This window comes from Mesonia phycicola (genome assembly GCF_900141885.1).
GTDB classification, from domain to species: domain Bacteria; phylum Bacteroidota; class Bacteroidia; order Flavobacteriales; family Flavobacteriaceae; genus Mesonia; species Mesonia phycicola.
The window spans coordinates 1,277-58,947 of record NZ_FQYY01000004.1; the positions used below are offsets into that span (position 1 = coordinate 1,277).

The following is a 57,671-nucleotide window of genomic DNA, read 5'->3' on the forward strand; positions in this document are numbered from 1 at the left end:
GTAGCTTCATTTTGTTTTGCCCAAACTAAAGCATCGGCTAATTCTGGGATAGCATTGGCCCAAGAACTACCATCTGCTGTACCTCCGCTTACGTTTTTGTTAACGTAAAGAATGTTTTGAGCTTGTAGTGTTGTAAAAAAACTTACAAGAATTATTAATAGAAATACGTATTTTTTTTTCATTAAGATTAAGGTATTAAGTTTTACTCTGTTTATTATGATTTTGTAGTTTAGTTCTTATTTATTAAAGCTTTAACAAAAATATTTTATAAAATATTAAAGGAGTATCCAATAAAGACAAATCAATAGCCCAATAAGACATTTGTAGATTTCTTATATTTTAATCTATATCTAAGTCAGCCATAAGTAAAAAAACAAGAATAGTTTTCACTAATCTTGTTTTGTTTAAGCTAATTAATAATAATCTTGTAGGTTGAATATTTTTAATGTGATGTAATATTAGCTTTGAACCACACTTGAACGAAATTGCGAAGGAAGTTTGTGAAATTTTTTCTTAAAACTAGCGGTAAATTTACTAGGACTATCATAACCTATTTCATGAGAAACATGTTTAATTAGCATATTGGTATTTAAAATTAACTGCATAGCTAATTGCATTTTTTTATCTATATTATACTGTAATAAAGAAGTACCATAAACCAACCTAAAATCTTTTTTTAGCTTTGATGGAGAGATATTTAGTTTTTTTGATATGACTTCAATTCCTAAAAATGGCTTTGTTAAATCATTAGATATTAAACGTTCACATTCAGACATTTTTTTGTAGTCTATAGTATTTTTTGAGGAATAATTTTGATTTTTACTTTTTGCAAAAACATTTTTAAAAAAAAGAGAAACCAAATTTAGTGTTTGTGCCTTTAAAAGGGTATCACTAAAAACATTATCATTAAATGTTTTGAAAGTATTTTCTATTTCGTGAGATAGTTGAACTGCGTTAGGAACTATATCTTGGTAAGCAATAAAACCTTTGTCTGAATCTAAAAATTTTTTAAAAGCAAGGTTTTTGTCAAGTTTATGAAAAGGGATGTTTTGTTTAATCCAATTTGGGCTAAAATGATATATATAAAATTCACATTTAGACCCTTTATAAAAATAAGCCCCTACCTCTGTACCAGGTTTTTTAAAGCCCCAAAACTTATCTTGAAAAGGAATTTGATCTATAAATTTATTTTGAAGTTTTACTTGACTTTCATAACTAGTAAAGGTAAGAGTGTAATGCTCACTAGGTATATTTTGCTCATAAAAAGTTTTAATTAGAGTGTTTTGTTTAAATTCTACATTAGTAATAGTAAGCCAACAACCCTCATCTATTTTACGATAATGCATAGTCCCTTTTACAAAAGGATTATTTCTAGATACTTTTTGCTCTTTACTATCATGCTTACTTCCTGGTGTATTTATTGTGGCTTGTACCATTAACTCTGGTGTATTTGCCAAAAATGGAAATTCAAAAAAACCGTTTTTGAAATAATTTAAATTTGGTTTAATGTAATGTGACCATTTATTTATTTTCATTATTAGTTATTTGAGTTTTTATAGCCTTATCTATCTCTAATTATTTAGTATTATCAAACTATTAGCAAGAAAAGAATAGCTATAATAATTATTAACAATAATTATAAAAGTTTATTTATTGTTGTTTGATTTTACCATACCCATAAAAATGGGTAATTTTTAAATAAGTAAAATAAAAAGCACCTTACAAAAACATTACATTTTATAAAAACCTAATAGTTAGATACTTAAAATTTATAAGGGAAACTATATATTATCAAAAAGTAGATTCTTATCCAATACTTTTTATTAGTAATTTTAAATCTTTTTGATTAGATATTTTTAATTTTTTTCTAATTCTATGTTTAGTTACCATAATTGAATTGGCAGAAATACCCAATATTAACCCCATTTCATTATTAGATAATTCTAGTTTTTCTAAACAAAGACATCTTACTTCTGATGGAGTAAGTTGCTCATAATTGTTCTTTAATATTCTTAAAAAATTAGGGTAAACTTCTTCAAACAAATTTTGGTATTTACTCCAATCTTCGTTAGTGATAATAATCTTTGATTTCAGTTTACTTATTAATTTTTGATTACTATTAGTTTGTAATTCTTTTTGTAAACTCTCTATAATTTTTTGCTCATTTTGAACTCTTGAAGTTAATTGGTGTAATTGGTTTTTTGCCTGAATTAATTCTCTCTCAGATTTTTCTATTTTCAATTCTTTAATTTTTTGCTGACTTACAAGGTACCTACCTCTAAACCAGTAAACTAACAAAGAAAATAACAACAATAAAGAAATAACAATAATGATAATATTACGTGTATATATTCTCAAACGGCTTTTTGTATGTAATTTTTCTAATGCCAACTCTCTATCTATAGCTTCAACTTTTTGATTAGCTTTTAATAATTGTAAAGCACTGTATTTTCCATTATAATTATTTAAGGCATTAACAGTGGAGTCTATATATAAGGAACTTATTGCTGGTTCATTATTAGCTGCATACCATTTACTTATAATAGGATATAAATTTACCAACCTATCATTTTGATTAGTTATTTTTATAAAAAATCTAGCTTTGTCTATTTTTTGTTTAGATTGTTGTAATTTATTTTGTTTTAAATATATATCTGCTAAAGGAATTGCAGATCCTGCAGCTAAACCAAAATCTCCTATTTGCAAAGCGTTATGAATATCTTTGTTAAATAGAGGAATAGCTTTATGGTATTTATTTTGTAAATAATAGTTAAAGCCTAAATTTCCTGTAGCAATACCTTTCCATATGTCACTTTTAAACTGTGAAGAATCATTTATTACCTTTAAAAATTCTTGCTCTGCAAGTTTTAATTGATTTAATTTTTGGTAACATAAGCCTATAGTATTTTGAGCTTCTATTACTTCTGAAAAATTAAATTTAGTTTTTTTTAGTTCGCTTGATTTGCAGTAATAATATAGAGCCTGGTTATAGTCTTTAAAACTATAATAACATCTAGCAATAAAATTATAATATTCAGCCATATTAGGAAAGTCTTGTTCACTAAATTTTGCTAAAGATTTAGAAAGATATAATAACCACTCAAAAGCTTTTTCGTAATTTTTATACTGCCAATAATGAGTTGCAATTACCTTTTGAGCACGTATTTCGATATGAGCTACCTTATGTTTTTTGCTTTTTTGTATTACAGAAAAAAAATTTTCAATGCAATCAGGTTGAGTTTTCCCATAGATAAACCAAAATGAATATGCTTTTAATAAATCTGCTTCAAGAGCAAGTTCTATATTATCATTTCTAAAAGCATAATCTTTTATTTCATTGCAATACATAGAGATGTAAGATGAATCAATTTTACTATTATTAATAGTATTTCTGTACATCTCATCTATAGCCTCTACCCTATATTGGTATGGCTGATTAAGCATTTGTTTGTATTGCGCAAATGAACTTTTTAGACTTAAAAAGAAGACAACAATAGTTACAAAAATTTTTAATTTCATCATGGCTAGCAAAGATGAAATTTTAAATTCATAAATGTTAAAATAAACTAGCTAAAAATTAACAATTTACTTTTTAGTAACTAAAAAAAGCCTGAATATTAATTCAGGCTTTTTAAAATAACGATTAAATACTCTTCTAATTTAATAAAATAGCTTTAGCATTGGTAAATTCTTTTACTCCAAAACCACCGTGCTCTCTTCCGTAACCTGAGTTTTTCACTCCCCCAAATGGCATATTAGGATGAGCTAATCCGTAAGAATTAATATTTACCATACCTGTATCAAAATGATATTTGGCTAATTCTATTGCTTTGTCTTCGTTTTTAGTAAAAATACCTCCACCTAAACCAAAGCGACTACTGTTAGCTATTTTAAACGCATCTTTCTCATCTTTTGCTTTTATTAAAGATGCTACGGGACCAAAAAGCTCATCATCATAAGCTGGCATACCTATAGATAAATTTTCTAAAACAGTAGCCGGATAATAATAACCTTCTTTATTAGGCACTTCTCCTCCACATAAAATTTTAGCGCCTTTTTCTACACTTTTAGTAACTTGCTCGTGCAATTGATCTCTTAAATCTTTACGTGCAAGAGGACCTAATTGTGAGTTTTTATCTGTTGGATCTCCGTAAGTTACTTGTTTCATTTGCTCTACAAAGGCTTCTTTAAATTCATCGTATATCTCTTCTTCTACAATAAATCTTTTGGCAGCAACACAAGTTTCGCCGTTATTATAAATTCTACCTTGTACACAAGTTTTTACCGCAAGATCTAAATCTGCATCTTTTAATACTATGTAAGCATCATTAGCACCTAATTCTAACACTGTTTTCTTTAATTGCTTACCTGCTTTTTCTGCTATAATTTTACCTGCAGTTGGGCTACCTGTTAGAGTCACTCCTCTCACTAATTCATTTTCTATCACTCTATCTGATTCTTCGTGATCTATTATTAAAACTCTAAATAAATTTTCTGGTAAATCTGATTTTTTAATTATTTCTTCTATTAATAAAGCAGAGCCAGTAACATTTTGGGCGTGTTTCAATAAAACGGCATTACCCGCCATAAGATTAGCTATAGTGTATCTTATAACTTGATAAGTTGGAAAATTCCAAGGTTGTATACCATATACAATACCAATAGGAGAATGTGTTATTACTCCTTTTCCTCCATTTGGTAATACTCTTTCTTCATCTTTTAATTCTTCTGGACCATTTTTGGCAGTAAAATCACAAATACCAATACATAAATCTATTTCTTGTTCTCCTTGTTTCAGTAACTTACCCATTTCTTGAGTCATTAATTCAACTAACTCTGGTTTATACTTTTTTAGAGACTCACCTATAGATTTTATTATTTCTGCTCTTTTTGTTAATTCTACATCTTTCCAAGATAAAAAGGCTTGATGGCAATCTTCTACGATTTTTGCCGTTTCATCTGCAGACATTAATGAATAAGATTTTAATTCTTCTTCTGTTGCTGGATTAATTGTTTTAATTTGATTTGACATAACTTTTTTTTATAAAATTAAGTAACTAATAAAGAAACCTTCCCAATAATATGTTAGGTAACATTTCTTTTAGTTTTTATGTTAAAACCATTTAACGAAAGTAAAACACAATTCAACGACACCGTTTTATTATTAATCGATTATTTAAGGTTATATTAGGCTTATTCATAATATTTGTTTTTTTAAAACCTGCTTAACATCACTATGGGAAATAAATTAAAAATTTTATTAATTGAAGATGATTTGATTGAAGTGATGAAACTTAATCGTACTATCTCTACCGCTCAATTACCACACACTCTTATTGAAGCTAAAAATGGTGAAGAAGCACTAAATTATCTAAATTGTGGTGAATCTTGTTTGCCAGATATTATTTTATTAGACCTTAATATGCCTAAAATGAATGGTATTGAGTTTCTAGAAATTTTAAAGAAAGATGAAGTTTTAAGATACCTACCTGTAATTATCTTAAGTACTTCTGCTAATCAAAAAGATATTTTATCGTGCTACAAAGCTGGTATAGCAGGCTACGTAATTAAACCTTTAAAGTATGATGATTATGTTACAAAGCTTAAAGCTTTATTAGAGTATTGGAGCCACAATGAACTTATTAAAGGCTAATACAGTTTTACAAATTATAGATATTTAATGGTGATTTTTTATATAAAAAATCACCATTTTTGTTTATAACGTATATAAATATAAGTTAACCTATCTTTTAATTAACCTGCACTCAAAATAATATTTTCTATTTATAGTTAAAAAGACAAGAACAACTACCTAATAATTTATTATAATAAGCTATGTTTATAATTGTTTAGATATTGACCCTATGATTTTCATTATTTTCAAAAATAAACCTTTGTTAATTATAGTTAGTTAACAATACAAATGCTAGAATAAAAATTCTTTATAAATAACATGGAAGAATTATTACTTAAAATAAAAAAGCTTGAAAATGCATTGCAGCAAGAAAAATCTGCAAGAAAAAAAGCTGAAAGTAAACTAGAAAAAAAAACAAACCAGCTATTAGAACTTTCAGAAGCTTTAAAAATATCTAACCAAAAACTATCTAAACATTTACAAGAAAAAACCACACAGTTAGAAGGCGTTTTTGCAAACATATTAGATGCTTATATTGTTATTGATAATAATGGTTATGCCATTAAAATTAATGATGCTGCCGTAAATTTATTTGGTTTAAAAGACAGAGATGAAGAGTTAAAAGTGATAGATTTTGTACGACCAGAATATATAGAATATACTAAATCTGCATTTAAAGAATTATATAAAAAAGGCAAGTTTTTTAATTATAGAGCTAAGATTCTCACTAAAAATAATGAAGAAAAAATTGTTCAGGTTAATGCTAGTCTTGTGTATAATGATAATGGTGAGCCTATTGCAGCACAAGGTATTGCAAGAGATATTACAAATGAAACTTTACTAAAAAAACAAATAGAAGAGAAAAAAAGGCAATTAGATATTGTTATGGATAACTCTCCAATAGGTATAAGTTTATCTAAATCTAATTTTAATGGGTTAATATTAGCTAATAAGACGCTCTCTAAAATGCTAGGTTATACAGAAGAAGAACTTAATGCTATAGATCCCAAAAAAATTACCCATCCTGAAGATAGACAATGGTCTATGAAGCATTTAAAAAATTTACGAGATGGTAAGATAAATAATTACTCTGTAGAAAAAAGATATATTAAAAAAAATGGAACTATAATATGGGTAAAAACCTCTGCAAAAGCAGTAGTAGAAGATAACGGGAAAAGTATTTATCAAGTAGCAACTATTGAAGATATATCTAAAGAAAAAGAAGCTGTTGAAAAATTGAAAGAATCTGAAAATAGATTAGCAGCTTTAATTTTAAACCTTCAAACAGGTATTCTTTTAGAAGACGAAAACAGAAAAATAGTTTTAGTAAACGAGCGTTTTTGTAATATGTTTAATATTAAAAAAACTCCTAAATCTTTAAATGGCTTAGATTGCATTAGTGCTACACAAAAAAATAAAAAGTTCTTTAAAAATCCAGAAGGGTTTATAAATAGAATAAATGAACTTTTACAAAATAAAAAAATAGCTTTAAATGATGTATTACATTTAGTAGACGGTAGAGTTATAGAAAGAAATTTTATTCCTATTTATCATAAAAAAATCTATAAAGGTCATTTATGGAGTTATACAGATATCACAATTCAAAAAAAATATAGAGAAAGTATACAGGCTCAAAAAGAAAAATACAGCAATATTATAGCAAACATGAATCTAGGCTTATTAGAAAATGATATCCACGATAATATTGTACTGTCTAACCAAAGTTTTTCTGAAATGAGTGGTTATACACAAGAAGAACTTTTAGGGAAGAAAGCTGCCGATTTGTTTTTAACAAAAAAATCTAAAAAAATATTTGATCTCACTATTAAAAACAAAGACCCTAAAAGTATAGAAACTTATGAGTTAGCTGTAAAAAATAAATCTGGTAACATTAGACATTGGTTAGTAAGTACCACGCAAAATTTTGATGTAGAAGGAAATAAAATAGGTTCTATTGGTATACACCTAGATATCACCAAAATTAAAGAACTAGAAAAACAAAAAGAACAACTATTATCTAACCTTGAAAAACAAAATGAACATTTAAATGAATATGCACATATAGTTTCTCATGATCTAAAATCTCCCTTGCGTAACATATCAGCATTACTTAGCTGGACTAAAGAAGACTTTAAAGATAAATTAGGAGAAGATAGCCTAACTAACTTAGATTTGATGCAGAGTAAGGTTGAAAAAATGGATCATCTTATAGAAAATATTCTTAAATATTCTAGCATAGAAAATGACATATTAAGTAAAGAACCTGTCAATTTAAATGAAATAGTAACCAATATTGCAGAACTTATTTACATACCAGAACATATTAGTATTAAAATATGTAAAAAATTGCCCACTATAAAAATAGACAAAACAAGAATTCAGCAAGTTTTTCAAAATTTAATAAGCAATGCCGTTAACTATATAGATAAAGAAAAAGGAATTATAGAAATAGATTTTCTAGAAGATAATAACCAATATACATTCTCGGTAAAAGATAATGGTGTTGGTATTGCAAAAGAACACCACGAAAAAATATTTAAAATCTTTAATTCTCTTGGCAATCACGAAAAGTCTACAGGTATTGGCTTAAGCATAGTTAAAAAAGTAGTAAATTTATACAAAGGAGAAATTTGGTTAAAAAGTGAGCTTCAAAAAGGAACTACATTCTTTTTTACCATAGCAAAATAAATATGAACGAACAGCCAAACTTTTCATATATTAATCAATTATCAGGTGGAGATTTAGCATTTGAGGCTAAATTGATAAACATTATTAAAGAAGAATTACCTAAAGAAGTAGAACAATATTTATGGAATTTAAATCATAAAAAATATCAGTTAGCAGCTAACGATGTGCATAAGCTTAAACATAAAATTAGTATTTTTGGCCTAGAATTGAGCTACAAACTTGCTAATGAGTATGAAAATGAGTTAAAAGCTGAAAATATTTCTAAAAAAGACGAATTTTTAGAAATTCTAAATGCAATGATCAATTTTATTGAAGAAATAAAATAAACTTTATGAACTGTATAATTATAGATGATGAAGCAATGGCTCGTGCTATTGTAGAGCAATTTACTATTGAAAATAAAAACTTAACGTTAGATGCTGAATTTTCTGATGCAATTCAAGCTATTAAATACTTAAATCAAAATCAAACAGATCTTATTTTTTTAGATATACATATGCCAACCTTTAATGGTTTTGAATTGATACAAACACTAAAAAACCCTCCCAAAATAATTTTAACAACATCTGATAGAAATTTTGCTATTGAAGCTTTTGAGTATGATTGTATTGTAGATTATTTAGTAAAACCAATTTCAAGAGAAAGGTTTGATAAATCTGTAAATAAAGTTTTAAGTATCAATAAATCTACTCAACCAAGCCTTTCTTCTAAAAATGAAGAAATTAATCAAGAAAATGAAAAATTTCTATATGTAAATATAGATCGTAGATTAATTAAAATAGATATTCCAACTATATATTTAATTGAAGCAAAAGGAGATTATATTTTAATTAAAACTACCTCCAAAAATTATACAGTACACTCTACATTAAAAAAGATTGAAGAGAAATTACCTAATGATTTATTTTTAAAAATTCATAGATCTTATATAATAAACACTAAACAAATTATTGATATTGAAGATAATAGTGTTTTAATTGAAAAAGATGTAATTCCTGTAAGTAGATCAAACCGCCCTGAGTTAATGAAGCGTCTTAATCTTTTATAATTAAACGTTATTAGTATACCAGTCATCTATACTAAATTGCAGTTGAGCGAAATATGAATTAAATAAGTCTTAAACTTATCTATATTTGAGCATAGGTTAAGTAACTTATTTCATAAGTTTTTATTGGTTTTTTGAAGCCGGAAGAGAAGTCTTTCGGCTTTTGTTTTTTTTAAAAAGACCATAACTAACTTTTCTAGTGAATTTTTAATAATACATTTTTTTACTTATCTACAAATAAGTGCCATTCATCTAGACATAAGTACTTACTTATCTAATACGTAATATTTTACCAAATAAAACTTATAAATTTGATCTTGTTAAAACTATTATAGTATTATAATAGTAAATAACCATAATTAGTTAATGATTTGTTTGACAGTTAACTAAATTACCCCACGTTCCAAGCCGGTTTTTAAAAATATTAAACCGGCTTTTTCTTGTTAAAAAAATACTTATTTCTTTTCATACTCAATACTTCAAGGTATCTTCCTATTTTAATACGTAAGATGACTAAAGAAGAAAGTAACCAAAAAAATATAGATTCTGAAATTCACAACTCCGCATCAGAGTCCAAACAAAATAATAGTACCAAAAAATCTCATGGAGAGATTTTGAAAGAGCAAATTTGCGAGGGACAAGAAACTTACAATAAAAAACCTAGTAGTATAATTTTAAGCTCTGTAACAGCAGGATTAGAAATTGGTTTTAGTTATTTACTTATTTGTAATTTATTTTATTTTTTGAGTGATAAATTTAGTGAAACCACTATTTTTAAAGCTATAGCTCTAGTATACCCTATTGGTTTTATTCTTGTAATACTAGGTCAATCTATATTGTTTACAGAACAAACTTCTCTATTAACACTACCTGTACTTAATAGAAAACGAAGTTTAAACAGTTTATTTAAAATATGGTCTTTGGTTATTTTTGGTAATTTAATAGGTGGATTTTTAATAGCACTTACATTAATTTGGATAGGACCCAACTTAAAATTATTTGATATAAAAACTATTGAAACAATTGCGCTTCATGTAATTAAACCAGACTCGTTTACAATTTTAATTAGTGCTATTTTAGCAGGTTGGTTAATGGGGCTTTTGTCTTGGTTATTATCTTCTGCTACAGAAACTATTAGTAGAATATTTATAATCTTTCTAATAACTGGCACTATGTCTTTTACAGGTTTGCACCATAGCATTATAGGTAATGTAGAAGTATTTTCAGGGATGATTTCTTCTGAAAATATTGAGTTTTTAGATTATATTAGGTTTCAATCTTTAGCATTATTTGGTAATGCCATAGGAGGTGCGTTTTTTGTTGCTTTATTAAAATACAGAGCATTTATTTACAATGTAGATATAAATTAAAAAGTACCAATAACTCCTATTCTATTACCTCCAAATTGTAATTGCCAAGAAATTTTCTTTTCTCTTTCTATATAAGCAGGGTCACTACTCATTGCTTTATCTAAATATTTATCTATAGAATCTACCACCACTACGGTTAATGCTGTACTTAAAGCAATATCTGTTAACCAATGAGCTTCTGCCCATAATCTAGAAACGGGAGAAACCATACCACCAGCAATTAATGCACTTTTTACCCAAATATTATCAAATTGTTTAGATAATGCATAAAAAGTAGTAAAAGATAAAATTGTGTGTCCTGAAGGGAAAGAATGATAACCTCCCTCTTTACTAAATGGCCTAAAGGTTGCTTTACTACCTGCATTTGGTCTTGCTCTACCTGTGGCTGTTTTACTTATGGTTTGAATTAAACCTGCTGCACTTGCAGAAGAAATCATTAAAATTCCTGTTTTTCTTAATTTTTTATTTCTAGTAAATAATCCCGTAAGGTAAATAGCACTATTTACACCATAATTGTTTTGCGGACTACCAAAATACCAACCAAACTCTTTAACAACACCAGGTATTTTTTCTTCTTGATCTGCAAAATAATCATGGGCATCTTGATCTATTATATTTAAACCAGCAGTACCAATAGCTATTCCTGCAGCAATTGCCCAATCATCTTGATCCCATTGAAAAGGACTTGTATAAACTTGCTTAAAACCTCCCCACATTAAACCTGCGTCGTTTTTTGCTAGTTCCCAAGTAGTTATTTTTTGAGGAGTTTTAACTTGCAGAGAATCAATCTGACCAAAAGATTGGTTTACTAGAAAAAAACTAACAACTAAAAGAAAATTAAACTTCTGCATACTTTTTCTTAACAAAAGAAATATTTATTTTTTAAAAACCCCTTAAATTTTACATAAATTATATCTTTATTGAATATAAAATATTATTTTTGACGAAAATATTTGACAAAATGAAAAATTTTTTACTTTCAATCACATTCTTGTTTACTAGTTATTTAGCCATTGCACAGGTAGCAGTTGGTACAACTAATCCAGATGATGGTTCTGCTTTTCAAGTTGATAGTAGTGTTGGAGCTTTTGTTCCTCCTAGAATGACGCAAACACAAATGAACAATATACCTACTCCACTAGAAGGTGCTTTAGTATATAATACAACTAGAGATGCCTTTTATATGTTTAATGGTTCTGGGTGGATTATATTAGGTGAATCTAAGCTTCCTACTTTATTATTAAATAAATCTAGTACTGGAACTTTTCTATTAAGAAGTAATGCATTTTTTCAGTTACCAATAGGTAACACAGATGTATCTTATATTGATAGTGATTATTTTACAGTAATTAGTGACGGTAAGATTCGTATTGAAGAAGATGGTATTTATAATATTACTGCTGGTATTTCTACTAGTAATTTACCTGCAGGAAGTAGAAAATATATTATTGCAGTTTATCAAAATAATACTCTTATTGGTTATGTAAATAGAGGTAATGTTAATTTACCTTCTCAAGATTTCTGGGGTACTTCAGGATCATTTTTATATGAATTTGCTGATGGTGATGAAATTGACTTACGATATGTTATTAACAGAACAGCTTCAACTAATGAAACTGCATCTGTAAGATTTATTAATTTAGGTTTTACTAAGATTAACTAATATAGATAGCTAGAAAGGGTAACCTATAGCAAAATTTAATACCGGCGAATCATATTCAAAATTGAATGATTTAGCCGGTTTTTTTATGGGTGATGCCAAATCTAGTCTTATTACAAACCCCTGAATATCTACTCTTACACCAAGCCCTACTCCTATTCCTAATTCATTTATAAAATTAGAAGAGAACTCCCCTCCTGGTAAATCTTCATTTTCTCTTAGCAACCAAACATTTCCCGCATCTGTAAAAAAGGCTCCGTTTACATACTGAAATAATGGGAATCTATACTCTAAATTAGCTTCAAGTCTAATATCTCCAGCTCTATCAAAATAAGCACTATAATCATCTGTATCTTCGGTTGGTTCATAGCTTCCGGGACCAACTCCTCTTATACTAAAAGCTCTAACACTATACGGACCTCCAGAAAAATATTGTTTTACGTAAGGTAAAGCTTCAGAGTTACCGTAAGAGTACCCTAATCCAGAAAAAATTCTTCCTACTAATTGTTGACCTTTATCGTTAAGCTTGTACTTATAGCTGAAATCTATATCACCTTTTATATATTGAGAGTAAACCAACCCTAAAAATTCATTTGTATTACCATCACTACTTTTTTGGTCAAATAAACTTAAAGTGTTACCAGCGATATCAAAATTAAAATCAAATTTAAAAGCTCCTTTTCTATAAGTATCTACTAATTGACTATAAGTAAAACTGTAAGTTAATCCAGCAATAAATTGTTGTTCAAAACTCTTTTCTAAAAATTCATTTTCATCTAAAATAGTTTGAAAAGCATCTGTAATATTACCTAACTTTAAGTAATTAATATTAATTGGATTTAGTTGGTGAGTAATATATCTATTAGCTTTCCAGATATAACCAAATGATGTGTTGTAAGAATTTAAACTATAATATTCACTTCTATTCAAATAATCTGCGCCTATACTAACTTTTGTTTGAGGTATGCTGTATTTAAATCTTTTATTTACATCTATGATAGGAAACAAAAGTCTAGGAAATGTTAGGGAAGCTTCTAAACCAAGGGTTAAACTACTTAAACCTGATTGATCTCCTGACGAGAATTGACGCTCATAACCTACGTTTCCACTAATATTTAATTGTTCTCCTCCTTTAAACCAGTTTCTATTAGTATATGTTAAACCTATACCTGGTCCCGTAAAATTATTAGACTTGGTAACAAATTGTGTTTCTGCTCTTAACGATCTTTTGTTTAAAGGAGAAAGCTCTATAACAGCATCTAAATACCTAAATCCATCTTTGTGAATTAGGGTGTCATTTTCTTCATATCTAATATTTATAAATTTATAAGTCCCTATGGAAGATAATCTTCTACTTGTGTATTTTGAAAGTGTAGGGTTATAACGTTGCCCTGGTTTTAATAATACGTAAGGAGAGAGTTTTTTGGGTTTAAAAAACGTGCCAGACTCAATAAAATCTAAACTATCTAAAGTAATTGTATCTTTTAATTGATTTTGTGTAACTATAGACTCATTAGGGTAAATATCTACGTCGTTTAATTTATAGGGTACCTTAGATTTGCTTGGTACGTTATCTTTAAATCTTAAATATAAATCGAAACGTTTATCTTTATAAACATTGGTATCTGCTTCAAAAATTAAAAAGTCACTATTAAAATTATAATAACCTTCTTGTTTTAAATATGTATCTAATCTCTCTCTTTCAGATTTTAATGCAGCTAAATCAAAACGCATTCCTTTTTGAATGTTAGATTTTTTTAAAGCTGTTTTTAATTTTGAAACTATTTCTAAAGAATCTGCAATAGACAAACTGTCTTCTTCTAACTTAAACGTTTGTAAAACATATGGCTTTTTTAATTCTATTGTATATTTTGCTTTTCCTGTTTTAGATACTGAATCTAATATGCTCTCAGAAGAAATTTTGTTATAAAAAAAACCGTTATTTTCTAATCTGTTATTGATTAATTCATTTGTTTCTTCTAACTCTACAGACGAATAATATACAGGTTCTTCTCCTATTTTCTTGTTTAAAAATTTATTGATAAAACCTGGTTTTTCTCTCTGGGCTTTATAATAAAAGTACAAACCAGGGTACATTCCCAAAAACTTTGAATTGGGTTGAGGGTAAAGTACACTCTCTACTTCTTGTTTTACTTCATTATAAGAAATAGTATTTACGGTGTCTATATAATTTATAGTAGCACCTCTGTATAAATATTCGTTTTCTGGTATGTATTTACGTACACTACAAGAGTATATAGTAATACTTACTAATAACAGAATTAATATTTTATATATTTTAGGCAAGTTCATTTAATTTTCTTCTTCTTCTTTAGCTTTATTGTTGGCTTTATTTTTCTTTCTATTTTCTTTTTTCTTCTCTCTTTCTTCTTGTTTAATTTCTAAAGCAGATTTGTTAAATAACTCTTTAAATTCATTAAACTCTCTAGTAAAAATAAGTGCTATTCCGTTTACAAAAACCTGTCCGTCAATAATATTTTCATAAGAACTTTTTCTAAACCCTTTTAAACGCCACCTTCCATCTTCTGTAAGTAAATACTCTATACTTACATTACCAATTACTGGGTTTTCTTCTCCAGTAGCAGCTTCTCCTTGTAAGCCTATATCACTACCAGCTTTTACAATTAATCTATCATCAAATAAATTCTTTTGTGCGCTTACGCTTAAATCTGTTCTATCTTGAGGGGAGCTACCTTGATAGTCTGTATAACTATCTAATCCAAAATTTAATTGTATTCCTGTATTTCCTGTTAATTTATCTGAAAAAACATTTAACTGATCTGATAATGCTTGGTTTAAGTTATCTCTAGCTACGGTTTCTACCCCACCACTACTACCATCTGACCCAGATTCTGGATAAAATCTATTTAAAACTAGTAATGAAAATACTTGTTTATTTAATTGATCTTCTTGTTCATTAATTTGATTTACAACCGTATACACTGTACCATTAATAGCACCCTGATCTTCTTCTGGCATATCTAAACCAAAATTTAATTCTGGCTGAAGCAACTCTCCCCCTACATTTAAATAGACTAAAAATGAAAGTTGTTGTCTATATTGGTCTTGTGTAGTAGAACTTGAGCTACTAGTTTGAGAGGCCATTAAAGAAGATGCAGAGGTTTCTAGTGCATAAATTGCTTTCACATCTAAATCTGCATTCATAGGGTCTCCCGTCCACGTAATTGTACTTCCGTTTGCTATATTAAACTTGCGTTTTACCAAACCATACAAATTCATCTCATAATGACCGTCGTTTATACGGTATCTTCCGCTTAAAGTGGTTCTTCCGCTTCTATCTATATTAAACAATAAATTAGCATCACCTATAAGCTTTAAATTGTCTCCCGTACGTTTATCTATAATTACATTAAAAGTTGCTCCATCTTCTACAGTTAATTTTGAGGTTAGCTCTACCCCTGCAAGAACTGCAGATATTTCATTTTCATCTGTTTTGGTGAGAATGTTATCTGGGTTCTCTTTGTTTACAAATACAACTACTCCATCTCTTTCATTTATACCTACTTGAGAAATTGGTAATACATACGTAACATCTGTATCTTTTTTAACTGTAAAATTAAGATCTAGTTTTGGGAAACTAAGCTTTCCTGCTAACTTGGCTCTTAAATCAAAAATTGCTTTTCCATAATACAAATCATTATCTTCTGCGGTGGAGTTTAGAGCCTGAAAATTATCTGCGTTTATTTTTAAATTAAATGTAGGGTCTATCAAACTTTCTGAAGTATTTATATCTCCTCTAATTATAAATTCGTTATTATTTTCATCTAAAACAGAGAATCTAGAGAAGTTAACACCATTATTATCTAGTTTTATTTTTTCATCAGAAATTGAAAACTTAGAGTTTAATTTAGTTACTAAAAAATTAGTGTTTTTAAAACCAAACTCTCCAGAATATTTAGGTTCTGTGGTGGTACCGCTAATATTTATTTGCGCAGTTAAATCTCCTTTAGTTTCTTCTAATTCTCCTTCAAAAAATTGTTCTAATAAAGGCAAACCTAACTTAGAGATATTTAAATCAAAATCTAATTTTGCAGCAGTAGTTTGTGCTATATAATCTCCTTGCAAATCTAAATCTATTTGCTCGCCTAGTAATGCTAAATTTAAATCATAATTACCTGCCCCTTTAGAAGATGCGTCGATTGCTAAATCACCTAAAGCCACATCTGTTACTTTAAAATCTTGAATATCTAAATCTGCAATTAACCCCAGATCTTCAAACGGATTAACAATAACAAAATCTCCTTTCATTAAGCCTGAAGACAAATACTGGTCTTGATTAAAATAACCTAAAATTGTAGATAATTTAAAATCTTGAAAAGTAACTCCCATATGTGGTGCTTCTACTTCATAATTATTTTTAAAAGCAATTTTTTGATTGTTTCTACTGAATGAGAACTGATTAAAGTTAATGGTATTGTCTCCAAATTCTACAAAATTGGTACTTGAAACTTCCCATTTATTTTTGTTTAATATTAAACGATTTGGATTAATAGAAAAATGAATTTTATTGTCTTTACCACTTATATTAGAAGATATATGGTACAGAACATCTTCTCCTTTCACTGAGTTAAAATCTAATTGTAAAGTGTCTTTAGTAATTTTACCCTCAAAAAAAGTTTTTTCTATTGCCAGTGGCTCTGCTTCTATACCCTGAAATCCTAAATTAAAATTTGCAGACTCTTTGGTAGAATTTAATTTAAACTCTAAACTATCTAACTTATTATCGTTATAATTTAGATAAGGAATGCTAAAATTTGCAGTTAATATTTTATCTGCTTCTTTAAAATCTACTAAAAGATGAATACTGTCCATTTCTTTAATTCCTTCAGCTAATACATCAGAAATAATGGGTCTATCTGTAATATTTATTTCAAAATAAATATTGACAGGTTTTTTAATAGAGTCTTGTGTTTTTGGGGTTTTAAAATAATGAGTTGCGTGACGCTCTAATGCCTCTAAAAAATCTGCCGGACTAGCATTAGAATATAATTTAGAATCTATAAAACCACCTTTAACGGTTACTGCCGTACTATCTTGGCCTATTTGAGAATGAATGTTTATATTACCTATATAATAAGGGCTCTCCTCATACACAGCAACGGCTTCTTCTATTTTTGCATCTACGGTAAAATAATCTGGAGCACCTTGGTAAGTCCCATTTAATAGTAATTTGGCACGTATATCTCTATTACTTATGCCTAAAGCAAGTAAATCTATACCTTGTAAATCTACGTTAAAATCTACTTTAGGTTTTACAGAATCTAATTGAACAGTGGCTTTGGTTGTTAAATCTATATTTTGATCTTTAAAAACTAAATCTACATCACCTGTACCATTGGTAATATTACCCGAGAGTTTTAAATCTGATAAATCGTAAGCATTATAAGTTAATTTGGTAAAGCTAGAAGTTAATTCTGCATTTAAATTATTTATATGATCTCCATCACCTTTTGTTTTAATTTCTGCGGAGATTTTTCCTAAACTCTCATTTTGTAGTAGTTTACCTAAATCTAATTCTACTGTTTTTAATTCTGCATCAAAAGAAGTCTTTTTTTCATTTTTATAACTTCCTACCAACTCTACCCTACCTTCGGGTATTAATAACTTTGCATTTGCTTTTATATTAGACAAACCACCACTAACATTACCTGTAAGACTTACCGTATTAGGGATAGAAATACCTAGCTCTTTTTCATCTACAAAATTTACTAAATCTTTTCTCGTAGATGTTATATTTATATTATTTAAAACCAATTGTAGTTGATCTACATTGGTGATAGATTGCAAAGTCCCGTTGGTAGAGATATGGGTATTGTTCCAATTTAAATGAAAAGAGTTAACTTTTAAGTTTTCTAGATTTCCAGAGCCAGTAATTGTTCCATTTATTGGTACAGAACTTAATTGTTGTAAATATAGATTAGATTTTAAATCTGGATTAAATTTAAAAATATCTTTTAGGTCTAAATGAATTGTATGTAACTCTGTTTGAAGGTGAACAGAGTTCATATTCTTAAGAACTTCATCTAAACTAGAATATTTTGCAGATAAATTTCCTGCTAATTGAGAATTACCTGTGGCTATTTTTATATTTTCTAACGTAAAACTATCTCTTTTTAAGCTACTCTTAAATGATAATTGGTTTAACTTAAAATCACTTACATTTTCTTGGAACTGAAATTGATTTACTTGAATATTAGCAGTTTGGTTTTCTGTTAATACTAAGTCTTCTGCAACAAAATTAAAATGTTCTATATCAAAATTTTGTGGATTAAATTGATTGGTTTGTTGATAGATTTCTCCTTGTTTAAACAGTATTTGATTATCTAACCAACTAATATTAGCAACATTTACCCTCCAACTAGGCCAAATTTCTTGTATAGATAGATTTTGAGAGTTAGTAGTTTCTGTTTGATTAGTTTCTGATTTTGGTAACTGAATGTTTACTATAGAATTGTTTAATACAAGTTGATCTAAATTTAAAATTTGATCTTCTAAATTTACTTGTGGTATTTCTGCATAAAATTCTTTTAAATTGATTTTTGCGCTTAAGTTTTGTGGTGAAGATTTGTAACTAGCTTTTACATTATTTAATTCTACTTCTCCTATTCTAAAGTTAGGTAGTATGCTAGAAGTAGTATCTACAGTAGTTACGATTTTGGTTTGTGTTAATTGTACAGTTGTATTTTCTATTTTAAATACATCTGCTTCAAAATTCATTTTTTCAAGATCAAATAAATCTCCTTTATAGTTTAAATTACCAAGATTTAATTGGGCGTCTATTCCAGAAACAGAATCTTTATAAGTAAAATTAATTTCAGATACATCTATATTTCCTATAAAAATATCTATAGAAGTTTCATTTTTTGCTGTAGTCTGTGTAGTATCTGCTGTAGTAAAAGCATCTATTAAAAATTGATAGTTAAAACCGTTAATAGAGTCTTTTCTAATTAAATTTGCTTTAGCTCCGTGCCACTTTAAATAATCTAAACTAAAAGAGTTACCTTTAATAATAGGCCAAAGAGGTATATCTGCTTCTAATTTTTTAGAGTATACAAGTGTATCACCTACCTCATCTTCTATATAAAGACCTTCTAGATTTATATTACCAGAAAAAGTGATAAATAATTTATCTATATTAAAAGTAGTATTTGTTTTTTTAGTAACATAATTAGTTACTTTATCTACAATAATACTTTGCCCCCAAGGACTTCTTATGAAAAAGACTAATAATATAAATAGCAGAATTAGGATTAAAATAATCCTAGAAAAGATTTTTAGCACTTTATAAAGGCTAGATTTCTTCTTTTTTGATGTGTTTTTATTATTTGTCAAATTACAATCCTAATTACAGGGCAATATAGACTGTAGATTTGATGGAAAAAAAGCTTAACTGTTGAAATTTAGTTAAATTTTGAAAGAATAATAAGTAAGGGCTGCTTAAAAACAAATTTACCCCACGTACCTGTTTTCACCTATACAACAAATCCTGCAGCGGTTTGTTGTGAATTATGCGTTAAGCATAAAACGGCTAGCAGCCTTACTTTTTATTAAATCTTATGTATAAATACACATAACAAATATAGACTATGTTTAGATAACAGCCTTACGGAAAACCGTAAAATTAGATTGTTTTTAATCTTTCTTATTAAATTATACCTAGATCTTTAGATTTTGCGATTAAGTTAATAGTATTTTTTGCTTTAAAATAATTTTTTAGGTTATTTATTCTTTTCTCAATAGTACTTGTGCTTGATGGTGACACTTTTTTTCTTTTAAAAATTTTAGAAATTTCTGATTGATTGTAACCTTGCTCTAACATTCTTAAAAGTTCTATATCATAATTATCTATTTCTTGATGGCATTTATTGGTATAAAGATTACTTAATGATTTTGAAAAGTATTTATTTCCTTGGTTAATTGCTTTAATTGCTTTTTCTAAATCTTTTTGATCGTTTCTGCCTTTACATACATATGCATCAATCTCTAAGTGGTTAAAAAAATATTCTATTTTATGTAATCTGTCTTCTATAGAAAATACAAGAATTTTAATGTTCTTATTTTCATTTTTAACAGCTTTAATTAAATCTTCTCCATTTAAAAAATTTACTTCTCTATGATCTTTGGCAAAAGATAAATCTGTAATCAACAAATCATAAGGAGAGTTGTCTTTTACTGCTTTTTTTATCATTATATACGCATCATCACAGTATTGAACAAAATCTCTTTTTTCTATATGAAATTTTTCTAAGATACTAGATAAACCTAAGTGAATGCTTTTTATATCTTCAGCTATAATTACTTTATTGATTCTAGACATTTAATAATTAAATTTTAAAATCATTTTAGTTCCTTTTTCTGTTTTCTCAAATTTCAGAATACCGTTTAATTCAGATATTCTATACTTTATATTATTTATACCGTTACTAGCGCTTTCTTTATTTAAATTAAAACCTTTCCCGTTATCACTGTACTTTATTTCTAATATTTTCGGGTGTTCTACAAAAGAAATTACAACTACATTAGCATTACTGTGCTTTTTCATATTTGTCATTAACTCTTGTAAAATTCTATAGATATTTAGCTTTAAATCGTTATTTATCTTTTTCCATAATGCTACAGAAGAGTTTTGAATTAAAATATTTGCATTTTCATTTTTAAAACTTGTAAGCATTGTGTTTAAGTTTCTGTGAAAGTTTTCTAACATTTCAGAACTATCATATTCTCTAGAAATATTTCTACTTCTGGCGTAAATACTTTCTAAGTGATCTAATATGTCATTTTTAGATGTTATTTGTTTATGTTCTAATTTATTAATTAGTGTATAAACCTCGTTAGCTACCTCATCATGCACTCTTTTAGATATTTTATTTTCTGTGTTGTAAATAGCTAATCTTTTGTTTTTTTGAGTTCTGTTTTTATGTATAATAAAGATAAGAATCATCATTATTAATAAAAATAAAATTATTATGATTGTAATAATGTATCTAGAATTTTCTTTTTCTATTTCTAATGCTCGCTCTGCCCCATCTGCCTCTAGTTTTAATATTTTTTGTTCATTAATTTCACTATCAAATCTAATTTTAGCAAATTGATTAGTGGCGTTTAATCTAGCATTATCTACACTATCGTTTAAAACAAAATATTTAGTTAAATACACGTCACTTTCTTTATCATCACAAAGAGCTAAAATTTTATACATTTCTAAACGATCATCTACTCCTTGTATTCTAGCTAAAGCTTTTTTGGCATTTAAAACAGCTTTCTGTTTATCTTTATCTTGATAGTATTTTGCTAAATGAATGTAATAAGAAATTCTTGGCCTAGCTTGGCTGTTTTCTATAAGATTTATTGCTTCTCTAATAAGTTTTAATCCGCTAGTATCTCCTTTTTTAAGTTTAGCATATCCTAAATTATCTAAAACTCTAGATTTTTCATTTATAGAATTATTATTAATAGTATCATTCAATAATTCATTAAAAAGTACAATACTTTCATCTATATGTCCTGCTTCTAACAAAAACATAGCTTTATTATTAATAAGTGTGGGTGTAAGTTGTTTATAGTTATTAATATCTATACATTTCTGAATCCAATGTATTGCACTATCATAATCTTTTTGATTAAAAGAAGTGATTGCTAATAAATTATAACCTCCTATTAAATATTGTATATTCTCTTCATTCTTTAAATCTAAATAATCTAGAGCTCTAATTTGGTTATTTTGACTTCCTACATAATCACCAAGTTTATTTTGTACACTAGCCATACGTATCATAGACTTAGCTATGTTTAAGCTATCTTCAATATCTAGGTACAATTTTTTAGATTTATTAAAATAATAATACGCTTTATCGTAAGAGTAACCGTTTTCGTAATAAAATAAACCTACATCATAATTAGCTTTTGCTAGATTTAGCTTGAGCTCAGATTTTTCAGCATAATTTATTAAAGTATCAATAAATGGTGAAATTTCTTTTTCATTTACGCTATCTTTATATATATTAAACATATAAGAATAAGCCTTAAAAGCAGAAATATTATTCTCGTCTATTTTAGCTATTTTAAAAACAGAATCTAATTGGCTAAATTGATACGAAGAAAATATAGAATCTCTCTCTTCGTGATTAATTAATTCTCTTTGTACTAGTTTTCTTTTTTCTTCTTTACAGTTATAAAATAACACTGTTAGAAAAAAACTTATTAGAAGAATCTTATTATGACTTAATTTTGATTTTACCAAAATTGTAAATTTGTTTAAAGAGGCTATAAAAATACCTGTTTAGTATAAGAAATTCTAAAATCTTCCTAAATAAAATTAATTTTCGTGTTATAGTCCGTTAAAATTAAATGCGGTTAGGTTATTTTTTTTCAAATTGAAATGTTAAAAACAAACGCATCTAAATTTATATGAAAAAACTACTCTCTTTAAGCTCAATTTTTGTACTCATATGTTTATTCTCTTCTTCTGTAGCAATAGCACAGAAACACAAAGAAGTTTCTAAAACTATATTTTTTACATCTAATACTGGCTTTCAAGAAAAATCTAAATCTAGAGAGGTTTTATCTGCTATATCTAAAGCTTCTCAAACCGCAGAAAATGCATCTGTACTTTTAATTGGTAACCTTACACCTAAAGATGGTTTTGCTCAAAGAGACCAAAAAAATAGAAGAGCAGAAATTAAAAAATACTTGAGAGAAGAATTATTAAACCCATTGAAAGATTTTAATGGAAATTTAATATTTGGTCCTGGTTATAACGAATGGAATAAAGAGGGTCATGAAAATATTGACGACTTAGAATCTTTTTTACAAGATAATAGTAACTCTGATTTTTGGCCAGATGATGGCTGCGCTACAGAAAACGAGTCTTTAAGTGACGAAGTAGAACTTATTATGGTAGACTCTCAATGGTTTTTAGAAGATTGGGATAAACACCCATACATTAATAATAAATGCGATATAAAAACAAGAGAACAATTTTTTGTAGAATTTAAAGATGATATAAAAGATGCACAAGGCAAAACAGTTATTGTAGCAGTACACCACCCTGTTCTTAGTTTTTCTAAACTAGGTTTTTTTGATAAGATGGGAGGTTTTACTTCACAATCTTTTTACAGTAAAAAAAGGCAAGAATTAGCTGGAAGAATGGAAACTCTAGCCAACCAATTTGAAGATGTGATATTTATATCTGGTAGCGATAAAAATCTTCAGTTTATAGAAGATGATGGTCTGCCACAAATTATAAGTGGTACAAGCGTTAGTAAAACCCACAAAGTAAAAGATGATGAAGATTTACGTTTTTCTTCATTAAAGGTAGGCTACACAAAATTAACTGTATTTAAAGATGGAAGCTCTAAAGCTGAATTTTATAGTGTAGAAAACAGTAATTCAGAAAAAATTGGAGAACAGTTTATTAAACGAGAACGTATCTCTAAAGATGAAGTTAGTTACCACTCAAAAAGTGAATTTGGTAAAACCTATAAAGCTTCTGTTTACAAAAAAGAAGAGACAGATAAAAGTGGCATTTACAAAACCTTTTGGGGAGATCATTACAGAGATGTATATAGCAAAAAAATTGAAGTCCCTGTATTATTTATAGATACTTTACCAGGTAACCCAAAAGCAATTAGTGAAGGTGGTGGTAACCAATCTAGATCACTTAGAATTAAAGGAGATGATGATCACGAATACACACTTCGTGAAGTAGAAAAAAGTGCGTTACGTTTTATACAATCATTTATAAAAGATCATTATGTAAGAGATTACATGCAAAAAACAATTGCAGAAGATCTTGTACAAGATTTTTATACTACCGCGCATCCCTACGCTCCTTTTGCTGTAAACGATATTTTAGATGCGGTAAATATCTTTCACGCTAATCCAAAAATTTATTACCTACCTAAACAGAAGAATATAGGTATTTTTAATGAAGATTATGGTGATAAACTATACATGCTTGAAGAACACGTTGGAGATGAGAACAAAAGCTTTAAAGACTTTGGTGATGCAGATGATATTTTAAGTACTGCAGATATGTATTTAGAAGTACAAGAATCTAAAGACATACAAATAGACGAACCATTATTTATTAGAGCTCGTTTAATGGATATGCTAATGGGAGACTGGGATAGACACAGTGACCAATGGAGATGGGCAGAATTTGAGCAGGAAAACGGAAAGAAAATTTACAAAGTTATTCCTAGAGATAGAGATCAAGTATTCTCTAAATATGACGGCTTAGCGGTAGACTTATTTAAATTAGGAGTTCCTCTTTTTAGACCTATGCAAACTTTTGGTCCAGATATAAAAAGTGTAAAATGGTTAAATCTGGCAGGTTACCCTCTAGATAAAGCATTTATTAATGGTGCAACTTGGGAAGAATGGAAAACCCAAGCAGAATATATACAAAACAATTTAACCGAAGCAAAAATAGATGCGGCATTTGCAGCTTTACCTACAGATGTACAAGATGAAAGTATAGAGCAAATTGTAAAAGACTTAAAAGCTCGTAAAAATAATCTTGTAGATATTGCTAAACGTTATTACCTCTATCAAAAAAAGTTTGAAACTGTAATTGGTACAGAAGATGACGATCAATTTATAATTACTAGAAAAAAACAAGGAGTTACTCAAATACAAATGTATAATGAAGATAATGAACTAGTTTTTGATGAAGTTTATAAAAAAGATGAAACCAATCAAATTTGGATTTATGGTTTAGATGGAGACGATGAGTTTAAAATTGAAGGAGACGGAGATCATTATATTAAACTAAAGGTTATAGGCGGTGAAGAAAACGACATCTATAATTTTAAAAATAAACGAAATGCTAAGCTTTATGATTATAAAAGCAAAAAAAATACTATTGTAGAAGCTGGTAAAAAATGGTTAGTAGATTCTTATGAGATTAATAATTACAATCCAGACAAAAAACTTTCTAACCAAAACGTAGTATTACCAAGCATTGCTTTTGATCAAGATGCAGGTTTTCAAATTGGAGTAAATGACACTTATACTACTTATGGCTTGGCTAACAATCCGTTTGCTACTCAACATACTTTTGATGCTCGTTATCATGCAGCCACCAAGGGATTTTCTTTTAATTATTATGGAGAGTTTGCTCATATTTTTAAAGATTTAAATTTAGGGATAGATGCTAAATTTACTAGTCCTACCTACGCGATGAACTTTTTTGGTTACGGTAATCAAACTACATATTATGAAGATAATGTAACTATGGATTATAACAGAGTTGGCGTAAGCCAATGGAGTATTGCTCCTTCACTAATATGGAGACAAGAATTAGGCTATAGTGCATATTTTAAACCTTCTATAGAGTCTTATAAAGTAGAATATGAAGCTAATCAAACCACAGGTGAGTTCTTTAATAGTGATAATGATTTATTTGATAACCAAACCTATGCTGGTGCAGAAATAGGATTACAATTTAAAAATAAACCAGGACAAATTTCTTTTATTCGTCGTGGTATGGAGTATAAATTAGTTGGTGGTTATAAAACTAACATAAACGGTAATGACAATAAATTTGGATACATAAAGCCAACCATCTCTTTAGATTATCCTTTACACCCAAGTGGTGTAGCCGTAATTGCAACCAAAATTGAAGGTGAAGCTATTTTAGGAGATAACTATGAGTTTTACCACGGCGCAACTATTGGAGGTAACAATAGCTTAAGAGGTTACAGAAATGAGCGTTTTAATGGTAAATATTCATATTATCAAACTACAGATTTAAGAGTAGGTATTACAAAATTTAGAACTAATTTTATTCCTATACGTTTAGGGGTAACTGCAGGTTTTGATTATGGACGTGTTTGGCTAGATAATGATAATTCTGAAAAATGGCACAATAGTTATGGAGGCTCTGTATTTGTAAACGGTTTTCAGGCATTTACCGGTAATTTAGGATTTTACCATAGTGAAGATGGCAATCGAGTAATTTTCACCTTAGGGTTTAAGTTTTAAAATAATAATCATAAAGTTTTAAAAGCGTGAATACTTCTTCACGCTTTTTTTATGATTTCAACTTTTGTTTAGAAATTTCAACCGAAAAAATCTATAATTCAATTCATAATTCTTAAATTTGATACGGCTTTAGGGGTATTCTGTAAAGAATTGAGAGAGTCCCTTTGAACCTGATTCGGTTTACACCGGCGTAGGGAAAAGTTATAGATTATATATTCTTCATTTTTTAGAGGAAGTATCCTTCAGCCATTTATAATATTAAAAACTTAAATGAATGAAAGATCTTCTTTGGAAAAATATTCAAACTGTAAAGCAACAATCTCCTTTAATACATAACATTACCAATTATGTGGTAATGAATAATACTGCCAATGCATTATTGGCTACTGGTGCCTCACCTATTATGGCACACGCACACCCAGAAATGGTAGATATGATGAATATTTGCCAAGCATTAGTTATTAATATTGGTACGCTAGATGAGTATTGGGTTACTTCTATGAAAAAAGCAATTTCTCAAGCCAATCAATTACAAAAACCTTGGGTGTTAGACCCTGTTGGCGCTGGCGCAACACCTTATAGAGATAAAGTTTTAGCAGAGTTAGTAGCATTAAAACCTACTATTATTAGAGGTAACGCTTCAGAAATAATGGCACTAGCAAAAAATAATACAAGCTCTACAAAAGGGGTAGATAGCTCTGCAGAAAGTAATGAGGCTGTTGCTTCTGCTAAGTTTTTAGCAGAAAAATTTCAAGCTACTGTTTGTATTTCTGGTGCTACAGACATTATTATAAATCAGAAAAGAGAAATTCATCTATCTAACGGTCACCCATTAATGGCTAAAATTACAGGTATGGGCTGTACTGCAACTGCAATAATTGCTGCTTTCTCTGCGGTTATAGAAGATAAACTGGAAGCTACTGTTTCTGCTATGGCATTATTAGGTGTAGTAGGGCAATTAGCTGCTGCAGAAAGTAAAGGACCCGGAAGTTTACAAATAAATATTTTAGATAAACTACATTCCATTACGGAAGCAGAATTTATTTCAACCCTAAAAATAACAGAATAAGGTGCAAAAACATTTTCCTTATAAACTATATTTAGTTATTTCTGAAGAAGCTTGTTTACATCATCATTTTCTAGAAGTTGCAGAACGTGCAATTATTGGTGGTGTAGATATTGTACAGCTTCGCGAAAAAAATGCATCAACAAAAGAGTTTCAGCAAAAAGCATTGAGGTTAAAAGAAGTACTAGATAAATATAATGTACCGCTTATTATTAACGATAATCTAAAAGTTGCTAAACAAGTAGAGGCTTATGGTATTCATGTAGGAACCTCAGACATTCCCCCTACTCAAATTCGAGAAAAATGGAAAAACCTTGCTTGTTTAGGCTACTCTATAGAAGATAATAAACAATTTAATTCTGAAGAATTTAAAACGGCAGATTATTTGGGCATTAGCCCAGTATTTAAAACTCCCACTAAAACAGATACTATTATTGAATGGGGATTATCTGGAGTAAAAAAAATAAGAAGCAGTACAGATAAACCTTTAGTAGCTATAGGTAATATTAATACCACAAATGCACACCAAGTAATTAAAGCTGGTGCAAATTGTCTTGCGGTGGTTTCTGCTATTTGTGCAGCAAAATGCCCTACTCTAGCTGCAGAAAAACTAAGAAATGAAATTGAAAAATTATGAATAACAAAAAATATACCTACCCTTCTGTATTAACAATAGCAGGTTTTGATGGTAGTGGCGGTGCAGGCATACAGGCAGATATGAAAACTATTTCTGCTTTGGGTTGCTATGCTACCTCTGCCCTAACTGCCTTACCTGTACAAAATACAACAGGTGTAAAATCTATATTTTCTATTCCGGAGCAAGTTGTTGGAGACCAAATAGAAACCATTTTAGAAGATATTTTTCCTAATGCTGTAAAAATTGGTATGATTCATACCTCTAAATTGGTTAGCACCGTAGTAAATGTATTAAAAAAATACCCCAGTTTGCCTATTGTTTTTGATCCGGTTATGGTGGCAACTAGCGGAGACAAATTAATTGAAGATAAAACTATACAAAGTATTATTGAACAATTATTTCCTCTAGCAAGTGTAATTACGCCTAATCTTGATGAAGCTGAAATTCTTGCAGATATGAAAATTGAAAACGTAGAACAAATGAAAATTGCGGGTAAAAAAATTATGGAGCTTGGCTGCCAATCTGTATTACTAAAAGGCGGACATTTAAAAACCGAAAAACTTACTTCGCTCTATTTTTTGCCTAACGGAACTATTGAGAGTTTTGAATTTCAAAAATTTCAGACAAATAACACACACGGTTCTGGTTGTACGCTTTCTTCTGCTATTGCTTCTTACTTAGCTCAAGAAAAAGATTTACTAGAAGCCGTTAGTTTAGCGCAGAATTACATTCATCAAGCGATAGAAAACGGAAAAGATGTTGCTATAGGAAAAGGTAACGGACCTGTAAATCACTTTTTTAATCCACAAAAACTTATTAAAAATGAATTGGACAGATAAAACTTGGGAAGAGATTAAACCTATTTATCAAAAAATAATTGAAATGCCATTTATTAAAGAACTTAAAAATGGTACCCTACCCCTACAAAAGTTTCAGTTTTATATGGGGCAAGATTCATTTTATTTAGAAAATTTTGCCAGAAGCTTGGCTTTAATTAGCGCAAGAGCCCAAAATATTGATCATGCATTACAATTTATTCGTTTTGCAGAAGGTGCTATTGTGGTAGAAAAAGCTTTACATGATTCTTATTTTCAAGAATATGGTTTAGATAATCGAGGTAATATTGAACCTACCACCCATCATTACATTAGTTTTCTAAAAAGTACAGCTGCTTTAGATCAAGTTGAAATTGCTATGGCTGCAGTTTTACCCTGTTTTTGGATTTATCAAGAAGTTGGTAATTATATCTACAATAATAAAGTAGATAAAAATAACCCTTACCAAAATTGGATAAATACTTATGCCGGAGATGAATTTGAAGAGTTAGTCACTAAAGCTAAAAATATATGTAATCTCGTTGCAGAAAATTGTACTCAAGCTCAGCAACAAAAAATGACTCAAGCTTTTGTTACTGCAAGTCACCTAGAGTTTATGTTTTGGGATAGTGCCTATAATTTTAATAGATGGTCTAACTAAATTTTTCTAATAGAATTTTGCTTTTTTGACGATATCAAATAAATATTAACACGATTGGTAATCTTTAACATAAAAAAATGTCAATTCACAATTCTTAAAGATTATACGTAAGTGTTATTCTATAAATTTGAATAACAACAAAAAGAAACTTACTATGAAAGAGCAATTCTATTACCTTAACCGTGAACCATTTAAAGATGGTAATCGTTACATTCATACGTATGAATGTGAACTAAAACCAGCACCATTGTTTTTAATTAAATTAGGGTTTTTTAAAAATTCTAACCAAGCACTAAAAGAAGCTAAAAAATACTTTTCTAACGCTTCTTTGTGTGACAAATGTTGTGTTAAAACAGATGAGTTTATTTCTCATTCTTTTTTATACCAATACAACAATAACTCTCAAGGAACTTTATAATATTATAAGGAGGCTATCTAGTAGCCTCCTTAGTTATAATCTTCTCTGTAATGAAAACTTATAAAAAACGCGTTATAATTGGTGGTTGCTTGGCTACATTAATAACCTCTGTCGGCATGTTGGTTTTAGACCATATTTCTGGCTTAGAGGCTAAAGAGTTAATAAAAAGTTCTTTACCAAGAATGAACACTTTTTTTAATACAATTGTATTAGCTTCTGGTACTATATTAACCCTGTTACTTACTATTACTAATATAAGTTACGGTTCTCAAACAACTTTAAAAAAAGACTTTTATCATCGTTTTATTCATGTTGCAAAATTAGATGCGTTAGTATTTATTATTAGTGTAATTACATTTTTACTCATAAATAATCCATTAACACAAGCAGACAATATTCATATAAAAGTTTATACCTATTTATACTATAGCCTTTCTATAATTTCTAGTTTAGTCTGCGGTGCTATTGTTGCAGTAATTATTATGCTTTATGAGGCCATAACTACACTTATTAAAATTATAGGATTAGGCGTAGAAGATCACCCTCTTATAAATCAAGAAAACTCATCATCTTCAGAAAATAAACCATCGTAATTATACCTTGATTTTGAGTTATTTAATTAACTGTATATTTTCAATATTCTACACCTTTTAAAATAGATAATACAAACTTATTAATTATCAAATACTTAACATTCTTTAAAGAATCTATTAAGACATTTTTTATGCTTGTTTAGGTAAATTCGATAAATCCAAAAAATAAAAACTTATGAAAGAAAACCAATCTAAAAACTCTTCTTCAAAAGAAAAAGATTTAGAAAAAAACACACAATGTCCTCATGGAAAAACCATGACAACTAATCAGGGACAAAAAGTTAATGACACTAATAACTCTCTAAAAGCTGGAGAACGTGGAGCCACTTTACTAGAAGATTTTATTTTAAGAGAAAAAATTACTCATTTTGATCATGAACGTATTCCCGAAAGAATTGTACATGCTAGAGGAAGCGGGGCACACGGATATTTTGAATTATACGAAAGTCAAGAAAAATATACCAAAGCAGGAATATTTACCGATACAACAAGAAAAACACCCGTATTTGTACGTTTTTCTACCGTAGCAGGTAATAAGGGTTCTGCAGATTTGGCTAGAGATGTAAGAGGTTTTGCTACCAAATTTTATACAGAAGAAGGTATTTTTGATTTAGTGGGTAACAATATGCCTATCTTTTTTATACAAGATGCTATGAAGTTTCCGGATTTAATACATTCTGTAAAACCAGAACCAGACAGAGATATCCCTCAAGCTGCCTCTGCCCACGATACTTTTTACGATTTTGTTTCTCACACTACAGAAACTTTACATAATCAAATTTGGGTAATGAGTGATCGCGCTATACCTAGAAGTTTTAGAATGATGGAAGGTTTTGGTATACATACGTTTAGACTTATTAATGCAGAAGGAAAATCTCATTTTGTAAAATTTCATTGGAAACCCTTATTAGGTGTACATTCTGTTACTTGGGATGAAGCTGTTAAAATTCACGGAGCAGATGCAGATTTTCATAGAAGAGACCTTTGGGATGCTATTGAAGCTGGACAATACCCAGAATGGGAATTAGGTTTTCAAATTATACCTGAAGAAGATGAGCATAAATTTGATTTTGATATTTTAGACCCTACTAAACTTATTCCTGAAGAAATGGTTCCTGTACAAAGAGTAGGTAAAATGACCCTTAACAGAAATCCAGAAAACTTTTTTGCAGAAACAGAACAAGTAGCATTTCATCCGGGGCACGTAGTACCTGGTATAGATTTTACCAACGATCCGCTTTTACAAGGTAGGCTATTCTCTTATACAGATACACAACTCTCTCGTCTTGGTAGTCCTAATTTTGCTGAAATACCAATTAATAGACCTGTAAATGAAGTGCATAATAACCAACGAGATGCACATATGAGAATGACTATTAATAAAGGGAAAACAGCATATTTCCCTAACTCTATTGGTGGTGGCTGTCCGCATTTAGCTAAAATGGCAGAAGGCGGTTTTACTTCTTATGAAGAGAGAATAGATGCTAGAAAAATTAGAGAACGTAGTGAAAGTTTTAACGATCATTTTAGTCAACCTGCTTTATTTTACCGCAGTTTACAACCTTGGGAGCAAAAACACGTTGCAGAAGCTTATACTTTTGAGTTAGGTAAATGTACCTATGATCATATTAAACAAAGAATGCTTTACATTTTAAATCAAATTGATGAAGATTTAGCCAACAAAGTAGCAAATGGTTTGGGTATGCAAATTCCTGATAGTGTAGATGGCCCATTAAATCAAGCTATTGGTGCAGATGCAGATGTAGAAAAGCATCAGCCACCAAAAAAGAAAAATTATCTTGATAAATCTGAAGCTTTAAGCCAAACACATTTAGAAAACAAAGGTATTGTTAGTAGAAAAATTGCAGCACTAGTTAGTGATGGTTTTAGCCACGAAGATTTTTCAGAAATGAAAAAATATTTAGAAAATAATGGTGCAGAAGTAACCATTGTTGCAACTCACGGTGGTACTGTAACTTGCAGTGAAAATAAAGACCATAAAGTAGGTGCTGCATTATTAACTACAGAAAGCGTACTTTATGATGCATTATACATACCAGGAGGCAAAAAAAGCATTGATGCATTATTAGATGAAGCTAAAGCAAAAAAGTTTATTAATGAAACGTTGAAACATTGTAAAGCTATTGCCATAGATAATGAAGCGGAAGAACTTTTTGATGCTACTTATGGTAAAGATTTTAAAGATGACGAAGCAGTTTTTATTAATAAATCTGCAGAAGATTTTGCAAAAGCTATTGCCAACCATAGAAATTGGGATAGAGAAGATCAAGCAAAATCTATACCTGCCTAAATCTTATAACCAAAGCTTACTTAAAAGAGTAAGCTTTGGTTTTTATAATTTATTTAGCGTATGAAGACTATTGTTATTTTACTATTTACTTCTGTTATTGCTACTTTGTGTATGTCTGCATTTAGCTATTTATACTCCAACATTATTAACCAGAATTTTAAAGAACCTCAATTATTAAATATTCTTATACAAAGACTTAGCCTTGTAAACTTTACAAAACAAATTTTTATAGGTTGGTTACTACATTTATTTACAGGTGTTATTTTTATGGTAGGGCTCTATTTTTTGTGGCAAAATTATATAGTACCTAACTGGTTTAACACCCTATTACTTGGTGTAGTACTCGGGCTAATTGGTGCACTAATTTGGAAAATAACTTTTAGCTTACACCCTAACCCTCCTAATATAAATTTATCACACTATATAATTCATTTAATTTTAGCCCATGTGGTATTTAGTTATTCAGCTTGGGTAGTACTAAAGTTACTATTTAACTAACTCTTATTTTTTATGTATTCACTAGGTAAAATTTTAAAGCGCTCTTTAAATATTTTTGAAAAATAACTTCTGCTAGACAACCCCAAAGCATATACAATTTCGCTTATATTCTTTTCCCCTTCATTTAGCAATTCAATTGCCTTATTTAGTCTTACATTATTTAAATATTCATTTACGCTCTGTTGAAACTGAAGCTGAAACCCTTGCTGAATTTTCCCATTATTAATACCAAATTTGTTTGCTAACTCATCTATATTTTTAAATTCACTATAGTTGTGCTGAATGTAATTAGCAATCTCATTAATTACATTTACATCGCGTTTACGTAATATTTTTGGGTCGCTATTATTTTTAATATCATCTTCATATTGACTTAGCATTGCTGCTAAAATTTCTAAAGACTTAGCTCCTATATAATTAATTCTTATAAAACCATTTTTAGAAAACCTTTCTATATCTCTTATTATTTCACTTATTTGTAAACTATAATTACTGGTATAAAACATTTCATTTTTTCCTTCTACATCAGCAAAAATTTTATAAAAGTATAGAGGTAACTTCTCTAACTTATAATTAAAATGTGATTGAAATATTTTTCTATCAATTTCTACTGATTGAAAAAAGAACTCTTCATTTTCTTTAAATTTATAAATATGCCCAGCGTCTTTAGGGCTAGAAATAATAGCACTTTGTAACTCTTTAAGGCTTTTACGTTCTGCATCAGGTTTTACAGCGTGAGTTAACTTACCTTTTACTATATAAATAAATTTTAACGGATGTGTTTCTTTACTTTTAAAATAAATAGCTACATTATGTTTAAACATTCCTTTAAAAGACAACATACCTACTCCATTAGGAAAATTAACGCCATTTATACTACCTGTACCAAATTGTTCTGGTATTTCTAAAGTATATTCTGTAAAATTTTCTTTCACAGAAGTTTGCATATAGTTTGAAAGCTCATATAAAATGTCTTTCACTTTAAGATGATTAATATTAAAAACTTGCATAATTAATAAAGTTTACTCGAGAATAAGTAATGCTTACTTTGTTCTTTCTATAATTTGGTATTGTATTGGTTTAAAAGAATGGTTATTACTATCTTCTGCAGAACAAGCGGTTAACCCAACAATTAAATCTATTTCTGCTTTAAAAAGTACATAATCTCCAGCCTTGCTAGTTGGTGGTTCTACACTTAATTTACCTTTGGCATCAAATTGCACATTCATAAAAATATTAAAGGCGGTAGGTATATCGTCTGGCCTAACCCCAAATGGCTCAAGGTTAATTAATAAATTTTCAAAACAACTAGGATGAGGTTCGTGATTATTATACATTATTTGAAATGTTGCTGGACTACACGGTGCTAATAAAAAATCATTTCTTCCGTTTGTGTCTTCTAATATTTCCATCATTTTGTGGCTACGGTTACTCCATAAAAAATTACCTTTCGTAAGAAGAATACTTTCTTCAAAATCCATAGTTTTTCCGTTAGATATTTTTTCTCTTATATCATCTTTATTAAAAAGAACCATATCACTTACTTGTTGCCCTTCGGGATCTATCACCTTTAAAAAGTCACCTTTTTTTAAGGTAAATGCAGCTCCTGTTTGCTTTCTAATTGTATTTAATCTACTCATAATATTTCTATTTTTAATGAAATGGACATTTCCAGCTTTCTTCAACTTTTCTGCCACTATACTGTCTAGCTTCACTTCCCTCTCCAAAATCTTCTAACATAGGGTTAATGGAGCCTTGCAACTGTTTATCTCTTTTTCTTATTCTATTTCTTATAGAAGTATAAATATTCATTTCTCGTAGTTTTTCAAATTGCACATGTAAATTAAAAACCAGTGCAAAACTTGGACTTTTTCTTGCTAACCTACTACTGTTAGGGTGCATACCTACAATATAAAAAGATTTACCTAACAAACTGTAACTAAAATCTTTATGATTTGGATCTGCATTTACTGTATTATCCCAATCGTGTTTATCTAAATTAGAAAGTAATTGTAACTGTTTCCAGAGTTTATGCTCAAATTCTTTTTCTGAAACAGGTTTTTCTTGAGAAAATACTGCAATAAAACTTTTCATTTTTTTAGAATGAAAATTATAATTAACTACATATTCATTTAAATCTTCTAAGAGCTTTTTACTCTTTTTTTCATCTGCAATATGTTGATAATCGTACAACAGTACATTGTTTTGATTAAATACTGTTTGTGCCATAATGCACGGGTGATTATTGTCTAGAATAAATTGATTGAAGGTCTGTTGGAGGTCTGTTGCTTTCATAGTTTTTTCTATCAAATTTCTCGCATTTAATAAAAAAACTGTACTATAAAACCGTTAATAATTAGTGGTATTAGCTTAAAATGCTATAATAATTATTAAATTTATAATAAATAGTCTTAAATAAAATATAAAGTGTAAAATGTTATTTTACTTCAAAGGGAATTTGTAAAAAAAAATACTTCAATAAAAAGTTGAAAAAACTAAAGAAAATAAATAAAAAAACCCTCTGAAAATCAGAGGGTTTGAAACTTATAAAGTGATCGCACCAGGATTCGAACCTATTTGAAAACCTTTGTATTTATTAATCTTAGCTAAAGTATCCGTGTAATTGTTAACCTCTATGACTTTTTACTCTCGTCTATATTTTAAAAAGGATAATTAAAAAAAATTATCCCTGTTTAGCAAATTTAATGATTTTAATTTTCAATTAACTCCTATATAATTAAAAATTGGCAGAAATAAATATTCAATTGAAAAGAATCTTTCGCAAAACTTCTTCAATATTAATTTTTCAGACTAAATATAGTTATTGCACATAATTCTTTTTTATACTTGTCAATAATATCACAGAGCAAATATTTGGGTCTAATACCGATGATTTAATTTAAAAAGACCCACAAAATTGCCGATTTTTTATAGTTTAGTATTTAAAATTAATTTCCTTCTCCCCTTTTTTTCTTGAAGTTCTAATTGAAGTTTCTCATCTTCTCCTAACACAAATTTCGGAAAAACATAAACAAACCTAAAGCTTTGGTTATGGTACACTTTATCGAGCATTTTATACTTTAAAAAGGACTTTATCTAACCATATACCTAAACGATTACAAATCCCTTTTAAATCTAACATTGCCTGATCGCTATTTTTTGATTTATGCCATAAGGTAAAATTGGGCTTAGCGTAGGTTTTACCAGTTTCATAATGCTAGTTATCGTAATAACCTATGGCTTGCATCGCTTCTTTTACCTCTGTATGATTTAGATCGATATCATAGGAAATCACAATATTTCCTCTCGTTTTTCCCATTTTTATAATTTTTATAATTTTTATAATTGTACTGTAAAATTAATGACTCTTGATTACTTGCACTTACGGAAAACCATAACTAGTAAGATATTTCTACCATCTCACTATTTTTTTAGAAAGTTATACTCTATAAGTAACCTTTTTCCCTAGTTTTTAAATGCTTAGAAGCATCATCATTAAAAAACTTAAAGAAATTCTTGAGTACTCAGAAAAAGTAATAACTATAAGTAAACATATTTTTAATTTTAATTTCATTTTTAAAAAAAATTACATTCAAAATCTTTAAGAGAATCTTGTATATTTCTTAATGAAATATTTCTCATATTTTAATAAACTCCAGTAAAGAAAATAAAATTTTAATTATATATTTATGTATGAAAAATAACTAAATTAGGTTATAATCAGCTTTTATTTAATTTTTAAAGTTGATATAAGTTGTTTGAAATAAATGTTTTAAATGCTCAATGATTACTATCCTTTTGGGATGCTCCTGCCTGGCAGGCACGGAAATACTTCAGATTATCGTTATGGATTCAATGGAATGGAACTTGACAATGAAATAAAAGGAGAAGGAAATAGTTATGATTTTGGAGCTAGAATGCTTGACCCAAGAGTTGGTAGATGGTTTGCATCAGACCCAGCTAGAGCAAAAACACCAGGTTTAACACCTTATAGGTTTGGGTTTAATAATCCTATTAGATATAAAGACCCTAATGGGAAATGGGAAGAAGATGGACATTATTGGACTATTTTTGCTTTAGGTATATCAATGGGGCTAGATTTAGTAACGGCACAACATATAGCAGCTGAAGCAGAGCATTATGACCATCACGTTTCTTCTAATGGGAATTTTAGCTTTAATGGATTTGGTTTTACTTGGAATAATAATGATGGAACTATAAATGATACGTTTGCGCTTGTTGGTACTTGGGCTATACCAGGTAAGCAGGAAAAATTTCACGGATTAACTAATGGTTCTCAATATGAAGTATGGAGAAATGCTCGAAATGCTATTTTGCTAGATGGAGATTTAAAAGGGTTGCATACGCTTGGAGATGCTTTTGCTCACAGTAAACCAGGAGATGGTGAAAAAATGTTCGGAAAAAAAAGGACATTTTATTTTAACGGTAAAATATATACTTTCCCTATAACTTTAGAACACGCATTAGATGGGGCTGAAGAAGGAGGCGATGTTACCGATGATATCAGTAATCATAGGGTTGCTTATTTAGCTTATGTTAATGCAGCAGTGCAGGTTTTTCAAGATGAACTTTTTATGCATAGTGATAAAGTTACTGGTTCCCCTGATTTAGATTTATTTGAATACATCGCGAATTCTGGTGCTTCTAAGAACGATAATATCTATTTATTTAAAAGATATATTGATTATAAAGGAGGGCAAACAACTTTTACATACGATTTAAAGGATAAAAATCAATATAATAATTTCATTAGGTATTTAGCAAAAAAAGGAATGCATACAGAAATCACAAATGGTACAAGAACTGAAACTATAAAAAGAGGTGGACGGACAATAAATCTTGAAATAAAAACTCAAACATTAACCATAACTAAAGATGAGGAAGATGGAAATAACTAGTCAAATAGATGTTTTATTAAGTAGGAATATTTTAAATGGCTATTTGATTGCGACAGGTTTTTTATTCATTCTTTTTTTTCTATTACTTGTTATGATAAATAAAAAGCGTCAAGTATCAAAAAGAAAGAAAATCATTATTATAACGACAATATCATTATTTCTAAGTATAGTTTCAATAATCTCTTATGTACTTTTAGAGATGTTTTATTGGAAAGAATAACTTTTAACCATCCTTCCGGATGGTTTTTGTTTTTATGAATAAGCCTTTTTAGCCTTATAGTCACAAATGGACATATCCATAAAATAGAACAGCTTGTCCTTAATGTCCTTGGGTAGTTTTTAAAGTTCCAGTACACGATTGAGTGTTTTTGGTATCAATCTCTACATCAGTTTTACCAACAAGATAGTCCAAACTTATCTCTAAAAAATCAGCCAGATTAGTAGCCGTCTCAATAGAGGGCTTATTCTCATCACGTTAATAGTGACCAAACTAAAGCGATTTATCCATATGTTTAGCAACATCTTTTAGAGATAATCCCTTTATTTTCTTACTTTCATTAAGGTTTACTAAAACTCATAAGTATTGCTTAACATACTAAAACCATTAACGAGTCAAATATATAGAATTTAAAATATATTAAATCCTGAAAAATTCGTATTATAAAATTTGATATAATTATTTATATAAAACTGAAAGATTCTAAAAAAATTAATCCCTATTAATACGAGCAATACAGAACAACTTATTTAGCAGAACGATTTACCAGATTTTATGGTTTTAGCAAGTAATAAATTAGAAAAACCAATTGATGTATTCTCAAAATCCTATACATAAAAAATTTAAATTTAATTATTAAGAATAATCAAAATTAAAAATTTTTTATTAATTTACTTTCCATAACTTTTTTATATATGATGTACAAAATTACTCTTGTTTCTATAATTCTGCTATTATTTGCTCACACCATTCCCAGTACTCAAAAAAAAATAATTAGAGAAGGTAAATATGATATAGAATGTTACGTAGCCTCTAAGAATTTAAAAAAATATAAGGAGCATAAAGTATATTTCTGGTATAAAAGTAGAGAAGTACACAATAGTAAGGGTATGTCTGGAGGTCAAGTATTAGATGGAGAGTTTAAAAAGTTTTTTAAATCTAATCAATTAGCAGAACAAGGCTACTTTGATATGGGATTAAAAAAGGATCGTTGGTATACTTGGTTTGAAAATGGACAAACTAAATCGATCACTAGTTGGAAAAAGGGGCTTCGACATGGAAGTTATAAAGAGTTTGACTCTTTAGGAAACCTAGTGCTTACCGGGAAATTTAAAAAAAATGAAAAGCATGGTAAGTGGATCAATTATAAATCTGATGATACAATAAAATACAAACGTGGTAAAATTATTATCAAAAAAATAGATAGCACTAAATCGGGTGGTTTCTTTAGAAAACTTTTCCGTTCTAAAAAGAGGGATTCATTACCCTCTTCAAAAAATTATACTTTAAAAAATCACGGATTTTTTAAAAAATTATTCTCTAAAAAAGACAAGGATTCAGTAATTAACAAACCTAAAAAAGAAGAAAAGGGTTTCTTTAAAAGGTTATTTGGCAATAAAGAATCTGAAAAAGTTAAGAAAAAATAGTCATTTTTCTTATGAAAAAAGAAATAGCAATACTCCCATTATTTCAATTATTTATAAAAAACAGTGAAAATGGTAAACGTCTAAAGAATAACGGAGAGAAAATTAAAACTGGTACAATAGCCAACTATTACTATACTTATAATAATTTAAAGGCTTTTTGTGATCAAAAAAACATTGAACTTCGAATTTGTGATTATGCTAAATTAACTAAACGAGAGCGAATATCTGAAAAGAATTATTGGAAGAAGTTCTACAAAAATTTTACTGGATTTTTATATAAAAAAGGATGTTACGACAATTATGTAGGGGCAAATATAAAACACATTCGTACATTTTTTAACTGGTTAGCTAACGATCAAGCTATTTCTACGGGTTCTTATCATAAGTTATTTTATGTGCGAAAAGAAACTATAGAGATTTTAGTATTATCACCAGATCAATTAAAATTTTTAATTCACGATAAAGATTTTCACAACTCACTAACCTTAGCAGAACAACGCATTAAAGATGCCTTTGTATTTGGTTGCACCACGGGGCTACGCTTTTCTGATTTATATAATTTAACCAATAAAAACGTTGAAAAGCGAAACGGAGGTTTTTACCTAAAAACGAGATCCCTTAAAACGAAAGTAGAAACAAGTATTAAACTTCCAGCATATGCTATCGAAATTTATAATATATACAGAACTAATAAAAAAAAAGATAAACTTTTTAAACCTATTAGTCTATTTATATTTAATCGTACATTAAAAGAAATTGGAAAAAAAGCTCATTTTGATCAACCTATTAATTATCATCGAGAAAAGTTGGGTAATTCGTTTATCAAAGATAAACGAGATTTAAAATTTTACAATAAAATGAGTTCACATATGATGAGAAGAACCGCCATCACCACCTTACTTATCCTGGGTATGCCAGAACATTTGGTAAGAAAAATTAGTGGACATAGCCCTTCAAGTTCTTCTTTTAATCGTTATGTAAATTATGCGCAAGTGTATATCGATAATGAAATAGATAAAGTGCACGAACAACTTTTAGAATAATATTAATGTTTTTTTAGATTTATAATCCGAAGTTTTAATGGTTTATAAATTAAATTATTAGGCTTAAGAACGGTAGAGATTTATTTAGAAATGCTAGCTAATTTTATTCAATAGAATAGCAAAATCAATTCCCAAAAGAATAACTTTGTTATTATCTATAAATAATATTTTCAAATATATTCCTTCTTCTTCAATTATAGCGATATTAGATTCTGTGAATATTATATCATTTGATTTATATTGAATTCCAAAATTTTTGAAAAAGTCTCTTCCAATCATGTTTCTGTAGAACATTTCATTTCCTTGGATTTTATAATCTACTCTCAGCTTTTCATAATTATCAATTATTTCCGCTTTTTTTATTTCAGAAAACTTAAAATCATCCTTATTAAAACAATAGATATTACTGTAATTTGAATTTTTACATTCATCCATTGATAACTTTTGATTAGAAAATATAACTTTAGTACCTATTAGCTTGTTTTTCATGACTCTAACTTCATCTAAATCTGACTCAAGAAACCCTTCTGTGTTTAAATGAATTATATCTTCTACTATCCATAAATTGAGATTATTATTATTACAGTTAATAACCACCAATAAGAATAACATATTAAATAACTTCATATCTTATTTTTTTTTCTATTAAATCAGGAGCCACGACTTTATTATCTGTCTTAATTATTCTAGCAGGCTTAAGTTCTATTTTAGATGCATTTAATAGAATCCTTCGACAAACCATTTCTATTTGATCTTTTACCAACCTTGAAGATGATATACCGCAAGCTATATCACTTTAATACAAAACACAAGATGAGCGTTTAAAATTAATTGATAAGCTAAACGAGAAAGATAAATCTACCATCTTTAAAATCGTTGACAAGATGCTTACAAATAAGAAGTTTAAGGATTTCTTTGATAAAAATGTAGCTTCTCTTTAGGGCATAAAAAACCACCGTTGCCAGTGTTCTTGCTCTTTGCCAAGCCTTGACGGCACCCGTCACAGACGGGCGCTAGCGGGGGGTTAGTAAGCTCATAACGTTTATCACCGACATTACAATTAAATACATTATTAATTCTTTACCCTTAAAGCACTTAAATATGTATTTTCGCTGTCAAGAGCTATTTGAACTTTATATTGTCTATCCAGTTCTGCTATGGTATCAATATAAAGGTCATAAACACCTTCTAATCGTTCGTCATCACTCTTGGTTATACGAAGTTTTAAAGTATCATTTTGTTTAAAAATATCATATGTGGCATCAATAGACTTATCTTGTCTATTTTCTCTTTTTGTAAACCATATGTGGTTGTGTTTCTCCAAACCAACTATATAAAACCCTTCCTCTCGTCTTAAATCAAGTTCTTTGTTTTGAATTTTATCTATATGTTCAAAATGATTTATTGTCCAGGCTCCTTTTATCTTTTGATAATACTGATTATGGAAAGAAGAACTACAAGAAAGTATTAAGCATAGAGCGGTTAATACAATAAAAATAAAATTAGTTTTTTTCATCTTCTTATAGGTTATTTTTTATCTGATTCTTTATTAGATTGATCATCATTATTTTCTTGTATTTGTTGAAATTGATTATCTTCTATTTGACGCATCATTTTTGTTAAAATAAGTCTGTTTTTTGCTTTATCTTCTGATACTTCCATTATTATTCTTTCAGCCACTTCTCTTATTTCTTTAGCTTCTTTACCGCTTCCCCCAAACAACACTATATTAGCAATATCCGTCATATCCCTTGTATTTTGATGTTCGGATTCTATAATACCCATCTCTATAGCAGAATGAAGATCTTTAAATACTTTAGACAATGTAGCTGTATTTTCAGTATAAATATGCCCAGTAAACCTATCTTCAGTACGCCAGGACCTTATTTGTTTGTCTAATGCTTGTTTGTCTTTTACTGCTGCTCTTGTATTAATAAAGCTTTTCACTCCTTGATAAATATCAAACATAACAAACACAGCCATTAAACCTCCTTTGGTTCTTGCAGGTGGCACTACAATATCTTTACCATATGTTTTACCAGATTTAAACTCGCCTCCTTTATACCTAAATCTTTGGTCAAGCTCATTATTTCCTTTATTACGTCGAACATTTCTCATCCTCTGGTAGTTACCGTCTGTTAATGCTCCATCCATATTCCCAGTCAAACTTTCAGTATAGCCAAAATCAAAATAATTAATTGTTAAAGCCCCTGAATCTCCTAACCCAAGTGTTGGAAACTTCGCTTTATAAGCTTTTTGAAAATTTCCATTAAAGTTTTCTAACTTTAAAAATAGTCTTCCAGAAGCAAATTTAACTCTAGCTTCTCTAAAATCTAAATATTCCATTCCCTCAAGTTCAATCCCGTCTATTAGTCTATTTTCAGATACAGCATAAGGCGAGTTCCAAGGATATTGTTTATGAAGCGGATCAGAACTTTTCATCCTTATCAAACGGGTATCTTGCATTCTATATTTATAATTGAGTGAGTTCCCTTCTCCACTTATTTCATTATCATATTCTTGTCCTTCTGCTCCGTAGCGGTAGTCTCCGGTATTCGAGTGACGCCCCTGTAAAAGCCAATTACCAGGCCAATAATCATTATAACTCTTTATATCCGGGTTAAAATAAGCAAGGTTACCTCCGCTCAACTTAGGTATTTTCTTATCTGAAATCACCGAAATTACCGAGCCTTTATGATTAGTAAGCTCATAACGCTTATCACCCGCCTTACGACGATAAATCTTTTTCCCTAAACGAGACGGGAATGGTGAAATTATCCAAGGATAAGTATTCCCTATTAACTCCATAACATTTCCACGCTCACTTCGAGGGTTCCCCTCTCCTTCTGTTAATGCCCAATGATCTTCGATGGTGTTAAATTCTGTATTAAAACTATAGCTTAGATTTTCAACTACAAATGTTTTAAGAGTATTCCCTAAAGTAGATAATTGATAAGGATCTATTACCTGGCTGGTAGGTGAACTTTTTTCTGTTAATGTTAGATTTTCTTGTGTAAAATACTCTCGTTCATTTAATATTAAGCGAGCTTCGTAACTTTCATCGCTATATTCTGTATAAAACTCAAAATGAATTCCTTTGGTGGTAATATCTGTTTCTGAAACACCCTCTGCTAGAGCTTTAAGCTCGATTGTTTGTTCTTTTTGCTCTTCGTTACTAATAGTAGATTTTGTAACAATATAAGGTCTGTAATCATTACCTGTATTTTTAATGTATATCTCTAACTCATTACCTCTAATACTCTCCCTATCGGTAATATTACTGAAAAATAATTTTTTTAATTGTATAGAATCATTTACGGCTATAGGTTGAGTAAGCATTAAATCGAAACTTATTGCATAATTTGGTTGAGTATGTCTTGGTTCATTTTCAATTACACCCGTAAACCATTGTGCATATCTACCAAAACCAACTTCCATATTAAAATCACTATCGATAAGAACCCAGTCTGGAATATCTATTTTCTTATATGCAGTTATCCCTTTTTTCTCTAAGCCTAAACGACTACTACCATAGATATGATGTTCAGTAGTTTTAATATAGTTATATACAAAATTATCTGTTTCATCTTCTTGAGCTGCTCTTGTTTCTAAGACCCCCATAACATTCGCTTGTGCATCTCTTACATAATGTGTTCCCTCTGCTTCTCCATCATCATCGTTTATTCTATGCTTAGCTATACGATTGCCCAAGCCATCATAATCAAATTCTATTATTTCTTTGAGTTGTGTTAAGCTTTGATCGGTATATTTTTTTACACGTTTCACTTTACCATCAACTTTCCAATCAATTCTTAGATTCTCTGTTCTATCCAAGATGAGTTGCCCTATTCTATCGTATACATAATTATGAGATTGAATAAAGTTTTGATCATAATTTAAACCTATTTGAGTTTCTTGATCATCGATATCGGCACTATAAGCATTACTATTTGCTGAATCGTTAACTAAGGTTAACTGGTTTTTATCATTTTTATAATGATACCTAAAATCGTCCATTAACTCTGTGCCAGAAGAGGGGTTATTTATATTAAAAACCTCTCTTGTAAGCGTAGTTAAATTACCATTTCTGTCATATGCATAATTACTATTATAACTATCATAAGCTGTTCCTTGACTGTTAATTGACTTAGATGTCATCTGCTTAATACGATTAAGCTGATCATATCTATAATTATTATACAGAACGGGTAATAAAACATCTTCACGTTCTCGTAAAGCAGTGACCATTCCTTTTATATTACCATTGTATAAATCGAATGTATTATTACCGTAATTTTCTGAAATTATAAATCCATTATTAGTTACCCCAGTACCTCTTGCTTTGTAATCATCTTCGAAATAATTTAATGCGTATCCAAAGGCATCTTTAGCAACGAATGAACTATTTGCACCATCCTTTCCAAAGTCTGCTGCTAAAGGATCTTCTAATGTTTCTCCATTTACAGCTTTTAGCCATCCCTGAAGTGTATAAACATAATCTGATCCCTGTACTTGTTTATCTCCTAGAATTCTTCTCGCAAGTAGTCCATGTTCATAATAATCGTATTCTGCATCTTTCTCCCAAATTAACCCATCGGTAGAAGTCTCTACGCCAACAATTCTATTATCTGCATCATATTGATATCGGTGAATAAATTGATCACTTTCATCTTTCTGATAAGTGACTTGTTTAACATTTCCGCTAATTAAGTCATACTCATAATAAACATTTTTAAAATAAGTTTTAGCTCCTGCGTCTGAAAACTCAGGATAATAATTTGCTATTTCCTTAACATTTCCATGAATATCGTAACAATAATAAATAGCATTATTGTACGGAGGGTACTTTAAATTATTAGAGATTACATCATAGTACAATATCCCTGAAACACGATTTCTCAAATTTTGAGTTGAACACTCGTCAAACATACAGTAATTATTATATCGCACAGCACCTTGCCAATCTATAGCAGAACGCATTTCATTACATGGATTGGGAGCAGGAATATCGTAAAAAGTTTTTGTTACTTCTCTTTTGACATAATTATTTGGAAATTTATTTAAATATTCTCCTGTTGCTACTAATTCTAACCTACCTTCTGGAGTGATATTGTATCTATTCATTGGAGGACTAACTTGACCTGCCTCTACTATTCTCCCTAAATTATCATATTCTGTATAACTAAAATGTTCAGGAATTTTTAGTACAGGAGAAAACGGATCATATACCTCTAGAGAAACATCGGTTAAGATACTCGCTGCTGGGTACATTGTAAAATCAAAACGTAAAGGTTCATTAAAATTCCTTTCTGTAATTTCAACTAAAGGATTTCCTCCATTTTTAAATAATCTAACATATCCGTTTGCTCTTTCAAGACCAATTGTATCCCCTACTTTTATATTAACAGGTTCATCATCAATAGGTCTGCCCTTGTCCATAAATTGAATCACACCATTTCCTCCTTCAGCTTGACAATATATACTATAGTCAATGGTTTGATAAGGTTGTTCTGGGTTATCATATTGGCTAGTATCATAAGAAAGGCCAATATACCCTTCAAACATTTCAAGCATACGTTCATCTACAACGAAAGATAAGCGACCATTTTCCTCTAAAATATCACTACTGTAAGCACCTTGCCACCCGTTGGTTTTTTTAATTATTGTATTTGAATCCTCTAACAAGGTATATTTTCCTACTATATCTTCAATAATTATTAAACGCCTAAAGTAAACTTGTTGGTTCTCATTTTGAGAAGCAATTATTCTTCCTAAATCATCGTATGCAAAACGAACCCTTCCGCCATCTGGTGTGTTCTGCTCAACCAATTGATTTAAAGAATTGTATTTATAATCTGTTTCTAATTTATGGTTAGGTAAAGCAGTTGTATTATTGGTTGAATTATTTTCTCTTGCCGATCTGATTTGATCTTGAATACCGCTTTCTAATTGGTTTTTTTCAAAACGTGAAACGCCTTGAGGGGGTACAGTTTTATTTAAATTACCGGCTTGATCATAATTATAAAGCGTATATTGATACTCTTTATCTGAGTAAGTCATCGTTAGATCTTCTTTGACCATGGCCATAGCTGAAGCTATATAATCATTTTTGAATTCTGTTTTTAAAGATTGTATATAAGCATTGTACTCATCTTCACCATAAGCGGTCGTCACATTAAAAACAAACTCTTGACAATTGTTTAGATCGTCTACAATTGGCTCTACAAATGTAGAAATCATTGGTGCGGGAACGCAATCTTCATTATTTATTAAATAATTTTCTACAAATTCTGCCCAAGTGTAATTATCTTGTGTAATGGGATTATTTAAATAATTAAAATATTCATCTATTCTCGAAACATAATCATCATACCCATAATTTAAACCTGTAGCACCAAATTCTCCTATGGTAATAAAGTTTTCATCTATTACATTTTGAATAGAAAACTTTGATAAGTAATAAATATAACCATCTGTAATATAAGCAAAATTCATATTACAAAAATATTCTTCGTCTAAGGGATCCGGGATAGTTGTATAATCGGCTACATTGGTAATAGCGTTACTATATAATTGATACTTTTCTGTACAAGATACAGGAGCTACCGCTTGAGTGATACAACTACCACTAACTGTGCCCCCTCCTGAACAGGGATTTACTGGGTCATTTAAATAAGTATCATAATTAACAGACCAAGTATTAGAACCTCCAGTACTACTCAATAAAGTATAGACATACACTGTCATAACTGGTGTTGTACTTGTTTTTGGAATAGTTAGTACATAATTGTAATTATTATTACAATTTATAATAGGATAAGGATGTATGGTTTGGCTATTTCCTTGTAATGTATAATTAGTCTGACCATATGAAGAGAAGGTTTGAACACTATTTAAAGCATTTGGATCATAATTATTCAACTCAAACAAACCATAATTATTCCAACTATATCCATCTCTATTCTCTACAAATGTTAACATGTTACAATCCTCAGAAATCCACTTAGAATCGGCTACCAGATTATTATCAATTTCTACTCGAAATCTTACAGGATGATCATTAGCATTACAAATTAAAAAAATGTCATGACCAGTATCATTACCTATATATACATCAAATTTATATTCTCCTCGAGTATTAGTATTAGCGGCTATTAAATCTCCATAAGTTGCTAAATCATTGAGATCATTGCAGTTTCCAGGACCAGCCCCCGGATTATTAGGATCATTTATAGTTTCACCGGGACCAGTATGACCCTCTGAGGCTAAACCACACTCCCCTACCTGCGCAATAGTTTCACCTTGTAATACAATTTCGGTGAATTGTGGTTGAACAACGCCTGATTGAATGTTTCTTACTCTAGCTTTTACCAAAAAGCTGTAAGTATTAGCAACATAAGAATTGGGTTCATAATATACCTCGCTAAATTGATCTATAATCCAACCGTTGGTAGTCCCATAATCACTCCAACTACTACTACTAGATGCAGGTAAAATTAACTCTGCTATATTGAGTAAATTATTTGGTATTGTGTTTTGTAAACTAATAGTTAATCTTTTGTTATTAAAGTTGTCAATACTCGTATTAATTTGAAGCGGGCCTGAATTCGGAAAAACTCCTCCAAAATTTTCAAACAAATCTGGAGATAAATAATGACCGTTATACGCAAATGTTGTATTTACAAAATTATAAAATTGATTATTTAAAGATGGTTTAGTGGCTAAACCGTTAAGAAACATTTCAAAATCTCTAGCTCTAGGGCATTGACCTGTACCTACATAAAAATCATAATCTACCTGATCTTGTAAATCATCTGCTATTTCTTCTACACGATCTTTAGCGTCATACAATACATCTAAAGGTATATAACGTTTTTTCTTGTTATTATATATCGATGAATTTGAGTAGTTACAAAGTGAATTAGAAAATGAAGAAATAAAATTTTCTATATCATCTTTTGCTTCATAAGTTTTAATTACATGAATATAGCTGTCTGGAGAAGTCTCAGACTCAATACATTTATTATAGTTACCCTGTTGCTCTGCATATAAATTTAATAATACATATTGTACTTTTTGTTTTAAAGATAAATAATTACTTATATACGATTTCCAAAAAGTCTCTTTTTGTTCCGCAGTGATGTTAGAAGTAGGATTCTCAATAGTGGAAAATACTGAAGAGTTGTTGGGGACGTCAGTACTTGGGAAAAATTCATCTACACTATTTTTTGTAATATGTATATAAGCTATTTGTGCTATGGTTAATTTATTGCCATCATATCCTTCACATTGCTGTGAACAATTATTTAATAATGCTTCCTGCATAATTGAGGTTTTCCATCCTGATAGACCATTTGCTAACGCAGGATCATCGGGGTGGTTTGTATTAAAATAGGGATCATTATCAAAAATAAAATCTAAATTTGAAGATGATAAAAAACCTATATTTTTAGCCTCTTCGTACGTTAAGCTTTGTAAAAATAGATCGTACCCATCGGTATTCATTGTAGCATTCATTGATGCTCCTGTGTCTGGATCGATATAATTAAAGCTTGAGGTTAAATTACATAATTCTTTAGAATATTCATAATAAGGATATTCTGGATGATAAATCACTAATGATTCTGACCATTGATTTTCCCATATGTTTAAAAAATCTTCAACATTTGCTAAATTTGTAGGCTCTGTAAACCATAATTCATCATTCCCGCTCTCTTCAGTGATAATAAACGGAGCCTCGTCTTCAATTACTTCTGGTACAAAAACTCCATCTACTATTTCTAATTGAACATATGATATTTGACCACTAGTTGTATAATAATGCCCAGTATTAGAACCACTATCATTTAGATAATGCGAAGGGTTACGCCAATTTGGGGCTACCGAAGAACTATAATATAATTGATTAGGATTATTGGGGTCTGCATTGAAGATATTTGCATCTTCATTCTCTCCTGCTAATACCTCAATAGTTTCGCCGTCTTCATTTACATACATATACGAAACACCATATTGACCATTAGGCCGCATATCATTAAGCATAAATGAAAGCCCATTAGTACAAGAAGTAGTCTCAAATTCACCTGTACCATCATAGCTTACTCCATCTAACGAGCATGGTGCCATACATATCGCCTTAAGCTCATCCCATTGATTAGAAAGCGCAGATTCTATTAAATTTTTCTCTTCAATAGATAAATCTGCCCATAACGGATACCCTGTATAATTTAAGCCGGTATTTAGATCAATATAATCTTGCTTAGTCGGTAAAGGATCTCCTGGGTTACCATTCACTAAAGAATACAAGCATTCCTCACAAGTTTGAAAACATTGGGAATCATCTATATCTAAATCTAAATCTAATAAGCATCCGGTATTTATAATCTGCTCAATATAATCATCAGCAAAATATGCTAGAGCTTCCTCGTTAATATTTAGTTTTTTCTTTACTCCAAAACTACCAATATCAAATAATGGTAAGCCTGAATTTTGATCTATAATTTTATTGTAGCTATAATTAGGAGATACAGGAACAAGATCATATAAGTTATTTGAAGAATTTGGAACGGTAAAGTTTCCTATAGTTATTATGTCTTCCCCGCCCGAAACCAGAGAAGCCTCACAAGGATCTATTACATCCAGTACTAGGTCGTATACATAGGGATAACCGTAATCATCTGGTAAACAATCGTTAGAATATGCTTGATCTGGTAGCTCCAAATCATATTCAAAGCTATAGGCTATATTATTGGCTACACTTACTTTTTGAGCTTCGTATCTTAATCCATCTGTTAAATTACCGAAGTTCCCTGTACTATAAGGATAATTAAGGCTTGCAGATGCTGAATTCTGACTATCTATAAGTTTTACTGAAAATTCTTGATGAAGACTATTATCTGATTCATCTTCTAACGCAATCATTTTATTTGGATCGTTATCTCCTGCTAAAGCTGTAGCAATAGTCCTACCCTGTGGGTCAATATAACTTATACTTACTTGACCGTTAGGATCTACAACCATATTTTTTTTATAATGCTTTGAATATCCTACACTATACCCAAAAAGTCGATCAAGTTCTACTTGTTCTGGAGTAGCATAATAATATTTCATTTCATGACCTGATCCTAATTGATGATACTCGCCTACCCCACTTTTTCTTAAAATTCGTCCGGTATTGTCTGGAGTATATTCTATTTGAGAAAAAGGAAAACCCTGATCACTATCATTTGAATCAACCGCAGATGGAGTTAAATCATTAAAATCGTTACTAGAATAATTAGGTGAGTAATAACGACCTGCACCACTTTGAGTACTTAATCCCATTAAGCTTGGTTCGCATTCCATCTGTAAATCCCAATCAAAGTCTAAATGTGTAAATGGTAAATTACCACTACTATCAGTACTACGATTAAAATCTGGATAAAATTTTAATTTATTATCTCCCGTAGGAACTGGTAATATCTCAACTGCGGGACGCCCCTGATTATCATATATAGTTTCTCCAACGATAGCATTGTCATCACTGTTTATTTTAGTGACTGTTTGTCGATTTCTTAAAGTTCCATCAAAAAAGCTAACAACATCCTTTCTTTTTCCTTCCTCAGCAAAGCTTGTTTGAAATTGCCAGTTTTTAAGAGGTTCGCTATTAGTTAAAGAAATATATGGCCAATGAGACACATAATCTGGTGAAGACGAACTTGATGACCATTCACCAAATTTTTTAACAGAAACATCATCCAGAAAAACGCCAACAGCTCTTACCCTATAAACTAAATACCCATTACCATAAATATTGGGAATACTATAAGAGGTTTGATTAGTATTGATTCTCGTACTATTATTTTTAAATTCTTGTAAAGTTAAACTAATAGTATTCGCTGACCGTGGAGTTGAAATATCTGAAGTATCATAATTATCTACCCATGTGTATTCTACATCATAACTTAATGCCCCGTTCACAGCACTCCAATTTAATAATATTTCATTATTAACTACTGAAGCAGACGGATTAAAACTGTTTTGAGATAACTGATAATAACGATCTACTCTTACGCCAGTTTCCATTTTTATATTATCAGGTACTCCGATATAAGCTATTTGATTATCTCTATCGTTATATGATAAACCTGTAATAACAATATCTGCACCTCTATAATTAGTAATTTCATAAAGTTTTAAATCAATAAATTCACCTCCAGCACTATGTGGGTTATATGACACTTGTAAACTTTGAGAATGTGAATTAAGAGGTAAACCCGTTATCGTTGAATATGGTGAAATATTAAAATTAATAGTAAAATCGTACCACATATCTAGAGGTAATTCATTAGCATCTACCCAAACTTTAATGTAAGAACTACCATCTAATGTTACCTGATTTACTTGCGTATACTCAGGATCAGCAATAGTTAAAGTTTGGTTATTTTGAAAAGCAGAATTTATCTGTGCTGCATTATATGTATTCTGATTAAGAAAAATTTCGTTTTGGCCTTGTACATTATTTGTAAAAAAACACGTTGTCAAAAAAATTAAAAATAATATTTTTTTCATGTTAATCAGTTTTATAGTGTAGTTAATAAGTAATGAGTAAATGATAAATTATATATAATTAATACTCATCTAATAAAATTTATTTTGAAAGTTATCTATTAAAAAACTCGTAACTTTCAAAATCTTTTGATGGCTTCATATAACCATCACGGCTTGAAATATAATTTGAAATTTCAGGTAAATTGAAATCGTGCTTTATATCGCGGTTGATTTTAGTTTCTAAAAATTTTCTATCCACAGAATAATTACCTTTTTCGTCTCTAATAGATCCCGGCGCCATTAATTCTATAACTTGCTTTCTTACCTCATAATTGTTCTTATCAATATAGAAAGTTATAGATGCATAGGAAAGTTGTGTGTATTTCGGAGTAATAAGTTTACAAATCCAAAAAGAATCTGTTTCACAAACTTCTTGTTCTGAAAAATATTTTAAATAGGAATAAACCTCTATTGGATTCTGTTTTAAATCTGATTGTGTCATGAGTTTTTTATACTCCATCGCTTTTTCCTCATGATTAATTTTTAAATAATTATTATAATTTATAAAAAATTCAGTTTGATGAATTTTAAGGTATAAGTCTTGATTATTTTTAATCATTTTTCCTGAATATCTATCGATCACAATGGGTTGATCTGGAGAACGAAAAAGCGTATACTCTAACGAAGCCTGAAAATTAGGATTATTTTCATAATAGCTTTTTGATTTGGTTAAAATACTTTCAGCATTTACTACTTCTACCTGAGAATGTAAGCATTGAAAAATGAGTAAAAATAAAAAATTTACACAAATAGTTTTACGATTCGATTTTACTATACTTAGTTTAGCTAAAATTTTCATTTATATTATTTCAAATTTTGTATTATTAATTCTGAGCACTTAAAGTTGAATTTCCTGATCGTGTTTCTTGAATAGTATATACACCTCTTTCTGTTTCTTTTTTTACACGAATAAGCCCTCCTTCTTTATCGTACTCATAATAAGTTGCATAATTATTTTCATCTAATTCTGCCATTAATCGCTGAGTTTCTTGATCGTAAACAAAAGATTTTAAATTTCCATTATAAGGATGAATACGAATATCATCAAAATAGGATGCTACGCTATGATCACCATTATTACCTAGAATCACAGACATATTATAAGTTGAATTCGGTACGGTAAATTCACCAAAAACTCTTTGCCAGCCATCAATGATTTGTCCAGAGGGATAGAACTTTACCGCGCTTGAGTTTGGTGTTCCAGATCTATCAAATGTTAATTGTATAAAACTATCTTTAAAAAATTTGGGAGTTATATCATGCTCTTCAGATACCCAGCCGCTAACAATGTATCTTTCTCCGGGAACAGGAGAAAACGAAGTACAGTCTTCACATTCACAAGGGCAATCTTCTACAACAATGTCTCTTGTATAGGTTACTTGAGAATTACAAGAAGGATCGCTTGTTGGCAAATTTATTGTTGCTTCTATAGTATAATTTCCTGCCTGCGAAAAATAATGTTGTATTGACTCTCCATTACCTGAAGCGACAACAGAACCTCCGTTTAAAATTTTCCAGTCAGGAAAATTTCCACCATAACTAGACTGTGTGGTAGTAAATGATATATTATTATCACTACAGAAATTACTTCCTTCACTATCAGCAATAATTGCTCCATCAAGATCTGTACACATCGCTTCAAAATATGCATAGCCGTAGTGCCCTCCTATTCCACAATCTGCTACTTCTACAACTAATTTAACCTGGTCTCCTACATTTACATAATCTAAAAAATTTAAGCTATTGACTGTAGCTGGAAGATAACAAACGGATTTATTAGGGGAAATATCAATACAATTTATTCCAGGTAAACCTACAGTAGCTTCAAATAAAGAGCAATTTATCATATTGCCGTTAGAATCTTCTAAAAATATTCTAAAATAAGGCTGCTGACTGATACTATGAAAGTTATTTGGTTCCTCCAACTTAAATGCATAGCGATAATTTATCAATGAGTTAGCTTGAGTTACGATAATTTCTTTTTCAATACGCTCAACCCATTTAAAAGGGTTATTATCGCCTAATCTCAACGTATTTTCTCCAAATTCATTAAGATTTAAATAATTGAAATCCCAATTATTTATTGACATGTCTGAAGGGTTAATAATTTCCGAATCTTGATATAAACTATAATTACAGTTTACCCCAGTAAAATCGGGTATTCCACTACGTTCTATTCGCTTATAACACCATTCGTTAAATTCATTGACAAAATCTATATTACCACAACCCTGAGAAGTAATAGGAGTAACTGTAGAAGATTGTTGTGAATAAACACGCATATTCACATAGGTTTCTCTAGCTAAAGTCAATTCTTTATGAATGTCTTTTTCTTCAACACCATCATTTAATAACTCCTGTCGGGTTTCTTCTCTATCAAAACCAATTTGCTGATCAGTAAATACCTGAGCTTCGATCGTTTGAATAGATAAAATAAAAATTATTAGTGTAGTTATAAAAATTTCAAAACAACATTTACTTCTCTTATTATACTTAATATTATTCATCTTTTTTGTTTTAAATTTTTATATAACCCTATCGCTTAATAATTTTCTTTATTTCTCTTTGTTTCCCAGATTGTATTTCTATAAAATAAATACCAGAACTTAATGAAGAAATATCAATCATTTGACCGTCGGCAGTAGAGGTATTATCTAATGACACGTCTGCTTTTTGCCCTAATACGTTATAAATATTAATGCTATCAATAAAGCTTTCAGACTCAATATGTATGCTACCTTGCGTGGGATTTGGCCATAATTTAATAGCTAATTTTTCATTTTCAGCTACCTTTAGAATAGGATCACTACAGCTCACACCATCTTTACCTAATTGAGCGATAAAAAAATCGCTGAGGTGTGTTACTTTCTTATCTAACCGAGACACAACAGAATGATTGTCAAATATATGTGAACTTTTCATATAGCCTCCAACAAGGATATTTCCTAATTTATCGGTAGTTATTGCTGTAATTTCATCATCTTCTCCGTAGCCAGCTCCCATAATATCATGTATTTTTATAGCATTTCCTGTATTCTTATCTAATTGAATAACCACAGGATCTCTACCATGCCCCGAAGGCCTAGTAAAATATGCATTACCCCAATAATGCCCCCCACCACCAAGGCTGCAATAGCCTTGACCTAAAAAAACACCATCTTCATTTACAACTAAACTTTCTCCCTCTGCACAAGAACCATCTGAATAGCTTACCCAAATACCTTGACCATTAGTCGCGTTTAATTTCATGCAAAAGGTTTCTTTTAAATAGCCACCAAAAGTTAAACCTGCAAAACTAGGATACCCAGCAATTTGACCATTTTCTAACAATGCTACAAAGTAGCCGGTAATATAAATATCACCATTTTTATCTATTACAATATCCCTTATCGTTCCATTCTCGTCTTCTGAAAACTCTTGCCACCATTCTGCATTACCAGTTGTAGAATTAAAAGCAGCAACAAAAAAAGCACCGGTAATTTCTGTATTATTAATAATTGCCGGATGATAAAGACTATTTCCATGTCTCGCAGGTACTGCAAGGTAATATGTATTACTTGCTTTATTATAGTTAAAGTCTATTTTTGAAGTTGTACGCATACCAATATGGTTGTACATATCTATGTTTAATCGCACATAACCCAAGAAATTACCATTTTTATCATATTTAATTACTCCAGCATCTCCTACCTGAGAATTAGAAACCGAAAGGTAGTTATTTTCGGCAGTGATCGCTCCATTTTCTAAAGTAGACCCAGGATCTAAAATAACCATCCAGTGTACGGTACCATCTTCTTCTACAAAAATCTCTCCACTACTGGCATAACCCCAATTAGGATCTGAATCAAAAGGCTGAGGTTCCCTTAACCATTCATAATTTCCTATAGAATCATATTTAATAAGAAAAATATTCTTATCGGGAGTTAGTGTATTTCGAATAGTATCTTGATCATAATGTAAAGGAACACTACCTGTTGGTGAAGATGTAACATTCCAAGAATTACCAGCGACATATACTCCTCCTAGGCTATCTATCCCCATACCATAAGCATAAGTATCTCCAGAGCCTCCAATTGTCTTTTGCCATCGAAAATCTCCTTGGCAATTGGTAGAAACTAAATATGTGTTTCTTTTATAGTCATGACTAAATAAATCAGTAGATTCACTATAATCATTGATCACAATAGTATCATTCGGCACGTTTCCAAACGTAGGGATAGAACCTTGTAAATTCTCTCCCCCTATTTGACTTAAAAAATAATAATTATTATTGCGATCTACATCTACACTATGAACGCGTTGAGTATTATCTTTAGAATTAGATGAAATTACTCGACCACCTCCACCTCTCTTTGCCCACGACCATTCATAAGTATTTTGTTGAGCATAGCTATATTGAATAAAACCAATTATTACAATTAAGAAATATTTATATTTCATATCTACTTATTCTTTAATTAATAATTGCTGCTGATTAAAGCCTCGACCATCTTCGATAATTACTAAATAAGTTCCCGATGAAAAGGCAGATAAATCAATTTTTAAATTACCAATAGGTTTTTTTAATTGAAATTCTTTAATCTTCATTCCTGTTAGCGTATATAGCGATACATGCCCATTAATAACCTCTGAGTTACCACTATTAAAATTATAATTTGCATTAACAGAGCTAGTAGTTGGATTTGGAGTCAAAATAAAAGAATAATTACTATCATTTGTTTCTATTGATGAGGTTGGCATCGGTTGAGGTAACATGTCATAATCTATATTAAATAAATCCGTACAGGCCAATTTAGTTCCATTTAAATACACTTGATAAGATAGATCTGAAGAGCCTCCATTAAAACCACTATTAGGAATAAAATCGATTATAAATACCTGAGCTTGCCCAGGTGCTAAGCTGATTGTTGAAGGCACATAAACCCCATCTGTACTATCAAATTCAATATTTACATAAGAAAAAAATGGGTTATTAATCTGAACATTTAATCTATAGAAAAATGTAGATAAGTTTTTTTCTATGTCTATTTGATTAATACCAATTTCTAGAT

General features: G+C 29.6%; 38 protein-coding genes and 1 riboswitch (1 of these 39 cut by a window edge). Of the genes, 18 read left to right on the forward strand and 20 right to left on the reverse strand.

All coding sequences use genetic code 11. The features are described 5' to 3' along the window. The 4 genes from BUC03_RS15175 to BUC03_RS06360 form a co-directional block, all read right to left on the reverse strand. On the reverse strand, window positions 1–182 hold a 182-nt coding region (locus tag BUC03_RS15175), incomplete at its 3' end, for a hypothetical protein (RefSeq protein ID WP_159432702.1). A gap of 276 nt (window positions 183–458) precedes the next feature. Beyond that, window positions 459–1,535 carry a helix-turn-helix transcriptional regulator gene (locus tag BUC03_RS06350; RefSeq protein WP_073149439.1) on the reverse strand — a complete coding sequence of 359 codons (1,077 nt, stop codon included), beginning with the start codon at window positions 1,533–1,535 and terminating at the stop codon, window positions 459–461. A 271-nt stretch (window positions 1,536–1,806) separates the two neighbouring features. Next, entirely contained in the window at window positions 1,807–3,522 is a 1,716-nt protein-coding gene (locus tag BUC03_RS06355) for a tetratricopeptide repeat protein (protein WP_143159148.1), read from the reverse strand. 133 nt (window positions 3,523–3,655) lie between these two features. After that, the gene (locus BUC03_RS06360; RefSeq protein WP_073149443.1) at window positions 3,656–5,032 is read right to left on the reverse strand and encodes an NAD-dependent succinate-semialdehyde dehydrogenase; all 1,377 of its coding nucleotides are present in this window, start codon (window positions 5,030–5,032) and stop codon (window positions 3,656–3,658) included. A 204-nt stretch (window positions 5,033–5,236) separates the two neighbouring features. On the opposite strand from BUC03_RS06360, the gene BUC03_RS06365 reads away from it, so the two are divergent. From BUC03_RS06365 to BUC03_RS06385, 5 genes are all read left to right on the forward strand, one after another. Beyond that, window positions 5,237–5,653, forward strand: coding sequence for a response regulator (locus BUC03_RS06365; protein WP_073149445.1), 417 nt, complete (start codon window positions 5,237–5,239; stop codon window positions 5,651–5,653). Between the two features lie 300 nt (window positions 5,654–5,953). Beyond that, on the forward strand, window positions 5,954–8,323 hold the full coding sequence (locus BUC03_RS06370) for a PAS domain S-box protein (RefSeq protein ID WP_073149447.1): 2,370 nt from the start codon (window positions 5,954–5,956) through the stop codon (window positions 8,321–8,323). A gap of 2 nt (window positions 8,324–8,325) precedes the next feature. Beyond that, on the forward strand, window positions 8,326–8,649 hold the full coding sequence (locus tag BUC03_RS06375; protein ID WP_073149450.1) for a histidine kinase: 324 nt from the start codon (window positions 8,326–8,328) through the stop codon (window positions 8,647–8,649). 5 nt (window positions 8,650–8,654) lie between these two features. Further along, window positions 8,655–9,371, forward strand: coding sequence for a LytR/AlgR family response regulator transcription factor (locus BUC03_RS06380; RefSeq protein ID WP_073149452.1), 717 nt, complete (start codon window positions 8,655–8,657; stop codon window positions 9,369–9,371). Window positions 9,372–9,877: 506 nt separating this feature from the next. Further along, window positions 9,878–10,738, forward strand: coding sequence for a formate/nitrite transporter family protein (locus tag BUC03_RS06385; protein WP_073149454.1), 861 nt, complete (start codon window positions 9,878–9,880; stop codon window positions 10,736–10,738). Here BUC03_RS06385 and BUC03_RS06390 read toward each other — a convergent pair. Then, complete coding sequence (locus BUC03_RS06390; RefSeq protein WP_073149456.1) at window positions 10,735–11,589, reverse strand: phosphatase PAP2 family protein; 855 nt, start codon at window positions 11,587–11,589, stop codon at window positions 10,735–10,737. The genes BUC03_RS06385 and BUC03_RS06390 overlap by 4 nt on opposite strands. A gap of 110 nt (window positions 11,590–11,699) precedes the next feature. Between BUC03_RS06390 and BUC03_RS06395 the strand changes: the two genes are divergently transcribed. Beyond that, complete coding sequence (locus tag BUC03_RS06395; protein WP_073149458.1) at window positions 11,700–12,401, forward strand: hypothetical protein; 702 nt, start codon at window positions 11,700–11,702, stop codon at window positions 12,399–12,401. Window positions 12,402–12,410: 9 nt separating this feature from the next. On the opposite strand, the gene tamL is transcribed toward BUC03_RS06395, so the two are convergent. The 4 genes from tamL to BUC03_RS06415 all read right to left on the reverse strand — a co-directional run bounded on the left by tamL (window position 12,411) and on the right by BUC03_RS06415 (window position 22,623). After that, the gene (gene tamL, locus BUC03_RS06400; protein ID WP_073149460.1) at window positions 12,411–14,711 is read right to left on the reverse strand and encodes a translocation and assembly module lipoprotein TamL; all 2,301 of its coding nucleotides are present in this window, start codon (window positions 14,709–14,711) and stop codon (window positions 12,411–12,413) included. Then, a complete protein-coding gene (locus BUC03_RS06405; protein WP_084112840.1) occupies window positions 14,712–19,721 on the reverse strand; it encodes a translocation/assembly module TamB domain-containing protein in 5,010 nt (1,669 codons plus the stop codon). A 364-nt stretch (window positions 19,722–20,085) separates the two neighbouring features. Then, a complete protein-coding gene (locus BUC03_RS06410; protein WP_073149464.1) occupies window positions 20,086–20,757 on the reverse strand; it encodes a response regulator transcription factor in 672 nt (223 codons plus the stop codon). Further along, window positions 20,758–22,623, reverse strand: coding sequence for a tetratricopeptide repeat-containing sensor histidine kinase (locus BUC03_RS06415; RefSeq protein WP_073149466.1), 1,866 nt, complete (start codon window positions 22,621–22,623; stop codon window positions 20,758–20,760). 224 nt (window positions 22,624–22,847) lie between these two features. Between BUC03_RS06415 and BUC03_RS06420 the strand changes: the two genes are divergently transcribed. The 9 genes from BUC03_RS06420 to BUC03_RS06460 all read left to right on the forward strand — a co-directional run bounded on the left by BUC03_RS06420 (window position 22,848) and on the right by BUC03_RS06460 (window position 33,425). After that, window positions 22,848–26,426, forward strand: a complete 3,579-nt coding sequence (locus tag BUC03_RS06420; protein WP_073149468.1) for a bifunctional metallophosphoesterase/BamA family protein — start codon at window positions 22,848–22,850, stop codon at window positions 26,424–26,426. A gap of 121 nt (window positions 26,427–26,547) precedes the next feature. Next, window positions 26,548–26,640: riboswitch (TPP riboswitch) on the forward strand. A 60-nt stretch (window positions 26,641–26,700) separates the two neighbouring features. Further along, window positions 26,701–27,495 (forward strand): hydroxyethylthiazole kinase, encoded by a 795-nt coding sequence (thiM, locus tag BUC03_RS06425; protein WP_073149470.1) that lies wholly within the window; start codon window positions 26,701–26,703, stop codon window positions 27,493–27,495. A 1-nt stretch (window position 27,496) separates the two neighbouring features. Then, window positions 27,497–28,129, forward strand: a complete 633-nt coding sequence (gene thiE, locus BUC03_RS06430) for a thiamine phosphate synthase (protein WP_073149472.1) — start codon at window positions 27,497–27,499, stop codon at window positions 28,127–28,129. Beyond that, window positions 28,126–28,968 (forward strand): bifunctional hydroxymethylpyrimidine kinase/phosphomethylpyrimidine kinase, encoded by an 843-nt coding sequence (gene thiD / locus BUC03_RS06435; protein ID WP_073149474.1) that lies wholly within the window; start codon window positions 28,126–28,128, stop codon window positions 28,966–28,968. Before thiE ends, thiD begins: the two co-directional genes overlap by 4 nt. Then, window positions 28,952–29,605, forward strand: coding sequence for a thiaminase II (gene tenA / locus BUC03_RS06440; protein ID WP_073149476.1), 654 nt, complete (start codon window positions 28,952–28,954; stop codon window positions 29,603–29,605). The genes thiD and tenA overlap by 17 nt, the downstream gene beginning before the upstream one ends. A gap of 154 nt (window positions 29,606–29,759) precedes the next feature. After that, a complete protein-coding gene (locus tag BUC03_RS06445) occupies window positions 29,760–30,023 on the forward strand; it encodes a hypothetical protein (protein WP_073149478.1) in 264 nt (87 codons plus the stop codon). Window positions 30,024–30,073: 50 nt separating this feature from the next. Beyond that, on the forward strand, window positions 30,074–30,616 hold the full coding sequence (locus BUC03_RS06450; protein WP_073149480.1) for a hypothetical protein: 543 nt from the start codon (window positions 30,074–30,076) through the stop codon (window positions 30,614–30,616). A gap of 175 nt (window positions 30,617–30,791) precedes the next feature. Beyond that, a complete protein-coding gene (locus BUC03_RS06455; protein ID WP_073149482.1) occupies window positions 30,792–32,927 on the forward strand; it encodes a catalase in 2,136 nt (711 codons plus the stop codon). A 60-nt stretch (window positions 32,928–32,987) separates the two neighbouring features. Further along, window positions 32,988–33,425 carry a hypothetical protein gene (locus tag BUC03_RS06460; protein ID WP_143159149.1) on the forward strand — a complete coding sequence of 146 codons (438 nt, stop codon included), beginning with the start codon at window positions 32,988–32,990 and terminating at the stop codon, window positions 33,423–33,425. Here BUC03_RS06460 and BUC03_RS06465 read toward each other — a convergent pair. The 4 genes from BUC03_RS06465 to BUC03_RS15440 form a co-directional block, all read right to left on the reverse strand. Beyond that, window positions 33,422–34,435 (reverse strand): helix-turn-helix domain-containing protein, encoded by a 1,014-nt coding sequence (locus BUC03_RS06465; RefSeq protein WP_073149486.1) that lies wholly within the window; start codon window positions 34,433–34,435, stop codon window positions 33,422–33,424. The two genes, BUC03_RS06460 and BUC03_RS06465, sit on opposite strands and share 4 nt — an antisense overlap. 33 nt (window positions 34,436–34,468) lie before the next feature. Beyond that, a complete protein-coding gene (locus BUC03_RS06470) occupies window positions 34,469–35,065 on the reverse strand; it encodes a DUF1989 domain-containing protein (protein ID WP_073149488.1) in 597 nt (198 codons plus the stop codon). 13 nt (window positions 35,066–35,078) lie between these two features. After that, entirely contained in the window at window positions 35,079–35,720 is a 642-nt protein-coding gene (gene gntA, locus BUC03_RS06475) for a guanitoxin biosynthesis heme-dependent pre-guanitoxin N-hydroxylase GntA (protein WP_073149490.1), read from the reverse strand. Between the two features lie 633 nt (window positions 35,721–36,353). Next, window positions 36,354–36,521, reverse strand: coding sequence for a DUF4138 domain-containing protein (locus tag BUC03_RS15440; protein WP_317041155.1), 168 nt, complete (start codon window positions 36,519–36,521; stop codon window positions 36,354–36,356). Between the two features lie 680 nt (window positions 36,522–37,201). Between BUC03_RS15440 and BUC03_RS06485 the strand changes: the two genes are divergently transcribed. From BUC03_RS06485 to BUC03_RS06505, 3 genes are all read left to right on the forward strand, one after another. Next, window positions 37,202–38,344 carry an RHS repeat-associated core domain-containing protein gene (locus BUC03_RS06485; RefSeq protein ID WP_073149492.1) on the forward strand — a complete coding sequence of 381 codons (1,143 nt, stop codon included), beginning with the start codon at window positions 37,202–37,204 and terminating at the stop codon, window positions 38,342–38,344. Between the two features lie 912 nt (window positions 38,345–39,256). Continuing rightward, on the forward strand, window positions 39,257–39,988 hold the full coding sequence (locus BUC03_RS06500; protein WP_073149496.1) for a toxin-antitoxin system YwqK family antitoxin: 732 nt from the start codon (window positions 39,257–39,259) through the stop codon (window positions 39,986–39,988). 11 nt (window positions 39,989–39,999) lie between these two features. Further along, window positions 40,000–41,031: a tyrosine-type recombinase/integrase gene (locus BUC03_RS06505; RefSeq protein WP_073149498.1), complete on the forward strand. Its 1,032-nt coding sequence runs from the start codon at window positions 40,000–40,002 to the stop codon at window positions 41,029–41,031. A 93-nt stretch (window positions 41,032–41,124) separates the two neighbouring features. Here BUC03_RS06505 and BUC03_RS06510 read toward each other — a convergent pair whose 3' ends face one another. The 7 genes from BUC03_RS06510 to BUC03_RS06540 form a co-directional block, all read right to left on the reverse strand. Further along, window positions 41,125–41,658: a hypothetical protein gene (locus tag BUC03_RS06510; protein WP_073149500.1), complete on the reverse strand. Its 534-nt coding sequence runs from the start codon at window positions 41,656–41,658 to the stop codon at window positions 41,125–41,127. A gap of 445 nt (window positions 41,659–42,103) precedes the next feature. Further along, window positions 42,104–42,547: a hypothetical protein gene (locus BUC03_RS06515; protein ID WP_073149503.1), complete on the reverse strand. Its 444-nt coding sequence runs from the start codon at window positions 42,545–42,547 to the stop codon at window positions 42,104–42,106. 11 nt (window positions 42,548–42,558) lie between these two features. Further along, on the reverse strand, window positions 42,559–52,581 hold the full coding sequence (locus BUC03_RS06520) for an RHS repeat domain-containing protein (RefSeq protein WP_073149505.1): 10,023 nt from the start codon (window positions 52,579–52,581) through the stop codon (window positions 42,559–42,561). 91 nt (window positions 52,582–52,672) lie between these two features. Beyond that, window positions 52,673–53,419 carry a LolA3 family protein gene (locus tag BUC03_RS06525; RefSeq protein ID WP_073149507.1) on the reverse strand — a complete coding sequence of 249 codons (747 nt, stop codon included), beginning with the start codon at window positions 53,417–53,419 and terminating at the stop codon, window positions 52,673–52,675. A 25-nt stretch (window positions 53,420–53,444) separates the two neighbouring features. Beyond that, the gene (locus BUC03_RS06530) at window positions 53,445–55,127 is read right to left on the reverse strand and encodes a hypothetical protein (protein WP_073149509.1); all 1,683 of its coding nucleotides are present in this window, start codon (window positions 55,125–55,127) and stop codon (window positions 53,445–53,447) included. Between the two features lie 28 nt (window positions 55,128–55,155). Next, the gene (locus BUC03_RS06535) at window positions 55,156–57,060 is read right to left on the reverse strand and encodes a T9SS type A sorting domain-containing protein (RefSeq protein ID WP_073149511.1); all 1,905 of its coding nucleotides are present in this window, start codon (window positions 57,058–57,060) and stop codon (window positions 55,156–55,158) included. Window positions 57,061–57,066: 6 nt separating this feature from the next. Continuing rightward, window positions 57,067–57,671 carry the end of a PKD domain-containing protein gene (locus BUC03_RS06540; RefSeq protein ID WP_073149513.1) on the reverse strand. The gene runs 4,408 nt beyond the window's last position, so the window shows 605 of its 5,013 coding nt (coding positions 4,409–5,013); its start codon lies off the right edge, out of view — the gene reads right to left on this strand; it ends in the stop codon at window positions 57,067–57,069.

Excerpts from the sequence above, each read along its gene's own strand:
- BUC03_RS06350 (WP_073149439.1), bottom strand. The coding sequence starts at position 1,535 with ATGAAAATAAATAAATGGTCACATTACATTAAACCAAATTTAAATTAT.
- BUC03_RS06355 (WP_143159148.1), bottom strand. The coding sequence starts at position 3,522 with ATGATGAAATTAAAAATTTTTGTAACTATTGTTGTCTTCTTTTTAAGT.
- BUC03_RS06360 (WP_073149443.1), bottom strand. The coding sequence starts at position 5,032 with ATGTCAAATCAAATTAAAACAATTAATCCAGCAACAGAAGAAGAATTA.
- BUC03_RS06365 (WP_073149445.1), top strand. The coding sequence starts at position 5,237 with ATGGGAAATAAATTAAAAATTTTATTAATTGAAGATGATTTGATTGAA.
- BUC03_RS06370 (WP_073149447.1), top strand. The coding sequence starts at position 5,954 with ATGGAAGAATTATTACTTAAAATAAAAAAGCTTGAAAATGCATTGCAG.
- BUC03_RS06375 (WP_073149450.1), top strand. The coding sequence starts at position 8,326 with ATGAACGAACAGCCAAACTTTTCATATATTAATCAATTATCAGGTGGA.
- BUC03_RS06380 (WP_073149452.1), top strand. The coding sequence starts at position 8,655 with ATGAACTGTATAATTATAGATGATGAAGCAATGGCTCGTGCTATTGTA.
- BUC03_RS06385 (WP_073149454.1), top strand. The coding sequence starts at position 9,878 with ATGACTAAAGAAGAAAGTAACCAAAAAAATATAGATTCTGAAATTCAC.
- BUC03_RS06390 (WP_073149456.1), bottom strand. The coding sequence starts at position 11,589 with ATGCAGAAGTTTAATTTTCTTTTAGTTGTTAGTTTTTTTCTAGTAAAC.
- BUC03_RS06395 (WP_073149458.1), top strand. The coding sequence starts at position 11,700 with ATGAAAAATTTTTTACTTTCAATCACATTCTTGTTTACTAGTTATTTA.
- tamL (WP_073149460.1), bottom strand. The coding sequence starts at position 14,711 with ATGAACTTGCCTAAAATATATAAAATATTAATTCTGTTATTAGTAAGT.
- BUC03_RS06410 (WP_073149464.1), bottom strand. The coding sequence starts at position 20,757 with ATGTCTAGAATCAATAAAGTAATTATAGCTGAAGATATAAAAAGCATT.
- BUC03_RS06420 (WP_073149468.1), top strand. The coding sequence starts at position 22,848 with ATGAAAAAACTACTCTCTTTAAGCTCAATTTTTGTACTCATATGTTTA.
- thiM (WP_073149470.1), top strand. The coding sequence starts at position 26,701 with ATGAAAGATCTTCTTTGGAAAAATATTCAAACTGTAAAGCAACAATCT.
- thiD (WP_073149474.1), top strand. The coding sequence starts at position 28,126 with ATGAATAACAAAAAATATACCTACCCTTCTGTATTAACAATAGCAGGT.
- tenA (WP_073149476.1), top strand. The coding sequence starts at position 28,952 with ATGAATTGGACAGATAAAACTTGGGAAGAGATTAAACCTATTTATCAA.
- BUC03_RS06445 (WP_073149478.1), top strand. The coding sequence starts at position 29,760 with ATGAAAGAGCAATTCTATTACCTTAACCGTGAACCATTTAAAGATGGT.
- BUC03_RS06450 (WP_073149480.1), top strand. The coding sequence starts at position 30,074 with ATGAAAACTTATAAAAAACGCGTTATAATTGGTGGTTGCTTGGCTACA.
- BUC03_RS06455 (WP_073149482.1), top strand. The coding sequence starts at position 30,792 with ATGAAAGAAAACCAATCTAAAAACTCTTCTTCAAAAGAAAAAGATTTA.
- BUC03_RS06460 (WP_143159149.1), top strand. The coding sequence starts at position 32,988 with ATGAAGACTATTGTTATTTTACTATTTACTTCTGTTATTGCTACTTTG.
- BUC03_RS06465 (WP_073149486.1), bottom strand. The coding sequence starts at position 34,435 with ATGCAAGTTTTTAATATTAATCATCTTAAAGTGAAAGACATTTTATAT.
- BUC03_RS06470 (WP_073149488.1), bottom strand. The coding sequence starts at position 35,065 with ATGAGTAGATTAAATACAATTAGAAAGCAAACAGGAGCTGCATTTACC.
- gntA (WP_073149490.1), bottom strand. The coding sequence starts at position 35,720 with ATGAAAGCAACAGACCTCCAACAGACCTTCAATCAATTTATTCTAGAC.
- BUC03_RS06485 (WP_073149492.1), top strand. The coding sequence starts at position 37,202 with ATGCTCAATGATTACTATCCTTTTGGGATGCTCCTGCCTGGCAGGCAC.
- BUC03_RS06500 (WP_073149496.1), top strand. The coding sequence starts at position 39,257 with ATGATGTACAAAATTACTCTTGTTTCTATAATTCTGCTATTATTTGCT.
- BUC03_RS06505 (WP_073149498.1), top strand. The coding sequence starts at position 40,000 with ATGAAAAAAGAAATAGCAATACTCCCATTATTTCAATTATTTATAAAA.
- BUC03_RS06510 (WP_073149500.1), bottom strand. The coding sequence starts at position 41,658 with ATGAAGTTATTTAATATGTTATTCTTATTGGTGGTTATTAACTGTAAT.
- BUC03_RS06515 (WP_073149503.1), bottom strand. The coding sequence starts at position 42,547 with ATGAAAAAAACTAATTTTATTTTTATTGTATTAACCGCTCTATGCTTA.
- BUC03_RS06520 (WP_073149505.1), bottom strand. The coding sequence starts at position 52,581 with ATGAAAAAAATATTATTTTTAATTTTTTTGACAACGTGTTTTTTTACA.
- BUC03_RS06525 (WP_073149507.1), bottom strand. The coding sequence starts at position 53,419 with ATGAAAATTTTAGCTAAACTAAGTATAGTAAAATCGAATCGTAAAACT.
- BUC03_RS06530 (WP_073149509.1), bottom strand. The coding sequence starts at position 55,127 with ATGAATAATATTAAGTATAATAAGAGAAGTAAATGTTGTTTTGAAATT.
- BUC03_RS06535 (WP_073149511.1), bottom strand. The coding sequence starts at position 57,060 with ATGAAATATAAATATTTCTTAATTGTAATAATTGGTTTTATTCAATAT.